Origin of the sequence: Maricaulis sp. W15 (assembly GCF_001924955.1) — a bacterium.
Lineage (GTDB): Bacteria > Pseudomonadota > Alphaproteobacteria > Caulobacterales > Maricaulaceae > Maricaulis > Maricaulis maris.
Genome location: NZ_LQXG01000006.1, coordinates 1 through 48,112, shown reverse-complemented (window position 1 = coordinate 48,112; position 48,112 = coordinate 1). Strand labels below are relative to the sequence as shown.

The window sequence follows — 48,112 nt, the reverse complement described above, 5'->3', positions numbered from 1 at the left end:
CGACGCCGGAAAACCCAAAAAACTCGCCCTCATCGCCGTCGCCCGAAAACTCCTCATAACCCTCAACGCTATCATCCGAGACCAACGCCCATTCCAGGCCTGATCAAAACAGTTGCCCGCCCTGCGTCCCGCGTTCGCGGGACATCCGGCAGGGATGACAACACGTGGTGTGAGCGGCCAGGCGCCCCTACCCCTCGTCCTCGTCCAGATCATCCTCGGTCAGTCCGCCATCGACGCGCCAGCCATAGCCATCGCCCTGGGCCAGGGTTTCCGCCAGCCAGGGCATGGCGTTGACCAGCTTGTCTTCCAGCGTGAAGGGCGGGTTGATGATAACCACGCCGGCGCCGGCCAGCTTGCCTTCGGACGCCAGGTCGCGGATCCAGAGGTCAGCGCGGAGGATTTTCTCCGGCTCGAAATCCTTCTCCGAGATCAGCCATTCAGCGAGGCCATTATCGAAACGGTCGGCGGCCCAGAGGTTTTTCAAGGAGCGCCAGAAGATGAAGGTACCGGTCGGCCATTTCGCCAGGGCGCCCATCACGGCTTCGGCCATATGCGCCAGCTCGTCGCGGTCCTCGAAAGGCGGGTCGATCAGCACCAGGCCGCGCTTTTCCTTTGGCGGCACCAGGCTTTTCAGCGCCTTGTAGCCATCGCGGCGCTCGACCTTGACGCGGGCATCGCGGCGATAGCGATTATCCAGCGTCTGGCTGTCCGCCTCGTGCAGTTCGCATAGATGGACCCGGTCGTCCTCGCGGGTCAGGCGGGCGGCAATCTCCGGCGAGCCGGGATAGGCCTTGATACCATCCGGATTCATGTCCCGCACAATGTCGAGCCAGGGACCGAGCATGGCCTGGACCGGCTCGGGCAGGTCGGCATCGATCAGGCGAGCAATCCCGTCTTTCCATTCCGGCGAGCGCTCCGCTTCGGAGGAGGCGAGATCATAGCCGCCAATCCCGGCATGGGTGTCGATCACCCGATAGGGCTTCGGCTTGGCGTTGAGATGTTCAAGGCACAGGGCGAGCACCGAGTGCTTGAGCACATCGGCGAAGTTTCCGGCATGGAAGGCGTGGCGGTAATTCATGGCGGCGCTATAGCGCGGCGCGGCGCCGGACGCCACCACCTGCAAAACCGCCCTCGCCTCGAAGCCAGGCTTGTCCTAGCTTTCGCGGGGCTCAGGACAGTATTGAGGGACGCCGCACCATGTTCGTGAAACTCTATCGCCGGATGCAAGACGAGGCTGTTCATGGCGAGCGGCGGGTGATGAAGGCGGGCTGGTTTCTCAAGGACGAGAAGTCGAGCCTGATCTGGGACGCGCCCAAGCCGGTCAGCTTTTCCCATGACAAGCCGGCGACGTCGAAATCGGCGGTGTCCTGCCCGGCCGCCATCGAATTTGACCGGCGCCACTATGCCATTCCCTGCCCGATCGACCTGCACCTCCGCTTGGTCAAGAACGCGCAGGGCCAGCTCCAGCTGACCAATATCGAGGGGCCACAGGCCTCGACCCGGCCGGCCGGTCTGCAGCAAATCCTGATGATGTCACCGCAGAATGAATGGCGTCATCCGGGCCGGCCGATGCTGCAACTGGTGACACCTTACGTCTTCGTGTCGGATGACCCGCTCTATGTGAACCAGTTCCCGCCCTTCCTTCACTATGAGGCCTGCCAGCGGCCCGGTGTAATGATGTGCGGACGTTTTCCGGCCGATATCTGGCCGCGAGCCCATATGTGGGCCTTCGAATGGCATGACACCACGAAGGATCTGATCCTGAAGCGCGGCGAACCCTTGTTCTATGTGCGCTTTGAAGGCGGCGATCCGGCCGCCCCTTTGCGCCTGGTCGAAGCGGAGAAGACCGAAGAGCTGGTGAGTTTCATGCGCTCGCTCACCGACGTCACCAATTTCGTCAATCAGAGCTTCCAGCTGTTCAAGACGGCCCGGGAGCGCCGGCCGAAGACCCTCCTCGTCGAGAAGAAGCGCGCCCGCTGAAAGCCGGTCCGCACTGGTTGCAAAACCGGACATCATGCGGCCTTTGCGCAGCGCCGCTTGCGCCCTAGTCTCCCCGGCAAATGCAATCGGGGAGATCCTTCATGATCCGTCTACTCACGGCCGCGCTCGCGGTCGCCACCCTCGCCCTGCCGGCGCTCGCGCAGGAAGCCGGTGACACGCCGGAACCGCGCGTCTGGGAGAGTCGCGGCCAGGTCACCGTCGGTGACCAGCGCATCCGCTATACCGCCACCGCTGGCGAGACCTTCCTGCGTGACGCCGACGGCAATGCGACCGCCGCCATTTTCGCGACCAGCTATGTCGCCGACGGCACCAGCGATCCGCGCACCCGCCCGGTCGCCTTCGTCTTCAATGGCGGTCCCGGTTCGGCCAGCCTGTGGCTGCACATGGGCGTGTTCGGGCCGCAACGCCTGGTCCTGCCCGATGCGATGGATGACGGCGCTGCGCCGTTTGACGTGGTCGAGAACGCCTACTCGATCCTCGACGTCGCCGATCTTGTCTTCGTCGATCCGGTCGGCACCGGCTGGTCGCGGGCGCTGGGCGACAGCGACGGCAGCGATTTCTGGGGCGTCAATGAGGATGGCGAGAGCCTGGCCCAGTTCATCCGTATCTGGCTGTCGGAAAACCAGCGCTGGAATTCGCCGAAATATCTCCTGGGCGAGAGCTATGGCACGCTGCGCATCGGCTCGCTGCTGAACCAGTTGGAAGGCAGCTATACCGACGTCTCGATCAATGGCGTTGCCCTGATCTCGACCGTGCTGGATTTCCGGTATGATGACACGTCCGACGGCAATGATGTCGGCTATGTCGGCCTGATGCCCGGCTATGCGGCAACGGCCTGGTATCACGGCAAGGTCGATCGCTCGGCCTGGGGTGGCGATATCGAAGCCTTCCTCGCCGATGCCCGCGAATTCGCCATCGAGGACTACATGCCGGCCCTGCTGCGCGGTGTCTCGCTGGATCCGGCGCGTGAAGCCGAGGTGATTGCCCGCTTGTCGGACTTCACCGGCCTGTCCGAGGGCTTCCTCGATCGCGCCAATATGCGCGTCTCCCTGCAGCGCTTCCAGCGCGAACTGCGCCGTGATGAGGGCCTGTCGGTCGGACGTCTGGACAGCCGCTATACCGGCGTCGAGGTCGACGGGGTCGGCGAACGTCCCGAGACCGATCCCAGCTTCTACGGCATTGATGGCAGTTTCACCGCCTCCATGCTCGACTATTTCGGCCGCACACTGGGCGTCGACCTGACCGAGTATTACTCGACCATTGGCGGCGTGCGGGGCTGGAATTGGGATGCTGGTCGCTCCGGCAACAACAACTACATCAATGTCGCGCCGTGGATCGCCCGCGCACTGCGCCAGAACTCCGATCTCGAAGTGCTGGTGCAGCAGGGTTATTACGACCTGGCGACCCCCTTCTTCGCAGCCGAACTGATGTTCAACCAGCCCGGCTTCGACCAGGACCGTGTCCACTTCCGCTATTATGAAGCCGGCCACATGATGTATATCCACCAGCCCTCACTGCTGACGATGACCGATGATGTGCGGGCGCTGATCGCCGACTGATCAAGCGCTCCTGACACGGACAAGGCCCGGTGCCATGCGCCGGGCCTTTTTCATGGGCGGAGCCTGTCATGTGCGGAGTTGGTCAGCGCGTCCGCCGGGTCAGGTCACAGATCGCCGCCAGCGCGGCGATGACCAGGAAGGTGATGGTGCCCATATAGCCAGCGGTCGTGAAATCATCGGGAACCGGTGTTGTGTGGTTGGCGTATTCCGCCAGCGCCAGAAGTGCCATGAAGACCCAGGGCCAGATCCGGCCGACCAGCCCCTTCGCCTCGGTCACCCGCAGATAGAGCCAGAAACCGGCCAACAGCACCCCAAACTCGACCGCGAGGGCAACGGGGTAGTTGTTCCACAACCCGAACCCGACCCGCAGGCCGCCGGGCCACAGTTCGAGATCGGGGACGTGGACGATCAGATCCAGGATCCAGTGCGAGAACACCGCCAGCGCGATGGCGATGCCGCCGATCCGCTTCTGCTTCGGCGATACCAGCGCCCAGACCAGGCCTGCCAGCACCGACCAGCCCAGCGCTCCGGGCAGGGAGTGGGTGATCGGCATGTCATAGAGGTCGAGCGGATTAGCCTCGGTGAAACCGGGCACGATGCGGACATGTTCAATCCCGTTGGCGACAAAGACGCCCCACAACACATCGACAAACTGCACCGCCAGGAAATAAACCCAGAGCGGCACCGCCTTGGCGATGGTTTTTCCGGCAAGGGCCGGACCGTAATGACCTATGAACATGGCGCTGCCCCCCGCTCGACTCCCGTCACCTATTCCCCGTCAAACGCGACCAGCGCCGACACCGGCACCCCCAACGCTTCGATGCGTTTGGCGCCGCCGAGATCCGGCAGGTCGATGACGAAGGCGGCGCCCACCACTGTGGCGCCGGCCCGTTGCAGGAGTTTGATCGAGGCTTCCGCTGTGCCGCCGGTCGCGATGAGATCATCGACCAACAGAACCCGGTCTCCCTCGCGAATGGCGTCGACATGGATCTCGATCGCGTCCTGGCCGTATTCCAGCTCGTATTCCTCAACCAGCGTGCGCCAGGGCAGCTTGCCACGCTTGCGCACGGGTACGAAGCCGACCGAAAGCTGATGCGCGACGGCGCCGCCCAGGATGAAGCCGCGCGCCTCGGTGCCGGCCACCGTGTCGATCTTGGCACCGGCCCAGGGCTGGACCATTTGATCAACCGCGATACGGAAGGCACGGGCGTCGCCAATCAGCGTGGTGACGTCGCGGAACAGGATGCCGGGCTTGGGATAGTCCGGAATGGTGCGGATGGCGGATTTCAGGTCCATCAATCTCGTCTCGTCAGCCAGCTAGATCTGGGTTTCATACGGATTCGCGAAGGTCTCGGCCCGGGCGGCCTCATGCCATTCCCGATAATGTCCATCGGCCAGCAAGGTGTCGCAATAGGCCTGTGCCTCGGCGTGCAGCGGGATGTCATAGGCATGAAAGCGGGCGGCCACCGGCGTGAAGAAGGCGTCCGCGATCGACCAGTCGCCAAACAGCCAGTCGCCATCGACGCTTTTGACCTCGTGCCACAGCGCCTGGACCGCCGCGATATCGGTCCGGGTCGGGTCGTTGAGGCTGATCGGTGACGGCCGGCGGGCGAGGTCCATGGGGCAGGCCTGACGCAAGGCGAGAAAGCCGGAATGCATCATCGACACGGCAGCCCGGGCGCGACCGCGCTTGCCTTCATGGGCCGGCCAAAGCTCAGGCACTTGCTCGGCGGCCCATTCACTGATCGCCAGCGAGTCCCAGATCACCGCATTGCGCGTGTGCAGGGCCGGCACGGTGCCGCCCGGGGAGATCGCCGAGACCGCCTTGCGGGTTTCGCGCTCATTGAGCGGGATCAGCGTGTCGTCGAAGGCAATGCCGGCCCGTTTCAGCACCAGCCAGGCGCGCAGCGACCAGCTCGAGAAGCGTCGATTGCCGATATAGAGAACGGGTGTCATGGGTTCAGCGCTCCGCCAACTCGCGGGCCCGCGCCCGGGTCAGGTCGATCTGGCAGTCCAGCGTGATCTCCTCACGCGATTCCTCGGACAGGAACATGGCGGCAGCGCGGCGTGTACATTCAGCGTCGCGATAAACGGTCCAAGCCGTCTGGGCGGCATCCAGTGCCCGACGCGCCCCGAACCGGCCGGCGGAATCGGCATCAATCTCATCGGCCTCCTCGCGCGCCGCATCGGTCGCGGTCTCCAACCCGTCCTCGGCCGCGCCCAGCAAATCGCGCAGGCAATTGCGGCGAGCCCGCCAATCGGTCAGATGCTCGGAACACTCCACCGCCGGACGCGGCGCGGGAAAGGCCAAATCCTGACCCGCCAGGGCCGCCACAAACAAACCTGCAATCACCAACATGTCCCACTCCCCGATACGCGCCCTTTATGGACGAGCCCCGCGGACGGGGAAAGGGGGCTTGGGTCAGGGCACTGCGTCGGTTTCGAGATAGGCGATCAGCGTGTCCAGGAAGCTGTCCGACAGCCGCCGGGCGACACCGAGGCGACGACCGTCCTCATCAAGCAGGATGTACTGGCCGACATGCAGGCCAACGACATGGGGGACGCCCTTGATCAGTGTCACCATCGGCGAGCCGGACAGGCCCGGCCGTGCCGGGCAATCATGGACAATGAGCCGGTCATCGGCCCAATACTCCATCTCCTCGACACGACAGGCACGATTATCGTTCACCCGGTTGAGCATGGTCAGTCGCCCGGCCCCGCCGGGTCCGGACCCAGCCGCCGGCAAGCGCGCGATATCGTCCGGCAAGCGTCCGGCCGTGCGCAGGATCGCCCAGTCTTCGCCAAACTCATTATCCTCACGCGGATCCTGCGGCGCGATGACCATGTCGATGATCCGCGCGGCCGCCCCATCATGACCATGGACATGGCAGGTGCGCGGGCCATCCCCCCCCACCACACCATGACGCGCCGCCAGCAGGACGTCATGGTCGGCGCCCTCGCCGGTCACCGCCAGCAGGACGGCGCGGCTGAGATAGGATCGACCATTGGCGCTGTCCTCGCACAGGATGCGGACCACGCCATTGCGGTTGTCGTCGAAACTGTCCGGGTCCAGCGGCATGAAGCTCAGCCGGTCAGCGGCTTGGGCGGCAGACGCGGTCAACAGGGCGAGGCCGAGGCCGACAAGGCGCGACGCGGTGTGTCTCATCCCGCCATCCAAACACCGGGCCCCGGAACCGTCCAGTTAAAACCCGCTCATCCTGGTACTCACAGGACGCGGCCGGCGACCCCTTTCAACCGGGTGACCAGCGCCGGGTCACGGGCAGTCGACGGGGTGATGATGGCGTTGTCCAGGCAGGTTTCGATACCGTCCGGCGATGACGTGCGTGGCGATGTCGAAAGGGTTTGCGTGAGCCGGTCGAGCAGGCGCTTGGCCGCCCCTGTATTCGACTGCATCACGGCCAGCACTGAAGCAACATCAACGCTGTCGCCGTCATCGCGCCAGCAATCATAATCGGTGACCATGGCAATCGAGGCGTAGGGCAGCTCGGCTTCGCGGGCGAGGCGCGCCTCGGGCATGTTGGTCATGCCGATCACATCCATTCCCCATTTCCGGTAGAGCTCGCTCTCGGCGCGGGTGGAAAATTGCGGCCCTTCCATCGCCAGGTAAGTGCCGCCACGGGTGACCGGGATGCCCTCGGCCTCGCCGGCGTCCACCGCCAGGGTGGCCAGACGCGAGCAGACCGGCTGCGCCAGCGGGACATGGGCGACACAGCCCGTCCCGAAAAACGAGCGCTCCCGACCGACCGTGCGGTCGACATACTGGTCGACCATGACGAAATGCCCCGGCGGCAAGTCTTCACGCAGCGAGCCACAGGCCGAGACGGAGAGGATATCGGTACAGCCGGCCAGTTTCAGCGCCGCGATATTGGCGCGGTAGGGAATGTCCGATGGCGGGATGGCATGGCCGGCGCCATGGCGCGGCAGGAAGACCAGCTCGACGCCGTTCAGCCGCCCGCGGGTAAGCGGCGCAGACGGCGCGCCCCAGGGCGTCTCGGCGGTCTCGGTACAGACCTCCGTGAGACCGTCCAGGGCATAGAGGCCGGAGCCGCCGACAATCCCCAATGTCCATGTCGTCATGGCTCAATTCCTGTCTGCCCCCGCCTGCTGGGGACGTGGCCCTGCGCAGCGTCAGCGAAGCAGGGACGAAGGGGGCCGAGCGCAGCGAGGGGCCGGCGCGGAAAGAAAAAGGGCCACGAACTTGGTCCGCGGCCCTCTTCAAACTTGTGCCTGATTGCGAAGCCTAGTGCTTCACATTGGCCCAGACTTGGCGGTAGGCCAGATAGACCAGGATGGCGAAGATCAGCAGGTAGATGAGAACCATCACACCCAACTGCTTGCGCTTTTCCATGTGCGGGTCGCCGGCCCAGCTGAGGAAGGTGGTGACGTCCTCGGCCATCTGCTCGACCGTGGCTTCCGTGCCGTCCGCGTATTCGACAATGCCCTCGGCGAGCGGCGGTGCCATGGCGATGGCGCCACCGGCGAAGTAGGGATTGTAGTACTGGCCGGCCGCGAGATGGCTGTCTTCCGGTGCGTCTTCATAGCCGGTGAGCAGCGAGTAGATGTAGTTTTCGCCACCGGTCCGGGCCTTGACGATCAGCGACAGGTCCGGCGGGTAGGCACCGCCATTGGAGGCGCGGGCCATCTGCTGGTTGGCGAAGGGCGCCGGAAAGGTATCCGACGGCAGGCCGGAACGTTCGACCGGATCGCCATCATCATTGACCTCGTCCTGGTCCCAGACGCGCGTATAGCTGGCCGCGATCTGCATCACGATCGGGTTGTCGTTCGGGTTCGGGAACATGTCCGACGCGAACGGGCCACCTTGCTGTCCCAGATTGCGGAAACGCATCAGGTCCATCGAGTGACAGGAGGCGCAGACTTCCTGGTAGATCTGGTAGCCACGCTGCACGGCGCTGGTGTCATAGGTGCCGAACGGGCCGTCATGATGCCAGTGGTGCTCGTGCGGCGCGTGCTGGTCACCCTCGAGAGCGGCAGCACTGCCGGCGAAACCAAGGGCCGCGATGGCGGCGGCGAAAATGCGGGTCATCTTCATGATCGTCGCTCCCCTCAGGCCTTGTCCGTTCCAAGAACCGCGGCTTCGATCGAGGCCGGACGCTCCTTGGGTTTTTCGATGATGCCCAACACCGGCAGGATGACGATGAAGTAGCCGAAATAGTAGGCGGTCAGGAATTTCGCCAGATATATGAATTTGAAGCCTTCGATCCCGAGCACGAAATCGTCGGGGTTCTTCGCGCCACACCAGCCAAGGCCGAGCGCCGCAACAACAAAGAAGATGAAGAACCAGCGCGTCAGCGGCCGATACCGCATCGAGCGCACCTTCGACGTGTCCAGCCAGGGCAGGACGAACAGGATGCCGATGGCACCGAACATGGCCAGCACGCCGCCCAGCTTGGCGTCGATCGGACCGATGCCGAAATCGATCGCGCGCAGGATCGCGTAGAAGGGCAGGTAATACCATTCCGGCACGATGTGCGCCGGGGTTACCAGCGGGTCGGCCGGGATGAAGTTGTCGGCATGGCCCAGCACGTTCGGCATGAAGAAGACGAAGACCGCGAAGATCATCAGATAGACGATGATCGCGAAGCCGTCCTTGACCGTATAATACGGGTGGAAGGGCAGCGTATCCTTCTTGGATTTCACTTCCAGACCAACCGGATTGCCATTGCCCGGCACATGCAGCGCCCAGATGTGCAGACCGACGACGGCGGCAATCACAAACGGCAGCAGATAGTGCAGCGAGAAGAAGCGGTTGAGCGTCGCCTGGCCGACCGAGAAGCCGCCCCACAACCATTCACGGATCGCTTCACCGACAAATGGCAGCGCACCAATGAGGTTGGTGATCACCATCGCGCCCCAATAGGACATCTGCCCCCAGGGCAGGACATAGCCCATGAAGCCGGTGGCCATCATCAGGAGATAGATCACGACACCGAGGATCCACAGGATCTCGCGCGGCGCCTTGTAGGAACCATAATACAGGCCCCGGAACATGTGCAGATAGACCGCCACGAAGAAGAAGCTGGCGCCATTGGCGTGCATCGACTGGATCAGCCAGCCGAAGGGCACGTCACGGGTGATGCGCTGGACGCTCTCAAACGCGTAATCCTCGTGCGCCACATAGTGCATGGCCAGCACGATGCCGGAGACGATCTGGATCATCAGGAAGATGGCGAGGATACCGCCGAAGGTCCACCAGTAGTTCAGGTTCCGCGGCGTCGGGAAGTCGACGAAGCTGTCATAGCCGAGGCGGATGATCGGGAGACGCTCGTCGAGCCATTTCTCGATCCCGGTCGACGGATTGTAGGTCGAAGGTCCGCTCATGATACAGCCCACCCGGAGTTATCAGCTTCTTCAGGCGACAGACCGATCTTCACGGTCGTCTCGGTCTCGAAGTAGTAGTCGGGAACCGGCAGATTTTCCGGTGCCGGGCCGCGGCGGATGCGCGCCGAGGTGTCGTAGTGCGAACCGTGGCAGGGGCAGTACCAGCCGTCATAATCGCCGGTATTGGCAGCCAGACCCAGCGGCACACAGCCCAGATGGGTGCAATTGCCCTTCACGATCAGGAATTCCGGACGCAGGACGCGATTGGCATCCGTGCCCGGCGTGCCGGCCGGCAGATTGTCATTGCGGGCTTCCTCGTCCGGCAGAGCACCAAGCTCGACCGCACGGGCCTCGGCAATCTCTGCCTCGGTGCGGTGACGGATGAAGACAGGTCCACCGCGCCACATGACAGTGATCTCCGATCCGACCGCCACGGTCGACACATCAACGCGGATGGACCCCAGCGCCAGCGTATCCGCTGCGGGGTTCATCTGATCGATGAACGGCCAGGCCACGAGACCGCCGCCAACAGCGGCCACACCGCCAGCAGCGATATAGATGAAGTCGCGGCGGGACGGTTCCTGACCGTCTGCACCGGGCGCGCCGTTCTCTTCCGTCACGAGCCGACCTCTTCTCTTATCTAATCGGGACCGCGGGATGCGGGCCCTGCCCCAGAAAAACCACGTCACACTTGACGTCCCCGCACGCGCGGGGTTTGACGCGGTATAAACTACTCCCGGACGCACTGACCAGTAGGTGGCGCAATGCCGCATGCAGACAGTTGGGTCCAGTCTCAGCGCGGCTTAGAATGCGGATCGTATTTTTTCAACCGGATATTCCGCAAAACCTGGGGGCGGCGATGCGAGTCGCCGCCTGTTTCGGGGCGGAACTCGACATCATCGAACCCTGCGCCTTTCCCCTGACAGACAAGGGGATCAGGCGCGCTGCCATGGACTACCAGGCCGCCATAACGCCCCTGCGCCATGCCTCGTGGACCGCCTATCAGGCAAGTGCGCAGGCGGCAGTCGGCCGCCTCGTCCTGTTCACGACCAAGGGTGCGGAAGGGCTGTGGAATTTTTCATTCAGACCCGATGACCGGCTGCTGTTCGGCCGCGAAAGCGTCGGGGTACCGGACGATGTTCATGACGCGGCGGAATGTCGCGTCAAAATTCCGATTCGCGACGGGATGCGTTCGTTGAATGTGACGGTGAGCGCGGGAATCGCCCTGGCGGAAGCCAGTCGGCAGTTTGCGGTGGGGTAGGTAGCGGCACCCTCACTCCCCTTCTGCCCCCGCAAAGCGGGGAAAGTGGCCCGAGGCGCAGCCTCGGGTCGAAGGGGGCCGAGCGAAGCGAGGGAGGAGCCGCCTGCTGCGATTCACCTCCCGCCAATAGCAGGACGCCCTCCAGCGCGACGGTTCGGGTCGGAGGAGGTGCGTCGCTCGGACCGCACCATAAATCTCTTGACAGCCAGCAGGCCGCATCCGGTTTTCCAGCTCAAGGGTAAAACCGCGGAGCGGCCGCTATGCGGCCCTTGACCTGGAAAACCGGATGCGGCGACATCCCAGCAAGCGATGTATGGGCCGGTACGCGCAGACGCGCCCTCACAGACGAGCATACGTCCTCTCAGACTTGGTATCCACAGGCAGGCCGAACGCTTCTCGCCCCCCTGCGACACCCCGTTCACTTGCCCTCACCCGCCAAGGCGCTAAACATCGCGGCATGACGAATACCACCTCCCCCGCCGCCGCAGCCTCCGACATCCAACGCGAATCGGCCAAGGCCTGGTTCGAGGGGCTGCGCGACCAGATCTGCGGCGAGTTTGAGGCCCTCGAGCGCGAGGCGCCGGACGCGCTCTACCCGCGTGACCCCGGCACATTCGAGCGCGAAGACTGGCGCCGCGGTGACGGGTCTGCCGATGAAGGCGGCGGCACGATGGCGATCATGCGCGGTCGCCTGTTCGAGAAGGTCGGCGTGCATGTCTCGGCCGTGAAGGGCGAGTTCTCCGAGCAATTCCGCCAGCAGATTCCCGGCGCCGCCGAGGACCCGCGCTTCTACGCCACCGGCGTCTCGCTGATCGCCCATATGTGGTCACCCAAAGTGCCGGCCGTGCATATGAATACCCGTTTCATCACCACGACCGAGTGGTGGTTTGGCGGCGGCATGGACCTGACCCCGGTGCTTGATCGCGCCCGCACCCAGGACCATCCGGACGCCGTCGATTTCCACGCCGCCTGCCAGGCCGCCTGCGACAAGCATGGCGAGGATTTCCATGCCCGCTTCAAAAAGTGGTGCGACGAATATTTCTACCTGCCGCATCGTGACGAGCCGCGCGGCATTGGCGGCATATTCTACGACCGCCACAATACCGGCGACTGGGACACCGATTTCGCCTTCACCCGCGATGTCGGCCTCGCCTTCCTCGACATCTATCCGAAGATTGTCCGTCGCCGCATGGGCGAGAGCTGGACGGCGGAGGATCGCGAGGAACAGCTGATCCGCCGCGGCCGCTATGCCGAGTTCAACCTGTTGCACGACCGGGGCACCAAATTCGGCCTCGAGACCGGCGGCAATGTGAAATCGATCCTGTCGTCCATGCCGCCGGAAGCGAAGTGGCCGTAAGCCGGACGGGCCGGGAAATTCCTGCCCGGCAAGGCTGAGCCCCCGGGCAAATACCGCCTGGAGCCCGCCCGGACACATCACGAAATAGCAGGCGACCTCAGCAAGTTGAGCTGGCATCCGGGTTGCAAACTCCTGGCGGTGAGTTTGTAGCAAGGCGTCAGACAATGAGTGTTTCCGGTATCGGCCCGACGGCTGTGAGCCCGTTTCTCACCGTGACATCCCGCCCCGAAACTGCGCGCACCGAAGAGGTTCGGACAGCCACGACCGCCACGAGCCAGTATCCGGCAGCCGGGACCACTGCCAACAGCACCGCAAGCCCGGGCTCATCGCAAACCGAACCGACCTCCAAGGCCTTGTCGACCGAGGAGTCCGCCGCCGTCTCGGAATTCCTGCGCTGGGCCAATATGACACCGGCAGAGCGCATCCGGGCACAATATCTGGAGCAGGAAGGTCTGAGTGAAGACTCACTGGCCGCCCTGCCCGAGGAAGAGCGCGAGCGCATCGAGATGGAAATCCAGCAACGCATCCGCGACGCGCTGGGCGGCACGGCTGACGGGGCCGGGACCTCGCAACGGGCCAACCAAGCCTATCAGGCCACGTCCGGCCTTGCGGTCTGACCGGACGCCAGGGTTGATAACAGCCCGCCCGCATCCAATAGCGGATCGGGCCGCATCAAACGGGTGAACCCAAGAGGCGAACCCGTCGTGCCAGAGACCCAGATTTCCCTGCCCTACCAGCGCTTTCACGCCAATATCGTCGCGACAGCCTTCGCGCCGCATCGTCATGACAGCTATGTCTTCGCGCTCACCACACGCGGGGTGCAGGATTTCGACTATCGCGGCTCGACGCGGCGCTCGCGGCCCGGCGCCGTCGTCGTCCTGCATCCCGATGAGTTGCATGACGGCCGCCCAGGCGCTGAAGGCGGTTTCGGCTATGCCGGTCTGAGCCTCCTGCCGGAAGCGCTCTCGCAATACCGGCCCGGCGGCGGACTGCCCTTCCTGCCCGGCGGGGTCAGTCGCGACCCGGCCCTGATCAATGCGGTCCGTGCCATGCTGGATCTGCCACCGCAGGCCGATGCCGTCGAGCATGAGAGCGCCCTCATCGATCTGGCGTTGGCGCTGGACCGCCTCAGCGATGCACCGATCATTGCAAGCCCGGTCAGCCGCGCAGTGGTCGAGGCCGCCTGCGATCATATCCGCGCCCACAGCGCCCGCGGCGTGTCACTGGACGAGCTGGAACGTCTGACCGGTCTGGACCGCTGGCAGTTGAGCCGCGACTTCCGGACCCTGCGCGGCACCAGCCCGGCGCGATACCTGACCCAGCGCCGCCTCGACCAGGTCCGCCAAGCCATCGCCGGTGGCGACCGGTTGGCCGATGCAGCGCACCAAGCCGGCTTTGTCGACCAAGCCCATATGAGCCACCACTTCAAGGCCGCCTATGGCATTACGCCCGGCCAGTTCGCCCGCACGATCGTACAAGACCCGCGCTCGCCGGTTCGACATCCTGTCCTTCACTGACCGCCAACCGGGCGGTCGCGTTGAAGGAAACATCCATGCCCCTCACCCCGCCTCATCGCAGCCGGATCGCGCTGCTCATCGAACTCGCCATCGTCGCGATCGTGATGGCCGGCTCGAAGGCGTTGTTCGACCAGGTCGACTGGCGTTTCGCCGGCCCCTTCTCGATGGCCTGCACCATCACCACCATCGCCGTGATCAGTGCCGCGCGAAAGGAGAGCTGGGCGAATTTCGGCTTTCGCAAGCTGCGCCGCTGGTGGTCCGGCCCGTTGATCCTGCCACAAGCCCTTCTGGGCGTGATTGCCATCATCGCCATCGGCGCCGGTACAGCCTATCTGGGCGATGCGGTGGGGCTGTGGAGTGTCGAGGAAACGCCCGAAGGCGTTGAGGCCCGCTGGGGCAATGTCGAGGGCAATCTGCCGGTCTACCTGCTGTGGCTCGCCATCATCTGGACCAGTGCCGCCTTTGGCGAGGAGATCTTCTTTCGCGGCTATCTGATCAACCGGGTCGGTCAGTTCCTGCCGGATGCGCGCTGGGCCAGTCTCGTCGCCATCCTGATCCCGGCCCTCATTTTCGGCGCCGTGCACGCCTACTACCAGGGCTTCCGGGGGTTTGTGGTGACCGGGCTGATCGGCCTCGCCCTCGGCGCGCTCTATCTCGCCAACAAGCGCAATCTCTGGCCCAACATCCTCGCCCATGGCGCCGTCGACACGCTCGGCTTCACAGCCATGTATCTGGGTCTGGATGTCTGACCGGGTTCAGTTCAGACCAAGAAAAAGCCCCGGCGGTGAGGCCGGGGCTTTTGTCTGTCTCGACGACGAACGGCGCGCCTAGTGCTTGGTCAGCTTGGCGATCAGCTCTTCCCGGGTCGGCTCAAAGCGTTCGGCGATCCAGATCGCCTTGAGCTCGTCCAGCGCGTCGCCGAGCATCGGGCCGGGCTCATAGCCGAGCAGGATGAGATCGCCGCCCTTGACCGGGAAGTCCGGCTCTTTCCATTCACGGGCGAATTGCGCCAGCAGGGTCCAGTCCCGCGGCGGCGGGGCCACCTCGCCAGCGGCTTCGAGCCGGACCTGGTCTTCAAAGGCACGGGCGCCCAATGTCATGATCGCGCGCTCGGCGGCGGCACTGTCCGACCAGGCCTTGCGAACATCCTCGCGGGCGGCCGGATTGACCGCTCCTTCGAGACGACGGGTTTCCGCGTTCGACATTTTCAACTTGGCTGCCATGGTCTTGATCCTTTCCGGTCCGCCATCGGCGAGCGCCGCAAATCTCAGCATCGAATCGGGCGCTAATCCGTATTCTACATCTTGCGCAATGATACCGCTCAGGACTCTTAATGATCCGTTCACTCCGAGCATCATTTCCAGTAGGCCGAAATCGCGCATCAGCTTAACGGCCGAGCGCGGATCAGGCGCTGCCAGCAGTTTTTTCAGCTCCATCCAGACCCGTTCGGCGGATAATTTATGAACGCCGGCGACGTGTTTTCTGACCGCAGCAAGTGCCGTCGGGTCAACTTCACCGCCGCCATACCAGGCCTGGAAGCGAAAAAGGCGCAGGATTCGCAAATAGTCCTCGCGGATCCGCGTTTCGGCATCACCGACGAAGACGAAGCGTCGTTCGGCAAGGTCGGCGAGCCCGCCGGTCGGGTCATGGACCACACCGGCAGTATCGGCGTAGAGGGCGTTGAGACGAAAGTCGCGGCGACGCGCATCCTCGGCCCAGTCCTGGGTGAAGCTGACCACGGCGCGGCGGCCATCGGTGGCCACATCCTTGCGCAGGCTGGTGACCTCGAAGGGCTGGCCGTCGGCGACCACCGTGATCGTGCCATGCGCCTTGCCGGTCGGAACCGGTTTGAGGCCGGCAGCGCGAGCGGCTGCAATCACCGCGTCAGGGTCGAGCCGGGTGGCAATGTCGATATCGGCGACCGGCTCGCCGAGCAGCGCATTGCGCACACAGCCGCCGACAAAGCGCGCACCACCGGGACAGGCCGCCTCGAGCGCGGTCATCACCTTGCGCGTGGCCGGCGCGGTCATCCAGCCATGCTGCGCCGGATCAAGCGTCAGCGCGGTCATTGCGGATCGTCAGTCCCGCTCTCGTCACCGGTCGGTTCGTCGCTGGTCTCGTCCTCGTCGGTCTCGTCCTCGCCAGCGGGCACGAAATGGCCGGGAATGATGCGACCGTCCACGCTTTGCGGCGGCACATAGCGATCACCGGCATGACCGGCATTGCGGGCATCGACGAAGACCATCACCAGCATCATCAGCACGGCCAGCCCGGCCCCGGCCGCCGCCAACCGCAGGGTCGGTAACCGCCCCGCATCCGGCACCCGCGATGACAAGCGTTGCCACAACAGGAAGAGCGCGAAGGGCAGCAGGAAGGAGGCGATTTCGATGAGCGTGATGCGGATCATGTTTCAACCATATAGCCGATCGTGCAGGGATTTCAGCATGCCTGCTGTCGCCCCCCAGATATAGCGACCTTGCCACGGCATCGCATAGAAATGCCGGACATGCCCCTGCCATTCGCGCGACTGACGCTGATGATTGGCCGGGTCCATCAGGAAATCGAACGGCGTTTCAAAGACATCGGCCACTTCGCCCGGATCAGGGCGGACCACATAGCCCGGCTTGATCACCCCGACAAAGGGCGTGACATGATAGCCGGTCACGGTGGCATAGGCGTCGAAGCGGCCGATCAGCTCGACATGGGCCGGCGAGATGCCGACTTCCTCCTCCAGCTCACGCACAGCCGCCTGGGCTGCGGTCTCGCCATTATCGTCGATACGGCCACCGGGAAAGGCAACCTGACCGGCGTGACGTGGCAGGTGCGAGGCCCGCTCGGTCAGAAGCAGACGCGGCGGGCCATCATGCAGGATGAGCGGTGCGACCACGGCAGCGGTACGGATTTCGACATCGGCAAAGGTGGCGGGCACGCCGGCAGCCCCGCCATTGAGATCAGCATCACCGAAACGCGGCAGTCCGGTCGGACCCTCGACCGGATCGAGCCGCTCGCGCAAACGGTCCAGCAGCGCAGCGGTTTGAGGCGCGGCGGTCACGGGCTCACGCGCCGAGGGCGAAGAATTCGCCGCCGCTCCAGACGCCGGTGACGCCGTCATGCTCGACCGCCAATTCCGCCAATTCATAAAAGACAGGTCGCGTCATCAGGGCCTGCAGATTGCCGCGGACATGAACGAGGGGCGTCGGCTCGCCTGTGCCCGCCTCGACCGTCACCGAAATCGGATGGTCGGGACCGGCCTCGGTCAGTTCGTCCATATTGGTGTGAAAAACCAGCGACTGGTCACGGCCTTCACCGACGGCATCGACTCGCACGGCCAGGAAGGGCGCGACCTCGACCCCGATACCGATTTTCTCAACCGGCGTCACAAGATAATGAATGCCGTCGTCATCTTTCCGCAAGATTGTGGCAAACAGGCGTATCAGACGGTCGCGCGTGATGCGCGTTCCCTCATGCCACCACGACCCGTCCCGCTTGATGACGAGGTCCATCTCGCCGCAATACGTGGGATGCCAGCGCTCGACCGGCGGCAGGCCGCTTCCCGCTTCGCGGGCGGCTTTGAGCAGGGACTGCATTGGATCACGGTTTTGCGTTGCTGCGGGCATGGACACCTTATCTGCGCAACGCCATGCTGCGTCACGCCAATTGGCTTTATAGATCACTTGTATCGCGGAGGAATGTAGGACGATGACCGAGATGAATGAACCCGCAGCAGAGCTGATCGCTGAAGCTGACGCCGCGACGGATCGCCTCAAGGCGGTCAAGGAGTCGATCGGCCGCGTGATTTACGGGCTGGAAAACGAGGTCGAGCTTTGCCTCACCGCCATGCTGTCGGGCGGTCACACCCTGCTCGTCGGCGCACCGGGCCTGGCCAAGACCCGCCTGGTGGAAACCATCGCCGTAGCGACCGGGATCGACACCAAGCGCATCCAGTTCACGCCGGATTTGATGCCGGCCGACATTCTCGGCTCGGAAATGCTTGAGGAAGGCGATGACGGCAAACGTCATTTCCGCTTCCTGCCCGGCCCGGTCTTCTGTCGCCTGCTGATGGCCGACGAGATCAACCGCGCCAGCCCGCGCACCCAGGCCGCCCTGCTGCAAGCCATGCAGGAAGGCCATGTCACCATCGCCGGCGAACGTCACGACCTGCCCAAGCCTTTCCACGTGCTGGCAACCCAGAACCCGATCGAGCAGGAAGGCACCTATCCACTGCCCGAAGCCCAGCTCGACCGCTTCCTGCTGCGCGTCGACGTGCCCTACCCGTCCCGCGATGCCGAACGCGCCGTGCTGCTGGCGACCACCGGCGCCGTCACCGCCGAATCGATCTCGGTGCTCGACGCTGCGGAGATCCTCAAACTCCAGGCCCTGGTGCGCCGTCTACCGGTTGGCGAACGGGTACTGGAATCCATTCTCGACCTGCTGCGCCTTGCCCGCCCGGAAGATTCCGACGTGCCGGAAGTTCGCGAAGGCGTGTCCTGGGGTCCCGGCCCGCGCGCCGGCCAGGCGCTGATGCTGGCCTGCCGCGCCCGCGCGCTCCTTCAGGGCCGCCTCGCCCCGTCGACCGAAGATGTCGCGGCCCTGGCCGAACCGGTCCTGAAACACCGCATGGCCCTGTCCTTCGCGGCTCGCGCCGACGGTCACACACTGGAAGGCCTCATCAAGTCCCTCGCTGACCGGGCGGCCTGATCATGAGCCAGGGTGGCAATCGCCAGGATGAGGCGCGTGTCGTCTCGCTGCGCCATGAAGGCGAGGACGCGGCCGCCAGCCTGCCAGCGCTCCTCGCCGAGGCCGATCGCATTGCCGCGACGGTTGCCCAAGGTGTGCACGGACGCCGCCGCTCGGGCATTGGCGAGACGTTCTGGCAATACCGCCACCACCGCCCCGAAGACGGACGCCAGGCCATCGACTGGCGCCAGTCGGCGCGCTCGGACCAGCTTTTCGTGCGTCAGAATGAATGGGAAGCGGCCAATACGATCTGGCTGTGGCGCGATGGCTCGGCCTCGATGCGCTACAGCTCCAGCCGCAATCACGGCGCCAAGATCGACCGCGCCGCGGTCTGCCAGATCGCCGTCGCAGCCCTGCTGACCCAGGGCGGTGAACGGGTCTCGGTACTCGGCGAATCGGCAATTGCCCGCACCGGCGCTTTGGGCCTGGAGCGCGCCTCGCGCCGGCTGGCACTCGGTCCCGGCGATGCCGCCTCGGTGGAAGCGCCGAACATGTCGCGCTATGGCCGCGTCGTGCTGGCCAGCGATTTCCTTGATCCGATCGAGACCTGGGCTGCCCGCCTGTCACGCTTTGCCGCCATGGAAGCCCAAGGCGTGCTGCTGCGGGTGATCGACCCGGCCGAGGAAGACTTCCCCTATGCCGGCCGCACCCGTTTCGAACACCCCGGCGGTGGCGCCAGCCTGCTCTTCGGTCGCGCCGAGGAAGCCCGCGCGGCCTATCGCCAACGCTGGGCCGAGCATGGCGAACGCCTTGCCGATCTCGCCCGCCAATATGGCTGGACCCTGGTGACCCACCGCACCGACCGGCCGGCAACCAGCGCCGTACTCGCCCTTTTCCGCGCCCTTGCGAGGGATGTCTGACCTGATGTTTGCCCTTGGCCCCCTTTCCTTTGGCGCCCCGCTGGCACTGGCCGGCCTCGTCGCGCTGCCGGTCCTGTGGCTGCTACTGCGGGCCACCCCGCCAGCGCCCAAACGCGCCATCTTCCCGCCGCTGCGCCTGTTGCTGGGTGCGCCGGATGATGCCGAAACACCGCAGCATGCGCCGTGGTGGCTGATCCTGTTCCGACTGCTGATCGCCGCCCTGATCATCATCGCCCTCGCCCGTCCCGTCTGGACGCCGCCGAGTGTCGAGGAAGAGACCCGTCCGGCCCTCATCGTGATGGATACCGGCTGGGCCAGTGCCGCCGCCTGGAATGACATGCGCCAGGAAGCCGAACGCCTGATCGGTGACGCCGAGCGCGACGGTCGCGCGGTGGCCCTGGTCACCACAGCACCGACCGGACAGGCCCTGCCGGCCCTGCGTCTTGGCAATGCCGATGAGGCCCGCCGCCGGCTGGACAGTGTCGAACCACAACCCTGGCCGGCGGATCGTGCCGCCACGGCCGAACGCATCGGCACGGCTCGCAACAATGGTACGCTGGATGGCGCCATGGCGGTGACCTGGCTCAGCGACGGGGTCGACAGCCGCGACGCCGCCGAACTGGCCCGCATGCTCGACGGTCTGGGCGACATCACCGTGATCGAACCCGATGCCGGCCGCGCGCCGCTTGCCCTTGCCGCGCCGGAACCGGCCGCCGACGGGCTGACCATTTCGGTCCTGCGCGCCGGCCGTGACTTTCCGCGGACGGTTGCCGTGACAGCCCTGGGCAGCGATGGTCGTGCCATTGCGCGCCGGGATCTCAGCTTCGACGCCGGCGCCGGTCTCGCCTCGGCCGATATCGCTTTGCCGCTCGACCTACGCAATCGTATCGCCAGCCTGCGCCTTGATGGCACCACGTCCGCGGCCTCGGTCCGCTTGCTGGGGGATCAATGGCAAAGACCGCGGGTCGGCCTGATCACGCTGGAAAGCGATGAGGGCCAGCCGCTCCTGTCCGATTTGCACTATGTGCGCAGTGCGCTGGGTCCGCATGCCCAACTGATCAATGGCGACCTCGACGCCCTGCTGGCCGAGGATATCTCGGTCCTGGTGATGACCGACAATGCGCGGTCCGATGACGTCCGGATTGCCGATTTCGTCAATGAGGGCGGCGTGTTGATCCGTTTTGCCGGACCACGCCTCGCGGCCCAGGGCGATGATCTGTTGCCGGTCATCCTGCGTGAGGGCGGCCGCCTGTTCGGCGGCTCGCTGAACTGGGACGAACCGCAACGCATTGCCGCCTTCCCCGACACCTCGCCCTTCGCCGGCCTGCCGGCCGACAGCACCGCCACCATCGACCGCCAGGTCCTGGCCCAGCCGGGCAGCGCCACGCCGGACCGCGTCTGGGCGCGACTGGAGGACGGCACGCCGCTGGTCACCGCCGAACGGCGGGCCCGCGGCTGGATCGTGCTGTTCCATGTCACCGCCAGCCCGGACTGGTCCGACCTGCCCCTGTCCGGTCTTTTCCCGCGCATGCTGCAGCGTCTGATGGGCCTCGCCCAGGGCGGCACGGCTTCGGTTCCCGGCAATGGCGCCTGGGTGCTTGACCGGGCGCTGGATGCCAGCGGCCAGCTGGTCGCGGCACCGGTCAGCGCCCGTCCTGTGCCAGCTGCGAATTTTGACACCACCCCGGCGTCCCCCGTCGCACCGCCCGGCCTCTACCGGCTCGGATCGGCGGCCAGCGCCCTCAATATCGTCGGACCTGATACCCGCATGGATCCCCTGCCCCGCGACCTTCCCGGTGCCAGCTTTGCCGGACTGGACGGTCCCCGCGCCCGCCATTTCGACGCGCTGCTGTTGGCCGCCACCCTGATCATGCTGATGCTGGACGTGGTGATCGCCCTCGGCCTGGCCGGCCGCCTGCCTGTGCGCCTCGGCGGTGCGACTGCGGCAGCTGTGCTCGCGCTGGGCCTGACACCGCTGATGACCCCGGCCGCCGACGCCCAGGATGCACCCTCCATCTCGCAACGCGTCGAGCTGAGCGATGAGATGATGCAGGCCGCGCTCACCTTGCGCTTTGGCTATGTGACCACCGGTGACACCACGATCGACAATCGCAGCCGGGCCGGGCTGACCGGCCTGTCGCAGGAAATATTCCGACGCAGCGCCATGGAACCGGAACCACCGCTGGCGGTGAATGTGAACACCGACGAGCTGATCTTCTTCCCGCTGCTCTACTGGCCGGTCACGCGTGACGCCGCCCCGCTGAGCGATGCCGCCTCGCGCCGGGTCGCCGCCTATCTGGCCGCTGGCGGATTGATCGTCTTTGACACCCAGGACGCCGACATCGCCATGCTGCGCGCCGGCGCCCCGCATCCCGGCCTCGTCAATGTGCTCGACAGCATCGACGTGCCGGCCCTGTCCCAAATTCCCGGCGACCATGTGCTGACGCGGGCCTTCTACCTGCTGCAGGAATTCCCCGGTCGTTATTCCGGATCGCCGGTCTGGGTTGAAGCCAATCCGGACGGGGCCTCGCGTGACGGCACGTCCGGCGTGATCATCGGCTCGCATGACTGGGCGACCGCTTGGTCGCGCGGCGAGGGCGGCGGCGCGGCAGCCCCGATTGAAGGCGGCGAGCGACAGCGCGAGCTGGCTATCCGCTTCGGCGTCAATATCGCCATGTATGCCCTGACCGGAAACTACAAGGCGGACCAGGTCCACGTGCCGGACATCCTGGAAAGGCTGGGCCAATGAGTGTGTCGCAAGGCCTGCCCCTGAGCGCCACCGTGTCGGCGCTCGACTTTGCCCCGCTCCTGCCCTGGTCGGTAATTGGCGGGCTGGCCGGTATTGCCCTGTTGGCGATTGCCGCCGGCGGCCTGCAAAAACTGTCCGGCTGGATCTGGCGCACGCTAGGCGTGGCCCTGATCGCGCTGGTGCTGGCCAATCCCTCACTGGTCGAGGAAGAGCGCGACCCGCTGCCGGATGTCGCCGTACTGGTTACCGACACCTCGGCCTCGATGACCGTCGGTGGGCGGCGCGAAGCCGCCGGCGAAATGGCAGACGCCCTGCGCCGCGAAGCCGAGAACGACCCGCTGCTCGACCTGATCGAGGTCGAGGCCGGTGAAACCGCCGACGGCACGATGCTGTTTGACGGCGTCAATGCCGCCCTCGCCTCGGCCCCGCCGGACCGGCTGGCCGGTGTCGTCCTGGTCACCGATGGCCAGGTTCACGACGCGCCGCTGGACGCCGATGCGCTCAATGTCGACGCCCCGATCCACCATGTCATGACCGGTGACCGCGCCGCCGGCGACCGCCGCCTCGTGATCGAGGAAGCGCCGCGCTACGGCATTGTCGGACAGACCGTCTCCTTCGTGATCCGCGTCGAGGATGACGCCATGCAGGGCACGGCCAATGTCGCCTTCCGCTTCGAGGGCGGCGAGCCGCAGATCCACCCGATCCCGATCGGCCGCTCGACCCGGGTCGAAGTGCCGGTCGAACGTCGCGGCCAGAATGTCATCGAGGCCGAAGTCGAGGCGGGTCGGCAGGAATTGTCGCTGATCAATAACCGGGCCGCCGTTTCAGTGTCCGGTGTCCGCGACCGGCTGCGGGTGCTGCTGGTGACCGGCGAGCCGCACAATGGCGCCCGCGCCTGGCGCGACCTGCTCAAATCCGACCCCTCGGTCGATCTGGTTCACTTCACCATTCTGCGGCCGCCGGACCGGCGCGACTCGACCCCGGTCGATGAACTGGCCCTGATCGGCTTTCCGGTCCAGGAGCTCTTCGTTGAACGCCTGAGCGAATTCGACCTGGTGATCTTCGACCGCTATCGCCGTCGCAACATCATGCCGCCGCTCTATTTCGACTATATCGCCCGTTATGTGGAAAATGGCGGCGCGCTGCTGGTTACTGCCGGGCCACCCTTTGCCGGACCGCCGAGCCTCTACCGCACGCCGCTGGCCGCTGTGCTGCCTGTGCGACCGACCGGTTATATCACCGACGCGCCCTTCACACCGGAGCCGACCGATACCGGTCTGCGCCACCCGGTCACGGCCGGACTGGCCGGCGGCGGCGAGACACCGCAATGGGGTCGCTGGCTGCGCCATATCCATGGCACGGCGCTGGGTGGTGAAACCCTGCTCGAAACACCGGACGGCGATCCGCTTCTGGTCGTGCAGCGCGCCGGCGAAGGCCGCGCTGCCATCGTGATGTCGGACCAGACCTGGCTGTGGTCGCGCGGCTTTGAGGGCGGTGGCCCCTATGCGGAAATGTTCCGTCGCGTCGCCCACTGGCTGATGCGCGAACCGGAGCTTGACGAGGAGCGCCTGACCGCCTTTGCCACCGACGGTGAATTGCGGGTCGAGCGCGTCACGCTGGCCGACACACCGCCGCCGCTGCAGCTGACCTGGCCGGACGGGCGCCAGGACGTGGTCACGATGACCGAGGACGAGGCCGAACCCGGCCATTTCGCGGCCCGCCTGCCGGCGTCCGGGTCAGGCCTTGTGCGCCTGCGCTCCGGTGATCTGACAACCGTCGCCGCGCTGGGTCCGATCAACCCGCTGGAATATGCCGACATGCGGCCGACCGACGCCATACTCGACCCCTTTGTCGACGCGACCGGCGGCGGCCTGTTTGCTATCGGCGACGGTCCCGGTGCCAATCTGCCCAATCTGCGCCGCACCCGGGCCACGGCCGACCAGTCCGGCCGGTCCTGGCTGGGCCTGCAACGCAATGAGCGCTATGTCGTGCGCGCCTCGACCCGCATCCCGCTGCTGCCGGGCCTGCTGCTGGTCCTGTTGATCACGACGATGCTCGGCTTGGGCTGGTGGCGCGAAGGCCGTTGATTCTGACGGGCCCGCATTCACCATGCGGAAAGGCCTTGTCGGGCATGACAGGGTGAACACGCACCGGAGATCACCATGCGCCGCATCCTGACCCTTATCGCCATCCTCGGTCTCGCACCGGCCCTGTCCGGCTGCCTCGTCATCGGCGCTGCCGCGCTGGCGACCGATGTCGCCGTCGGCACGGCCGGCGCCGCCGTTCGCACCGCCGGTGCCGTCGGCGGCGCCGCCATCGACGTGGTCACCCCCGGTGATGGCGACGATGATCACGACCATGACCACTAGAATGACCCGGCGCTGATCGACACGGGATCGTGTTGCGTCGGTCCTTCTCAACCCCTGCCTGAGTCTGCTACATTGTCCGTGAGGGACTGCTTGTAGACGTATCAGGGAGGCGCGAAATGTTGCGCACAATGACGGCCATTCTGGCACTGGGTGCCTTGTCCACCCCGTCGCTGGCAGATCAGCCCGTGGCGATCGGTGAAATCGCCTACGGACCAGAACTTATTGAACATGCAGAAGATTTTGGTGAGCGCGAACTGGATCGGCTGGCCGGATATCTGCGCGACGCACTGGAGCGCGAACTCGCTGACCAACTCGGCGATGGCGGCCATGTGCTGAACGCCACGATTCTCGACGCCCAGCCCAACCGGCCGACCATGGAGCAGATGAGCGGCGCCCGCGCCCTGCACCACTCTTCCGTGTCGATCGGCGGTGCCGATGTCGAAGCCCAACTGGTTTCCGCCGACGGCGAAATCCTTGAAACTTACAGCTATGGCTGGCGCAGCTGGAATATCCGGGACGTCGTGGGCCATGCCCAATGGACCGATGCCCGGCGCACCTTCTCGCGCTTTGCAGACCAGGTCTCCGACAGCCTCGACGAACGGGCTGACACCGGCTCCTGATCCGCATCTGTGGACTGACATCAACGGACGCGCCTTCGCAGGTGCGTCCGTTTTTTTATTGTCCTGCAGCATGGATTTACGCGCGTGCCCCCTGCTCGCGATCACGCGGATGTGATACGCTGGCCCTATCGCAGGGGGGACATGAACCCAGGAGAGACCGACATGCGTACTCTCGTTTGTGTACTTGCGTTGTGTTGCCTTGCTCCACCCGTTGAAGCCCGGGACGATTCCAGCTTCCGGGCCGACTACCGCAGCGAGGCGGGCGGATCCATCGAAATCGGATTGATCGGGTTTTCCGATCTCGTCCGAAGCAAGGCGACCAGTCTCGGCGAAGCGGAACTCGCCCGCCTGTCCGGCTATCTGCGTGACGATCTGGAACGGGCGCTCATCGACGCCAACTGGCATGGTGTGGCCGCTCGTGAAACGGTCCTGACGGTCACCATTCTGGATGTGGTTCCGAACCGACCGACCATGCAGCAGATCCAGGACATGGCCGGTGCCCACTATACGTCCCACGCCGATGGCGGCGCCGCGCTCAGCGCCGTACTGCGCGATGCAGACGGCACCCTGATCGCGACCTTCAACTATGTCTGGTTCAATCCCGACAGCGGTGCCGGCGATGGCTATGGCGTGTGGACCGACACCCGGCAGGCCTTCGACCAGTTTGCCGGTGCCCTGGCGAGCAGTCTCGGCGTCGCACCCATGCCGCGCAGCTGAGCGCGGGACGGGCCGGTCATCAGGGTGCGCCGATCCATTTATGGGTCTGCAGTGACAAGGACCATTTCGGATGCGCCAGGCAGTAGTCAAACGCGGCCTGGGCATTCTCCATCATCTGCGGCCCGTCCATCGGCTGCAGGGAGAAGCGCTTGAAGTCCCACGCTTCAAACGCCGTCGGATCGAGCTCCGGCTGCGGATAGACGAGCTTGAGCTCGTGACCGGAGGTCTGGACCACCGGAGCCTTGCCCTTCGGGCTGACCGTGATCCAGTCGATCCCGTCGGGCGCCTTCACCGTGCCATTGGTTTCCACCGCGATCTCGAAACCGCGTGCATGCAAGGCGTCGATCAAGGGCGTATCAAGCTGCAGCAGCGGCTCACCGCCGGTGCACACGACAAGCGGAGCGCCGCCACCCGGCCACAACTCGGCAACGGCTTCGACCAGCGCTTCGGCGGTCTTGAACCGGCCGCCACCGGGCCCGTCCATGCCGACGAAATCCGTGTCGCAGAAATTGCAGACCGCCTTGTGCCGGTCCTGTTCGCGACCGCTCCACAGATTGCAGCCGGCAAAGCGCAGGAAGACCGCTGGGCGGCCCGCCTGGGCGCCCTCGCCCTGCACGGTGAGAAAGCGTTCCTTGACGGAATAGGTCATGCTGGCAACGACGCTTTCCAGGCCGCGTGACCGCGCGCGCGCAGCTCGCAAGCAGGGCAATGTCCACAGCCATAGCCCCAAGAATGACGCTCACCGCGTTCGCCGCGATAACAGGTGTGACTGTCTTCCTCGATCAATGCTGTCAGCGCCCGCCCACCAAGCCGTTCCGCGAGCGCCCAGGTCTGCGCCTTGTCGAGCTGCATCAGGGGTGTGGCGATCTCAAGAGGCGTGGCGAGGCCGAGGGCGAGCGTTGTTTGCATCGCGTCAATCGTCTCGCGTCGGCAGTCGGGATAACCGGAATAATCAGTCTCACACATGCCGCCGACCAGAACACCATGCCCGCGGCGATAGGCCAGGGCGGAGGCGACCGTAAGGAAGACGAGATTGCGGCCGGGAACAAATGTGCTGGGCAGGCCGCTGGCCTCCATCTCGATGGCGCGATCCGCTGTCAGGGCGCTCTCGGCGATCGCGCCATAGCCCGACAGGTCGATGACGAAATCCTCACCCAGCCGTGCGGTGGCGTCCGGCAAGGCGGTCGCCATGCCGCCGCGGATCCGCTCGCGCGCCTGCATCTCGACATGGTGTCGCTGGCCGTAATCAAAGCCGACCGTCTCGACGCGATCATAACGGTCGAGCGCCCAGGCGAGACAGGTCGCGGAGTCCTGGCCACCGGAAAACAGGACAAGGGCCGATCGCTCGGCAGGAACAGGGCTGGAGGTATCGCTCATGCGGCGCTTATATACCGAAGGGGAGAATTTTGACCATGCAGGGCGTTTGCCTGATTTACACATGCTGGCCCAATGCCGACACCGCCGGCCAAGCCGCCGCGCGCGTGGTCGAGGAGGGCCTGTGCGCCTGCGCCAACATCCTGCCCGGCATGACGAGCGTTTATCGCTGGCAGGGCGAGATCGAGACCGGACAGGAATGCGTCGCCCTGTTCAAGACCTCAATCGCGGGCGCCCCGGCCCTGCGCGAACGGCTGCTGGCCCTTCATCCCCATGACGAACCCGCCATTCTTGCCCTGCCTGTAGACGCCTCAGCCAGCTCGGCGAGCTTCCTCGACTGGGTCGTCGCGCACAGCGCTGGTTCGTGAAACTTCCATGAAGTTTTGGTGAAACTCCCTGTTTGTTCAAGGAATTGAAAGCCGGACCGGCGATTTTTCAGGCGTCATTTCCCGGCCTGTCTGCCGGTTGCGATCCGTTTTGAGCAAGGGTTCCGAAAATGAGTCGATTGGTTCGCGATGTCGTCGTGGACGCGCCGGTCTTGGCACCGGATGTGACCGGCGAAGAGGTCTATAATTACCTGTCCGAGGACGAGAACCTGCTGGTCATCGCCGTCGTGCAGGACGGTCGGCCGGTCGGTCTGGTCTCGCGCGACCAGTTTTTCCTGCGCATGGCCGACCGCCATGGCCGCGCCCTGTTCGGTCGGCGCCCGATCACCTTCATGATGAACAAGACCCCGCTCATCGTGGACGCCACGACCCCGGTCAACGAGCTCAATACCCTGATCGTCCGTAACAGCGCCAGCGCGCTGATGGACGGCTTTATCGTGATGCATAACGACGCCTATTTCGGCGTCGGCACGACGCTCGCCCTGTTCCGGATGATGGCGCGCGAAAGCGCCGAGCGAAATCACAAACTCTCCGCCCTTGCGGAACAGCTCGGCCGGGCGCGGATTGAAGCGCTGGCGGCGTCCAAGGCGAAGTCCGATTTCCTGGCCACCATGAGCCACGAGATACGCACCCCGCTCAACGGCGTCCTCGGCGTCGCGCAATTGCTGATGACGACCGAGCTGGACGAAGAACAAGCCGATTTCGTCCGCGTGATTGACGACAGCGGCAAAATACTGCTTCGCCTGCTCAACGACATTCTGGATCTGTCAAAGATCGAAGCGGGCAAGATGGAGCTTGATCCCCGCCCCTTTTCTCCGGTCGCCCTCGCCCGTGACACCCGGGCCTTGTGGCTCGGCCGGGCATCCGAGCAGGCGATCGATTTCACGGTGAACGTCGATGAGAGCGATCCGGCACGCTATGTCGGCGATCTGGTCCGCCTGAAACAGGTCGTGTTCAATCTTGTCGGCAATGCCATAAAATTTACCGAAGCCGGCACGGTGGAAGCCGATATCAGCCTGCACATGATCGGACGGCGACGCAGTGTGATGCGGGTCGAGGTCCGCGATACGGGTTGCGGCATTCCCTTGGACGCCCAGGCCGGCCTGTTCTCGTCCTTCACCCAGGCCGATGCCGAAACCACGCGCCTGCATGGCGGCAGCGGGCTGGGCCTGGCCATCAGCCGCCGGCTGGTCGAACTGATGGGCGGCACGATCGGCTTTCGCAGCACGCCTGGCGAGGGATCAACCTTCTGGTTTGAAGTCCCCTTGCGTCGCGAAGATGCATTGACCGCCGCCGCCGACGAACCGGCCCCGCAACCACTCGCCGCGCCGACGCCGGCACCACAGGCGCGGATACTGGTCGCCGAGGACAATATGGTGAACCAGGCCGTCGCCCGGGGTTTTCTGAAACTGCGAGGGCTTGAGGCTGACTATGTGAACAACGGACAGGCTGCCGTCGACGCCGTGTCGACGGGGGCCTATGACCTCGTATTGATGGACATGGAAATGCCGGTCATGGACGGGCTGCGTGCCTGCCAGGAAATCCGCAGGCTCGCTGGCCGAAACCAACACGTGCCCATCATTGCCCTGACCGCCAACGCGCTCGGTTCGGCGCGCGACCGTTGCCTGGCGGCCGGCATGAATGATGTTGTGACCAAACCGATTGAGCGCGAAACTTTCTTCCGGGCGCTTGATGCCCATCTCGATCCCGGTGCAAGTGCCGGCGGAGAGATCGAACAGCGCGGCGCTGCCTGATCCGGACCAGGCCGGCGCCCGGTCTGGCTGCCATCATCGGGCAGCCCATACAGAGACGGACCGGTTTCGCGCCTGACGGGCCGCTGTCACGCGTCCGGGCTATCGGGGCGCGAGGCTTCATGAGCGGCCTCGTCGAAGCCGCGGCGGCGCGAGATGACGAGCACGGTCGACAAGACCCCGCCCAAGGCCAGGCTGACCACCGTACCAAGGCCGAGCGCGATCCAGCCATGTGCGCTCATCTCAACACCGGCGAGCCGGATCATGCCGAACACCATGAAGGCACCGCACATCAAGATCGCGATAATCGCCATCGTCAGGGTCAACACATTGGAACGCGACATGGGCCAAAGCCTCCGGGCAGGTTGATCCCCTATATGGACCCGTCGCGATGCCCGCACCACGAGACGTCCCGTCGCAGGCGGAAATGTCGCAGCGCGGACGATGGGTTGCTGATTGTACCGGAGAAAAGTGGTGGCGAGGGAGAGACTTGAACTCTCGACCTCACGATTATGAGTCGTGCGCTCTAACCAGCTGAGCTACCTCGCCACACAGGCCCCTCCGCAAGGGAGAGGCACGCCGTATACGCGCAGCGCCCACGGCTGGCAAGCCGCGGGCGCTGGCGGATTTCAGTTCTGTCGCAGTCAGGCTGCGCGAACTTCCTGGAGGAATTGTTCGACCGCCGTCTTGAGCGTATCGGACTGGCGTGACACGGCCAGCGAGGCCTCGAGCACTTCGCCCGCGCTTTCGCCGGTTTCCGACGTGGCCTGGTCGACTTCCTGGATGTTGGTGAAGACCTGGCTGGTGCCGTCTGCCGCTTCCTGGGCCGAACGGGTGATCTCACCGGCTGCAGCGCGCTGCTCTTCCATCGCGGCCGCGATGGCCGTGGCAATCTCGCTCATCTCGTGGATGGTTCCACCGATCGAGGACATCGCCTCGACCGCTTTCGCCGTCGCACCCTGGATGCCGTTGATGTGTTCGGAGATGTTCTGCGTCGCGGCGCCGGTCTGGCTGGCGAGTGCCTTCACTTCCGACGCAACAACCGCAAAGCCCTTGCCGGCTTCACCGGCGCGAGCCGCCTCGATGGTGGCGTTCAGGGCCAGGAGGTTGGTCTGCTCGGCGATATCATTGATGAGGCTGACGATATTGTCGATCGACTTGGCCGCATCATCGAGACGCTGAACGTCGCCATTGGTCTGTTCCACCTGGTCAACCGCGGAGTTGGCGATATCCGTGGAGCGGGAAATCTGCTGCGAGATCTCGCCGATCGAGGATACCATTTCTTCAGCCGCGGCAGCAACAGTCTGGACGTTCTGCGAGGCGCCTTCGGAAGCCTGGGCCACGGCGGCAGACTTGCCGGTGGTGGCGGCCGCTGTCGAGCTCATCGCCCGGGCAGCGGTTTCCATGCGGGTGGCGGCTTCGCCGACCTGGCCCAACGCATCGCTGGACGCTTGTTCGAAGACCTGGATCAGGCTCTCGATCGCGGCAGAGCGCTTTTCCTTCATGCGGCGCTCTTCTTCGGTCTCCGCTTCGAGGCGGGCCCGTTCGATGGCGTTCTGGCGGAACACATCCACCGAGCGCGCCATGTCGCCGATTTCGTCCTTGCCCGGCGTGAAGCCGAGATTGACGTCGCTATTGCCCTCGGCCAGCGCGCCCATGGTGCGGGCCATGGCGCTCAGGCGCTTGAGGAGCATGTTGTTGACATAGAACCAGGCAATCGCGGCGGCGACGACGAGGCCGATGGCGGCAATGGCAATCAGCAGGATGCGACCGGTAATCACTGCCGTGTCGGCGGCGGAGGTCGCTTCGCTGACGCGCTCATCGACCTGGCTCTTGAAGGACTGGACACTGGTCAGCAAGGCCTCGGCGGAAATGCGGGCTTCCTCGGCCACGACTTCAGCCGCAGCCACGGCTCCCAGTTCGGCCTTGCGAAGCTCGAACACACCCGTCGCGCCCTCGCCGAAATTGATCAGATTGTCGGACTGGGTCTGCATGATGTCGGTCACGACCGGTCCGAGAATGGCGAAATTGACATCCAGCTCGCCCGCCGCTTCGTCCCAACGGTCAAAGATGACGTCGACTTCGCCGGTCGAAGCCGCGATATCGACCTCATTGTACTGGATCATGATCTGGTTGGCGGCGAGCAGCGACCGCAGCAGGCTCTCGACATCTGCTTCGTCGCTGGCATCAAGGGCGCCTTCGACGCTTTCGGCAAGATCGTTGCGGGCATCGCGGGCCTGGCTGGTCACGGACCAGCGCTGGTCGCGGATCTGCAGACGGCGCTCGACCACCTCATTCATGCTTTCAACCAGCTCGTTGAGGTCAGCCACGGCGGTTCGCAGGGCTGCGGTCTCACCGACGCCGGACAAGGCTTCGAGCTGCTGAAGTTCTTCGTCGAGCGAATTCCGGTAGGTCATCACCCGGTTATAGTTTTCAAGTCGGGCCTCGACGGTGGTCGAAGCGGCAAACACACCCAGTGCCTCGCTGAGGCCGACGCTGTCCTCGGACAGCGCGTCAACCGTTTGCGTTTCCGGAATCGCGCGGTTGGCGATCTGCTCGACCGCGTAATTCGCTGAGTTGAACCCGGTGACACCGACGATGGCGGCAACCAGCGTCATGACAGACGTCAGTCCGAATGCAGCGAGCAAACGGACCCGGATGCTGGTGGTTTTGCTGAGGAATTTACCAAGCACAGAATTCATTTCACGGCCCCTAAGGCTGATGGCCCGATTCAAAAAGATACGGCGACGCTACCGCGCCGCCGTAAATGAAGTCTTATTATGGTAAACGCAGATCAGTTCTTTTGCTGATTAGCGTTTTTCCTCCGGGCGTTAGCCGCCGAGGTTAAAGTCGAAACGCTGCTGCATTCCTGCCGTGGCGGCCGGAGCCGGGGCATAGGACCAGCCTTCAATGGCCCGCAGGACAGCGCGATCAAACACGCCTTCCGGCTCTGCCTCGACGACCGTTGCCTCTGCGATCGTGCCGTCTTCCGACACGGTATACTCGACCACGGCATAACCCTCGATGCCGCGACGTTCCGCGCCACGCGGATATTCCGGAGCTTCCACAGCGGTGCGCTCGCGGTCCTGAGCCAGTGCCGGAGCCGCAGTGAAAGCCAGAGCCGACATTGCGGCTGCCAGAATCATGGTTCCCGTCTTTTTCATGACTTACCCTTCATCCATTTTACAAATGGCGCGTCCGGGATTTTCCCCGTGTTCGAACGCCGTGTTGAATTCGTGCGGGTCGTTTGCTGCCCGACGAGATGGATAATGGGGCAGAGCGGTTGCCAAACGTTTAAACGAAGGCGGAAAATACCGCTTTTGAGTCGATTTTTTTAGCGCGCAAAATCAGCATGTTACGCGAAAATTGGCGCCGGAAACGCCGGCTTGTGCCAAAATGTGACAGGTTTTGATCTGACCTATGCTTAACAAAGCCCTAACACGAGGGCGCAAATCTTATGCATGGCCGCGCATTACTGAAACAGGAAGAGTGACCCGACAATGAGCACACCGGAACGCCGCCTGACCCCGGCCGAACTCCTGGCCTTTTGCCGCGAGGTTCTCGTGGCGGGCGGCGCACGGCCTGATGACGCCGACTGTGTCGCCACACATCTTGTCGATGCCAATCTCAAGGGCCATGACAGTCACGGTGCCGGCCTTCTGCCCGCCTATGCGCAACACATGAAAGACGGGCAGGTCAATCTGTCCGCCTTGGACAAGGTCCTGGCGGATACCAGCGTCATCCTGCGTATTGATGCCGATGGCGGATGGGGCGCTCCAGCCGGCCAGCGCCTGGTCGAACGCGCCAGCGCCAAGGCCCACGAGCACGGACTTGCTGCCGCGACGCTGGGCCATGTCCATCATCTCGGCCGGATCGGTGCCTATGCCGAACAGGCGGCTGCAGCCGGACTGGTCTCGATGCATTTCGTCAATGTCACCGATCACGCCCCGCTGGTGGCGCCCTATCGCGGCTCGGATGCGCGGTTCGGCACCAATCCGGTCTGTATCGGCTATCCGGCCACGCTGAACCGCCCCGTCTTCCTGCTCGACATGGCCACCAGCCAGATCGCGCTCGGCAAGGTGCGCATCGCCGCCAATCGCGGCGTCGCCGTCCCGAGCGGCTCCCTGATCGACGCCCGCGGCATGCCGACCACCGACCCCAGCGGCATGGCGGGATTTGAACTGGAAGGCGCCCTCACCCCGCTGGGCAAGCACAAGGGCTATGGCCTCGCCTTCGCCTGTGAACTCCTGGCCGGTGTCCTCAGCGGCAGCGGCACGATCCAGCCCGGCACCCCGCGCAAGGGCGGCATCACGAACGGCCTGTTCTCGATCTTCATCGACCCGGCGGCCTTTGGCGACGAAGACTGGATGCAGGCTGAGACCGACGCCATGGCCCGCTATGCCCTCGCCTCGCCGCCGATGGATTGGGACAGCCCGGTCCTCTATCCCGGCGACCCGGAACGCGCCATCGCCGGCAAACGCACCAAGGAAGGCATCCCGATGGACGAGGTCACGGTCGGGCAGCTGAACAAGACGGCGGAGAGGCTGGGTGTGGCGGCTCGGCTGTAGCGCCTACCCCAACTCTGCGCCGACCAGACCAAACGCCGCCATCACGTCCTCACCGATCCGCATCGGGCGGCGGGTGTCGCGGCTGATGCGGCACCATTCGGTGGTGGCACGGGCGGAAAAACGCTTGGCGCCGGGCTTGCGGATATCGACATGGCGGTCAAAGCGCGGTCCGTGGGGCCGGCCGAGCCAGGTGCGGATCTCGGCGATCTCGCCGGGCAGGATGGGATCGCGATATTCAATCGTGTGTTTGAGCGCCACCCAAACCTCGCCGCCGACCATGTCGTCCGGCGCGACGGCATGCCAATGCGTGATGGCGATATCCTGGACCCAGCGCAGATAGACGACATTATTGACGTGACCGAGCTCGTCGATATCGGCCGGGCCCGGTTCGATCCGGCGCAGGAAGGCCGTCTCGAAGGAGACACAGCCCATGCCCTCGCCAGCAACGGCCTGATCAGACCCGATGATGCCGGAGAGAAAACTGCCCTTGTCGTCCATGATGATCCCGCCTCGATTGCTGGGCTCTATATAGAGACGTCATCGAAGAGGTGAAGGCCTGCCCCTCACCCGGCCCTCCGGGCCACCCTCTCCCGCAAGGGGAGAGGGCCTTCTTGTTGATGGCGGGCTCATACGCCTTCTCCCCTCGCGGGAGAAGGTGCCCGTAGGGCGGATGAGGGGGCCTATTTCTTCGGCGCCGAGATATGGATCGGATGCCCCAGCGCCGTAAGCGCGGCTTCGGCAAAGCCTTCGGTCAGGGTCGGGTGGACGTGGATGGTTCCGGCAATGTCGTCGAGGCGGGCGCCCATCTCGACGGCCAGGGCGAACTCGCCCGACAATTCGGAGACATGGGTGCCGACGGCATGGATGCCGAGGATGACGTGGTCTTCCTTGCGCGCGGTGACACGGACAAAACCGCCATCCAGGCCCGCTTCCATCGACAAATAGCGACCGGAGGCAGCGAGCGGGAATTTGCCGGTGATGATCTCTTCGCCCCTGGCCTTGGCCTCGTCCGGCGTCAGGCCGACGCCGACGACTTCCGGCTCGGTGAAGCAGACCGCGGCGATGGAGACCGGATCATGCACGCGGCGATGGCCGGCAATGATCTCGGCGACCATCTCGCCCTGGGCCGTCGCCTTGTGGGCCAGCAGCGGTTCGCCGACGACATCACCAATGGCATAGACGCCGCGCATGCCGGTACGGCACTGATTGTCGACCTTGATGAACTTCCCGCTGTCCAGGTCGAGGCCCATATTTTCCAGGCCCCAGCCGTCGAGGCAGGCCTTGCGCCCGACGGCGACGAGGATCTTGTCGGCCTCGATCGACTGCGCCGCGCCCTTGGCATCTTCATAGTCGAGCACTGGCTTGCCGGCCTTCTCACTGACACCCTTGGCCTTACAGGACAGGTTTACATCGACCTTGTGCTTCTTCAGCCACATGGTGATCGGACGGGTGATCTCCTTGTCATAGAGCGGCAGGATACCGTCTGACGCCTCGATGAAGGTGACCTGCGAGCCCAGCTTGCGGAAAGCAATGCCCAGCTCCAGACCGATATAGCCGGCACCGACCACGACCAGCTTTTCCGGCAATGCGTCAAGGTCGAGCGCATCGGTCGAGCCGATGACGTTCTCGCCAAACGGAAGGAAGGGCAGCTCGACTTCTACCGAACCGGTGGCCAGGATCACGTTCTCGGCCGTGATCTCGACTTTCTCGCCATCCTCTTGTGTGACGACACAGGTCTTGGCGTTGGAGAATTGGGCCCAGCCGGCGATGTGTTCGGCGCCTGCGGCCTTGATCAGCTGACCGACACCGCCGGTCAGTTTGGAGACGATGCCGTCCTTCCAGCCGACCAGCTTGCCCATGTCGAGCTTGGGCGCTTCGGCGAGCGAGATGCCCAACACATCGCTGTCGGCATGCTTGGCCATGTCCTCGAACTTGGTTGCGGCATGGATCATCGCCTTGGACGGAATGCAGCCGCGATTGAGGCAGGTTCCGCCCAGCCCGTGCTTGTCGACAATGATAGTATCGAGACCCAGCTGGCCGGCGCGAATGGCGGCCGGATAGCCGCCCGGGCCACCTCCGACAATGAGGACTTGGCAAGACCGTGTCTGCATCACAGGCGCTCCTTGGAAGATCAAAGCACGAAAACGCGTTTTCCGGGGACGGATTTAGCGGTTCGGCGGATAAAGGGAAAGGGGCGGACTGAGGCTAGGCCCGTCGGATCACGCGGCGCCAGAGCAGTGAGCCGATGGGCGCGAGGATGGCGACCAGGAGGAAGCTGCCGAACACGACTTGCGGCATCCATTCCGACGGCATGCCGACCTTCTTGTGATAGAACATGATCACGAACACCCCGCCGCCCCATACGGCCATGGCGGAGACAAAATCGGACCAAGTCTGTTTCACGGACATCGACATTTCCGGGCACCCCTCTGCTGCATTTGTGCCCCCGATGCATCACGCGGGTCAAGCACGCGGCCGCGTTGCGGAAATCTCTCAGCAAGGGCTGTTGAATAACTCAGACAATTAAGGCATGACACCTGTGCAACCAGCGGAGGACAGGCCATGATCATCGGGAAACATCTCGTCGCGGGAAACTGGGTCGGCAGCGACCGGACCTTCTCGTCGGACCCGGCGCACGGCCCGTCGCACGATTTCGCGATCGGGACGCCCGAGCTGGTCGACCAAGCCTGCCACGCTGCCGAAGAAGCCTTCTGGTCCTACGGCTATTCGTCGCGCGAAACCCGCGCCAAATTCCTCAATACCATCGCCGACGAAATCGACGCCCGCGGCGACGCAATCACCGAGATCGGCACGCAGGAGACCGGCCTGCCGGAAGGACGCCTCAATGGCGAGCGCGGCCGCACGGTCGGACAACTGCGCCTGTTCGCCAGCCATATCCTCGCCGGTGATTATCTCGACAAGCGCCATGACGCCGCCCTGCCCGATCGCCAGCCGCTGCCGCGCCCGGACCTGAAACTGGTGCAGCGCCCGATCGGCCCGGTCGCCGTGTTTGGCGCCTCCAACTTCCCGCTCGCCTTTTCGACTGCCGGTGGTGACACCGCAGCAGCCCTGGCGGCCGGTTGCCCGGTGGTCGTGAAAGGCCACTCGGCCCATCCCGGTACCAGCGATATTGTCGCCCAGGCGATCGACGCCGCGATCAAGTCCTGCGGCATCCATCCCGGCGTGTTCAGCCAGATCCAGGGCGGTGACCGCTCGGTCGGTCAGGCGGTGGTCGAGCACCCGCTGATCAAGGCGGTCGGTTTTACCGGCTCGCTGGCTGGTGGCCGCGCCCTGTTTGACCTCTGCGCCGCGCGCCCCGAACCCATCCCCTTCTTCGGCGAGCTGGGCTCGGTCAATCCGATGTTCCTCCTGCCTGCTGCCATGGCCTCGCGTGCCGAGGCGATCGGCAAGGGCTGGGCCGGGTCTCTGACCATGGGCGCCGGCCAGTTCTGCACCAATCCCGGCATCGCCGTGGTGATCGAGGGCCGCGAGGCCGAGACCTTCATTCAGGCCGCCGTTGCCGGTCTCGGCGAAGTCGGCCCGCAGACCATGCTCACCGACGGGATCGCCCAGGCCTATCAGAAGGGCCGCGACGTGATCCGCGGCACCGCCGGTGTCCGCGAAGTCCTGACCACGACCTGCGATCTGCGCAATGCCACGCCCTATCTCTTCGTCACCACCGGCCAGGACTGGCTGGAAAACGAGGTCCTCGGCGAGGAAGTCTTCGGACCGCTGGGCCTCGTGGTCACAGTGAAGGACGAAGCCGAAATGCTGACCGTCGCCCTGTCCCTGCAAGGCCAGCTCACCGCGACCCTGCACCTCGATGACGGCGATACCGCGCTCGGCCAGAAGCTGATGCCGGTGCTCGAACGCAAGGCCGGTCGCATCCTGACCAATGGCTTCCCGACGGGTGTCGAAGTCAGCGACACGATGGTCCATGGCGGTCCCTATCCGGCCTCGACGAATTTCGGCGCCACCTCGGTTGGCACCATGTCGATCCGCCGCTTCCTGCGCCCGGTCTGCTACCAGAACATGCCAGACGCCTTGCTGCCGGGGGATTGGGGATAGGGTCGACAAGGTCCTCGCCCTTGATGGGCGAGGTGGATTGCCGCTTCAGCGGCAAGACGGAGTGGGTGATGGGCGGTCAGGACAAGAACGCTGGCACGTTTCACCCCTTCCGTCTCGGCGCTTCGCGCTGATCCACCTTCCCCGTCAACGGGAAAGACCTGACCCGGCGAAGACTGCCGCGTCCGTCAGGAAGCCTCGCTGCGCCGTGCCACCCAGATCAATCCGGCCACACTTACCGTTACCAGCAGGGCGATTCCGGACAGCGCCCAGACCAGCGGGTCATTGCCGAGGAACCAGATCACAAAGCCGAGGGCGACGAGCAGAAACATCGCCAGCGCGATGCCACCCAGTGTTTTCCAAAAACTGGTCTCCAACGCATCAAGCTCTGCGCGCGGCGTCCCGTTCGGACGATCCCATTGGGCATGCCAGAATTTGTGTGTCATGCCACAATCCTAGGGCATACCCACGACCCTGACAATCGACCCGACGCCCGAAGCAGCGACCTACATGAACAGCGTCGCCGGGTTTTCCAGATAGGACTTCACGGCCTGGATCAGCATGGCGGCTTCATAGCCGTCGACAATGCGGTGATCGAAACAGCTCGACAGGTTCATCAACTTGCGTGGCACAACCAGGCCTTCGGCATTGTAGCGCGGCAGGGTCTGCATCTTGTTGACGCCGATGATGGCGGTTTCCGGGGCGTTGAGGATGGGCGTGGTGACCAGACCGCCGATCGCCCCCAGCGAGGTGATGGTGATGGTCGAACCGGTCAGCTCGTCCTTGGTCGCCTTGCCGTCCTTGGCGGCCCCGGCCAGACGCTTGAGCTCGGCGGCGATCTGCCAGATGTCGAGGCTCTCGGCGTGCTTGATGACCGGCACCATGAGGCCGTTGGGCGTCGCCGCAGCGACCCCGCAATGCACTGCATCATGTTTGGTCAGCAGCATGGCCTCGCCATCGAAATGGGCATTGGCTTGCGGTGTGTCAGGCAGGGCCTTGGTCAGCGCCATCACCAGGAAAGGGATGAAGGTCAGCTTGGCCTGGTCATCCGACTTGCTGGCGTTGAGATGGCCGCGCAGCTCTTCCAGCGCCGTGACGTCGATTTCCTCGACATAGGCGATGTCGGGGACGGTGCGCTGGACGTGAGACATGTTCTCGGAGATGCGGCGACGCAGGCCGATCACCTTCTCCTCGGTCACGCCGGTGCGCGGTGCCCGGACCGATGAACTGCCCGAGCCCGAGCGGGCAACCAGGCGGCCGCCCGACTTGATGAAATCGTCCAGGTCATCATGGGTGATGCGACCGGCAGGGCCGGTGCCCGGCACATTGGCGAGACGGATATCGGCTTCGAGCGCCCGTTTGCGCACGGCCGGGCTGGCCAGCGGACGCTCGCCGCCGGTGCGGCTGGCAATCGACGGCGCTTCGGCGGCGGCGACCGGTTCGGCGGCCTTCGGCGCGGCCGGCTTGGCGGGTTCGGCCTTGGCCTCGGCTTGCGCGGGCGCTTCGGCGTCGGCGGGAACCGCGCTGTCGACGGCAATGAACATGATCTCGGTGCCGACCGCGATAACATCACCCGGTGCGCCGACCAGCTTGCTCACCTTGCCATTGACGGCGCAGGGGATTTCAACGGTGGCCTTGTCAGTCATCACATCAAGGACGTGCTGGTCCTCGGTGACCGTATCGCCTTCCTTGACATGCCATTCGACGATTTCCGCCTCGACGATACCTTCGCCGACATCGGGCATCTTGTAACGGTATTCGCTCATCGATCAGGCCTCCAGAACGGTGTTCATGGCGTTGATGAAACGGTCCGGCCCCGGGAAGTAGGACCATTCATGGGCGTGCGGGTAAGGCGTGTCCCAACCGGTGACGCGCTGGATCGGCGCCTCGAGGGCGAAGAAGCACTCTTCCTGGATCTGCGCCGCCAGCTCGGCCGCGAAACCGGAGGTGCGCGGCGCTTCCTGGGCGACGATGCAGCGACCGGTCTTGTTCACCGAGCGGGCGATCGTCTCGATATCATAGGGCACCAGCGTCTTGAGATCGATCACCTCGGCGTCGACACCGGCTTTCTCGGCCGCCGCCTGGGCGACCAGGACCAACGTGCCGTAAGCGACGATCGTGACGGCAGAGCCTTCACGCACGACCTCGGCCTTGCCGATCGGCAGGCTGTAATGGCCTTCGGGCACTTCGCCCTTGGGATGATTGCCCCAGGAGGCCAGTGCGCCGCCGGAATGACCTTCGAACGGGCCGTTATAGAGACGTTTCGGCTCGAAGAAGATGACCGGGTCCGGGCTTTCGATGGCGGCGATCAACAGACCCTTGGCGTCATAGGGATTGGACGGCATCACCACCTGCACACCCGGCACCTGGGTGAAGAAGGCTTCCGGGCTCATCGAGTGGGTCTGGCCACCCCGGATGCCACCGCCGCAGGGCGTGCGCACCACGACCGGCGTGGTGAAGGCCCCGGCGGTGCGATAGCGGATGCGCGACATTTCCGAGACGATCTGGTCAAGACCCGGGAAGATGTAGTCCGAGAACTGGATCTCGGCGACGGGCTTCAAACCCTTTGCCGCCATGCCGATCGCCATCCCCATGATCGCCGCTTCGTTGATCGGCGCATCGAAGGACCGGTCGAGACCGTATTTGGCCTGCAGGTTCGCCGTGACCCGGAAGACACCGCCGAAATAGCCGGCATCCTCACCGAAGCTGATCACGTCGGGATCGCGTTCCATCATGTTGTCCAGGGCCGAGTTAAGGGCCTGGATCATGTTCATCTTGGCCATGATCTAAACTCCCAGATCCTGGCGCTGGCGACGCAGGCGCCAGTCCGGTTCGGCATAGACATCCTCGAAGATCGACTCGACCGGCGACAGCGGACCGTCATGCAGCGTGCCGTGGCTTTCCGCTTCCTTGTAGGAGGCGATGACCAGCTCGTTGAGTTCCTTTTCGAGCGCGGCGTGGCGCTCATCATCCCATTCGCCCAGACCGATCAGGTGCTGCTTCAAGCGCTCGACCGGGTCGCCCAGCGGCCAGATCTCGTTTTCGCCCTTGGGCCGGTAGCCGGACGGATCGTCCGAAGTCGAGTGGGCATCGGCGCGATAGGTGAAATGCTCGATCACCGTGGTGCCATGTCCATCACGGGCGCGCTTGGCAGCCCATTGCGTCGCGGCATAGACGGCAAGGAAGTCATTGCCATCGACCCGCAGGGAAGCAAGACCATAACCCAGCCCCTTATAGGCAAAGGTTGGCGCCTCACCGGCGGCGATGCCCTGGAAGGTCGAGATCGCCCACTGGTTATTGACCACATTGACGATGACCGGCGCCCGATAGGTCGAGGCCAGCACCAGCGCACCGTGGAAGTCACCCTCGGCCGTCGACCCGTCACCGATCCAGGTCGCGGCAATCTCGCCATCACCGCGATATTCGCAGGCCATGGCATAGCCGACAGCCTGCGGCAGCTGGGTCGCCAGATTGCCGGAGATCGAGAAAAACTTGCCCTCGGCCCAGGTATAGTGGACCGGCAATTGGCGTCCCTTGAGATTGTCGCGACTGTTGGAGATGCAGTGACACATCATCTCGACAATGTCGCGACCGCGGGCGAACAGGATGCCCTGCTGGCGGTAGGAGGGGAAGACCATGTCGTCCTTGCTCATCGCCATGGCGCCGGCAACGGCGACGGCCTCTTCGCCGGTCGACTTCATGTAGAAGCTCATCTTGCCCTGGCGCTGCAGTTTCAGCATGCGATCATCATAGACCCGGGTCAGCACCATGTGGCGCAGGCCTTCGCGCAGAACATCCGCATCCAGCTTGGGATCCCACTCGCCAACGGCCTGGTGATTATGATCGAGCACCCGGACCAGGCCAAGCGCTAGATCCTGGGTCTCCATGCCGGGAACCGCCGTGTCGGGCCGTTTGGCCTCGCCAGCCGGCGGGATCGCAATATGGGAAAAATCTGGCTTGTCGCCGGGCCGCACATGCGGGGACGGGACATGGAAGCGGGGTTCAGTGTGTGCCATGGGCTCTCGCTGAAAACGTCGGCAGGACGTGCCAATTTGGGGGTCTCCGCACGATGCGGACACGCGACAGGCGTCTAGCGCGCAAGAGCGGGTCTTGTCCAGCTTAGCAATGCGGTGCCATTTCGGGGTTCGCAAGTGCGGAAACTTGAATTAATTTCCTGCGAAATGATGATTTGAGGAAATAATGACCGTCACCCTGGATACGATCGATGTACGCATTCTTGAAGCCCTGCAGGCAGATGCGGGCCGATCCGTCGCTGATATCGCCGAAATCGTCGGCCTGACCCCGTCGCCCTGCTGGCGCCGGATCCGTCGCCTGGAGACCGAAGGCATCATAAAACGCCGCTCGATCCAGCTCGATCGGCGCATGATCGGCCTGATGTTCACGGCCTATCTGGAGATCAAAATCCAGCCGGCGCGCAAGGCCAATTACGAAAAGTTCGAGAAGGCGATCCAGACCTTTCAGGAGATCACCGAGGCCTGCACCATGACCGGCCCCTATGATTATCTCCTGAAGATCGTCACGCCGGACATCGATGCCTATAACGAATTCATGCAGGAGCGCATGATCCCGCTCGACGTCGTCGGTGATTTCCGGACCTCGGTCCAGATCCGCAATGTCAAGGAAGGCCGCGGCCTGCCCTTGGGACATATCGACGGCTGATGGCGGCGCACTGGCTTCGCCAGTGCAACATGGGCGGGCCGGTCAGTCCTTGGTCAGCAAGGACATGACGGCCCGGCTTATATCGGCGTCGAGGCTCTCTGGCACCACCTTTGCCGGCAGGTATATTCGGACGGCCCCGAGCGGGACGCCAATCAGCGCCAACCGGACCCGCGCCAGCGGCAGGCGCTGCTCCCGGGCAAACGCCTCCAGCGCCGCTTTGCTCTGCGCATTGAGCTGGTCGAGACGGAGCCGCATGTCCGGCGGCGCCTTGTCGGACATCATCTCGGCGCGCCGCCCGGTGGTGAGGATCAGGGCCCTCCCGACCTCTTCCCGACAGAAGGCCGGCGTGACCAGCGCCGCGGCAAGCCCCGGCATCTCCTCGGGCGATGCCAGCGCGGCAAGAAACCGCCTTTGAAATGCCGCCACGGCGTCGAGCCAGGCCGCGGCCATCAACCCCTCCCGGGATCCGAAGCGGTGATAGATCGATCCCGTCGATACACCGGCCGTCGCCGTAACGGCCTGCAGGCGCACCTCCCCCTGCTCGACCAGGCAATTGGCCACGGCGGCGAAGACAGTTTCATCGAGGAAGCTTGACGGTCGGCCCATAATAGAACATTTTTTCTAGAACAAATTATTCAGAACGGATCGATCATGAACATCCTGGCCGCCTTGGCAAGCTTGAGTGCGCTCCTCACCTTCCTCATCCACACCTTCGCCGGCGGCCGGGAGGTTGCCCGCCCCCTGTTGGCGGACACGCACCTGCCGCCCGCCAGCAAATGGCTGAATTATTATTGCTGGCACATCACCACGTTCCTGCTGGCCGCCATGACCATTGCCTTCGCGGCGACCGCCCTGGACCCGCGCTTCGCCGCCTTTCCGCTGCTGCTGGGCCCCTTGGCCCTTTGCCTGTCGGGTTTGAGCGCGATCATCGCAATGAAAGCCGGCATCGCGCCCCTGCGACTGCCGTCGACCAGCCTGTTCGCCCTGACCGGGGCGCTTGGCATCGCCGCAATCATCGCCGCCCCTGCCTGACCGGAGTCCGTCCATGCTCATTGCTGCTGCGACCCTGACCGTGCTGGTCGGCCTCTTCCACTCCATCGCCGGCGAGATCCGCCTGATCCGGCCGCTGCTGGCGATACCGGGCCTGCCGACCCTGGGTCATGGCCCCTGGTATGTTCGCTCCCTGATCCGCACCGCCTGGCACCTGACCACGCTGACCTGGTGGGGACTCGCGGTGATGATGCTGATCATCCATGGCGACCCGGCTCCCCAGCATCGCGCCTTGCTTGCGATATGCAGCGCCATCTTCGCGATCAGCGGTCTGGCCGCCCTGACCCTGAGCCGGGCAAAACACCCGGCATGGTTGGCCTTTCTGCCGATTGCCGCCTTGCTGCTGATCGCGGCTTGGACATGACAGGCCGGCAAAGGACCGGCTCCCACCCTTCTGACAAATCCGGACCGGTCGATCAGCGCTCGGCAGATTCATAGCGTTGGCGGACATAGTCGTAGACCGCATATTCCAGCGGGTGAGCTTCACGGAAGACGTCGCGTATGTCGTCCGGAACCGTTTCATCACGCTCAGTCGCGTTACGGTGCTCAAGGCTATTCGGATCGAAAGACTTGCCGGTTTTTTCGGCCATGCGCCGAAGCGATTCGGGCAGGAACTCGGTCAAGCCGACCTCGACAAAATACGTCTCGATAATGTCCTTGTAGTTTTCCAGCGTCACGTCGCGCGGAAAGTGGTTGAGCATGTTTACCGGGTCTCGCGCGATGCTGTCCTTGAGGTCTCCCCGTGGAACCCGGGATTGATCCTGCCAGCCCGCGGCCACCTTGCGGACGTAGAAATAGTTCGAAATCATCAGTTCCAACGGGTCGCGCAAGACGGTCATGAACTGATCGACATCGGGATAGTATTGCTCGACCCCGAACCCGCGCAGCTTGTTAAAATGGCCGTATATGACGGGAGGCGTGCCGGCAGCCTCCAACGCCCGCAAATCATGCCTGGGCGGCATTTGGGCGGCCTGTTCATTGTAGTAGTGAGGACGAAACTGACCGGGAAACCAGGCCTTCGCCACCTCAGCCACAGACCGACCGCCCGATTTAGGCACGTGGATGAATATCAACGACTTGTTCGGGTCAAAATTTTGCATGAGCCGCTCCTGATCTGGATGGCGATTTGACCGATACAAACGGACGAAAAATCAAGCAGAGATTACCGTTACCGGCAAGCTCTGCTTGACTTCAGGGCGCGCTGACATCCTGTCAGGATTACGCAAAGCGCTCCACAGCCACCGCCGTCGCTTCACCGCCACCGATGCACAGCGAGGCGACGCCCTTGGTCTTGCCATGCTTTTCCAGCGCGGCGAGCAGGGTGACCATGATGCGGGCACCGGAGGCGCCGATCGGGTGACCGAGGGCACAGGCGCCGCCATTGACGTTGACGATGTCGTGGGAAATGCCCAACTCTTTCATCGCAATCATTGGCACGACAGCGAAAGCCTCATTGATTTCCCACAGATCGACATCGCCGATCTGCCAACCGGCACGCTCGACGACCTTGCGCATGGCAGGCACCGGCGCGGTGGTGAAATAGGCCGGCTCATGGGCGTGGGCGGCAGTGGCAACGATCTTGGCGATCGGCTTGAGGCCACGACGCTCGGCTTCGGACAGGCGCATCAGGATCAGTGCGGCGGCGCCATCCGAGATGGCCGAGGCATTGGCGGCGGTCACCGTGCCGTCCTTGCCGAAGGCGGGACGCAGGGACGGGATTTTCTCCGGCATCGCCTTGCGCGGCAGCTCGTCGGTATCGACGACCGTGTCGCCCTTGCGACCCTTGATCGTCACCGGCGTAATCTCGCGCTTGAAATCGCCATCCTTGGTGGCGCGCTGGGCCCGGGCGAGGGTTTCCAGCGCATAGGCGTCCTGCTGCTCGCGGGTGAATTGGTGTTCTTCCGCAATCATGTCAGCGAACACGCCCATCGGCTTGAATTCATAGGCGTCCTCAAGACCATCCTGGGCCATGTGGTCCTTGATGGTGTCGTGGCCGTATTTGAAGCCGCCGCGATGGGTGGGCAGCATGTGCGGGGCGTTGGTCATCGATTCCATGCCGCCGGCGATGATGATGTCGGCATCGCCCGAGGCGATCGAGGCGCGGCCCATGATGGCCGCCTGCATGCCCGAGCCGCACATCTTGTTGAGCGTGGTCGCTTCGACGGATTTCGGCAGACCGGCCTTGATCGCCGCCTGGCGACCGGGCGCCTGGCCCTGGCCGGCCATCAGCACATTGCCCATCAGGACCTGGTCGACATCATCGCCGGCCAGGCCGGCTTCTTCCATGGCCGCCTTGACGGCGATGGCGCCGAGCTCATTGGCAGACAGCGGTGCAAGTTCGCCGAGCAGGCCACCCATCGGGGTGCGGGCCATGCCGACGATGACGATGGGATCGTCCACAGCACTCATTTGATCTCTCCTCTGGGATTGTTCTGGCTTAGTCTGGCGCGCATGATCGAATTATGCGGCACAGCGTCAAGTTATTTCGCAGATGCGAAACGGGCGGTCCGGACTTGGCCGGGATTGGACAAATGGGGGCAAACCCTTCCAATCCTTGCCGGATTCATCGTCGCCGTGCTCGCGATCAACGAAGTTGAACCAACTGTCAACTTTGCTGTGACCGGCGACCTGCCCGGCCTGTTAGCGGTAGCAGCAGTGGCCATCCTCATCCCGGCCTTCGCCGAAGAACTGGTGTTTCGAGTCAGTCTCGCCGGTCGTCGCGGCCGGGTCCGGGCGGCACTGGCGATTGCCGCCTTCGTGCTCTGGCACCCGGTCCAGGCCTGGCTCGGCCTGCCGATGGCGCAAGCTGTCTTTCTCGAACCCGGCTTCCTCGCGATCACCGCAGCCCTCGGCCTCGCCTGCACGCTCGCCTGGCGGATCAGCGGCTCGATCTGGCCACCGGCCCTCCTCCATTGGCTGGTCGTGGTCGGCTGGAAGGGCCTGACAGCACCGGTCTAGTGGCCGCACGCCTGCTGCGAACCGAGGTCACAGGCCCGCCTGAACAGCTCATCGGCGCGGCGGGCATTGCGGCGCATTGTCTGCGCCCCGTCGCGGCCACGCTCGAACATCAGGGCCAGTTCGACACAGGCCGCCGCATCGCCCTCGTCACACACCGCTTCGCAATCGCCCTGCTTGCGCATGCGACCCGGACGATTGCCGTAACAGGCACCGCGATGCGCGTCCAACGGATCACGTCCGAGCGATACCAGCACATCAGCAAGCCGGGCGCAGCCATCGGCGAAACCCCGCTCGCAGGCGCGGCGCGACAGGGCCGCAGCCTGCTCCCGCTCGGCCTCGTTACCCGTTTCCAGAAAGCCTGCCGCCTGCCAACACGCCATCGTGCTGCCGCCTTCACAGCCCGACAGGGCCACCGGCAGATAGACCGGCCGGTCATAGCGCACATCATCATAGGGGTTGGGCTCGTTGATGCGTTCGAAAATCCAGCACGACCGGTCCGACCCGACTTCACAGCCCCGCAACAACAGCGCGATCGCGCCTTCACTCTGCCAGAAACTCCGGTCGGCCCGCTGCAGCAACCCGTAGGCATAATTGCAGGCAAACCCGTCCCCGGCCTCACAGGCCGCGACATAGGGCTGCGGATCGGGCGACTCCGGCTGGGCTGCTGCCGGCGCCGCCAGGGCAAGGCTGAAAAGAAGGATCAGGAAGAAACGCATGTCACCCCGCAGGTTTGGCGGTCAGGATAGGCAGTCCACCCGCCTGCCGGCAAGGACAGACATCGCCATCCAGGAGAGCCTGCAGCCGCCTTCCCGCCCGACCGGCGGCGCGGATGCGCCAGAGTGGAAAGCCCGGTCCGGCAGGCGGGAAGGCGGTCTGATTGACGGTCTCCTTTCCTGTGGTTTGAGGGTGATCGACAGGTCTGCCCGCGCCACGGTGTTTCCACCTGGCGTTTTGGGCAGTAGAGGGGTGCGAGGTGCCTTGCCGGTGCCTAGCTATGTAAGTTTTGTGGGTGGCGCCGGGGGCACCTCGCACACGGAGATTTGGTCAGGGCCGTTACCGGCCCCGTCTCGAAACCGACAGGAACAAACGGTCGAGCTTTGTGCCGCCGTCCCATCGATGGCCACGCCGGGTTGGTCTGGCGGTGTTTCCAGGCAACCGGACGAGCTCCGTACT

The 48,112-nt window shown here is 64.5% G+C and carries 52 protein-coding genes and 1 tRNA gene; 22 read left to right on the top strand and 31 right to left on the bottom strand.

Translation table 11 applies throughout. The features are described from left to right. Positions 1-187: 187 nt before the first annotated feature. Positions 188-1,117 (bottom strand): 23S rRNA (adenine(2030)-N(6))-methyltransferase RlmJ, encoded by a 930-nt coding sequence (locus tag AWH62_RS04870; RefSeq protein ID WP_233128256.1) that lies wholly within the window; start codon positions 1,115-1,117, stop codon positions 188-190. Positions 1,118-1,197: 80 nt separating this feature from the next. On the opposite strand from AWH62_RS04870, the gene AWH62_RS04865 reads away from it, so the two are divergent. Together AWH62_RS04865 and AWH62_RS04860 are read left to right on the top strand one after the other, a co-directional pair. Continuing rightward, complete coding sequence (locus AWH62_RS04865; protein ID WP_075189369.1) at positions 1,198-1,980, top strand: hypothetical protein; 783 nt, start codon at positions 1,198-1,200, stop codon at positions 1,978-1,980. A 101-nt stretch (positions 1,981-2,081) separates the two neighbouring features. Next, positions 2,082-3,560, top strand: a complete 1,479-nt coding sequence (locus tag AWH62_RS04860; RefSeq protein WP_075189368.1) for a S10 family peptidase — start codon at positions 2,082-2,084, stop codon at positions 3,558-3,560. An 82-nt stretch (positions 3,561-3,642) separates the two neighbouring features. Here the strand turns inward: AWH62_RS04860 and AWH62_RS04855 are convergent, their stop codons facing one another. The 9 genes from AWH62_RS04855 to petA all read right to left on the bottom strand — a co-directional run bounded on the left by AWH62_RS04855 (position 3,643) and on the right by petA (position 10,540). Continuing rightward, entirely contained in the window at positions 3,643-4,299 is a 657-nt protein-coding gene (locus AWH62_RS04855) for a hypothetical protein (protein WP_075189367.1), read from the bottom strand. Positions 4,300-4,328: 29 nt separating this feature from the next. After that, complete coding sequence (locus AWH62_RS04850) at positions 4,329-4,856, bottom strand: adenine phosphoribosyltransferase (RefSeq protein ID WP_075189366.1); 528 nt, start codon at positions 4,854-4,856, stop codon at positions 4,329-4,331. Positions 4,857-4,877: 21 nt separating this feature from the next. Then, positions 4,878-5,516 carry a glutathione S-transferase family protein gene (locus AWH62_RS04845; RefSeq protein WP_075189365.1) on the bottom strand — a complete coding sequence of 213 codons (639 nt, stop codon included), beginning with the start codon at positions 5,514-5,516 and terminating at the stop codon, positions 4,878-4,880. 4 nt (positions 5,517-5,520) lie between these two features. Further along, a complete protein-coding gene (locus AWH62_RS04840) occupies positions 5,521-5,919 on the bottom strand; it encodes a lysozyme inhibitor LprI family protein (RefSeq protein ID WP_075189364.1) in 399 nt (132 codons plus the stop codon). Between the two features lie 63 nt (positions 5,920-5,982). Further along, entirely contained in the window at positions 5,983-6,726 is a 744-nt protein-coding gene (locus tag AWH62_RS04835) for a hypothetical protein (RefSeq protein ID WP_075189363.1), read from the bottom strand. Positions 6,727-6,785: 59 nt separating this feature from the next. Beyond that, complete coding sequence (locus tag AWH62_RS04830; protein WP_075189362.1) at positions 6,786-7,658, bottom strand: S-methyl-5'-thioadenosine phosphorylase; 873 nt, start codon at positions 7,656-7,658, stop codon at positions 6,786-6,788. Between the two features lie 163 nt (positions 7,659-7,821). Then, positions 7,822-8,631 carry a cytochrome c1 gene (locus AWH62_RS04825; protein ID WP_075189361.1) on the bottom strand — a complete coding sequence of 270 codons (810 nt, stop codon included), beginning with the start codon at positions 8,629-8,631 and terminating at the stop codon, positions 7,822-7,824. Positions 8,632-8,645: 14 nt separating this feature from the next. Beyond that, the gene (locus tag AWH62_RS04820; protein ID WP_075189360.1) at positions 8,646-9,920 is read right to left on the bottom strand and encodes a cytochrome b N-terminal domain-containing protein; all 1,275 of its coding nucleotides are present in this window, start codon (positions 9,918-9,920) and stop codon (positions 8,646-8,648) included. Next, complete coding sequence (gene petA / locus AWH62_RS04815; RefSeq protein ID WP_075189359.1) at positions 9,917-10,540, bottom strand: ubiquinol-cytochrome c reductase iron-sulfur subunit; 624 nt, start codon at positions 10,538-10,540, stop codon at positions 9,917-9,919. The genes AWH62_RS04820 and petA overlap by 4 nt, the downstream gene beginning before the upstream one ends. 188 nt (positions 10,541-10,728) lie before the next feature. On the opposite strand from petA, the gene AWH62_RS04810 reads away from it, so the two are divergent. The 5 genes from AWH62_RS04810 to AWH62_RS04790 all read left to right on the top strand — a co-directional run bounded on the left by AWH62_RS04810 (position 10,729) and on the right by AWH62_RS04790 (position 14,804). After that, entirely contained in the window at positions 10,729-11,181 is a 453-nt protein-coding gene (locus tag AWH62_RS04810) for a tRNA (cytidine(34)-2'-O)-methyltransferase (RefSeq protein ID WP_075189358.1), read from the top strand. Between the two features lie 457 nt (positions 11,182-11,638). Continuing rightward, on the top strand, positions 11,639-12,538 hold the full coding sequence (hemF, locus tag AWH62_RS04805) for an oxygen-dependent coproporphyrinogen oxidase (protein WP_075189357.1): 900 nt from the start codon (positions 11,639-11,641) through the stop codon (positions 12,536-12,538). A gap of 164 nt (positions 12,539-12,702) precedes the next feature. Beyond that, positions 12,703-13,155 (top strand): hypothetical protein, encoded by a 453-nt coding sequence (locus AWH62_RS04800; RefSeq protein ID WP_075189356.1) that lies wholly within the window; start codon positions 12,703-12,705, stop codon positions 13,153-13,155. Between the two features lie 87 nt (positions 13,156-13,242). Further along, on the top strand, positions 13,243-14,055 hold the full coding sequence (locus AWH62_RS04795; RefSeq protein ID WP_143742927.1) for an AraC family transcriptional regulator: 813 nt from the start codon (positions 13,243-13,245) through the stop codon (positions 14,053-14,055). A 35-nt stretch (positions 14,056-14,090) separates the two neighbouring features. Beyond that, the gene (locus AWH62_RS04790) at positions 14,091-14,804 is read left to right on the top strand and encodes a CPBP family intramembrane glutamic endopeptidase (protein WP_075189354.1); all 714 of its coding nucleotides are present in this window, start codon (positions 14,091-14,093) and stop codon (positions 14,802-14,804) included. 78 nt (positions 14,805-14,882) lie between these two features. Here the strand turns inward: AWH62_RS04790 and AWH62_RS04785 are convergent, their stop codons facing one another. From AWH62_RS04785 to AWH62_RS04770, 4 genes are read right to left on the bottom strand one after another with little or no spacing between them, the layout of a single operon-like run. Continuing rightward, positions 14,883-16,124: a CCA tRNA nucleotidyltransferase gene (locus tag AWH62_RS04785; RefSeq protein WP_075189353.1), complete on the bottom strand. Its 1,242-nt coding sequence runs from the start codon at positions 16,122-16,124 to the stop codon at positions 14,883-14,885. Beyond that, positions 16,121-16,462, bottom strand: coding sequence for a DUF6111 family protein (locus tag AWH62_RS04780; RefSeq protein WP_075189352.1), 342 nt, complete (start codon positions 16,460-16,462; stop codon positions 16,121-16,123). The genes AWH62_RS04785 and AWH62_RS04780 overlap by 4 nt, the downstream gene beginning before the upstream one ends. 3 nt (positions 16,463-16,465) lie before the next feature. Continuing rightward, positions 16,466-17,107: a CoA pyrophosphatase gene (locus AWH62_RS04775; protein WP_075189351.1), complete on the bottom strand. Its 642-nt coding sequence runs from the start codon at positions 17,105-17,107 to the stop codon at positions 16,466-16,468. Positions 17,108-17,111: 4 nt separating this feature from the next. Continuing rightward, positions 17,112-17,672 (bottom strand): DUF1285 domain-containing protein, encoded by a 561-nt coding sequence (locus AWH62_RS04770; protein WP_075189350.1) that lies wholly within the window; start codon positions 17,670-17,672, stop codon positions 17,112-17,114. Positions 17,673-17,754: 82 nt separating this feature from the next. Between AWH62_RS04770 and AWH62_RS04765 the strand changes: the two genes are divergently transcribed. The 7 genes from AWH62_RS04765 to AWH62_RS04735 all read left to right on the top strand — a co-directional run bounded on the left by AWH62_RS04765 (position 17,755) and on the right by AWH62_RS04735 (position 26,107). Then, the gene (locus AWH62_RS04765) at positions 17,755-18,753 is read left to right on the top strand and encodes a MoxR family ATPase (RefSeq protein WP_075189349.1); all 999 of its coding nucleotides are present in this window, start codon (positions 17,755-17,757) and stop codon (positions 18,751-18,753) included. Positions 18,754-18,755: 2 nt separating this feature from the next. Then, the gene (locus tag AWH62_RS04760) at positions 18,756-19,652 is read left to right on the top strand and encodes a DUF58 domain-containing protein (RefSeq protein ID WP_075189348.1); all 897 of its coding nucleotides are present in this window, start codon (positions 18,756-18,758) and stop codon (positions 19,650-19,652) included. 4 nt (positions 19,653-19,656) lie between these two features. Next, complete coding sequence (locus tag AWH62_RS04755; RefSeq protein WP_075189372.1) at positions 19,657-22,401, top strand: DUF4159 domain-containing protein; 2,745 nt, start codon at positions 19,657-19,659, stop codon at positions 22,399-22,401. Then, complete coding sequence (locus AWH62_RS04750) at positions 22,398-24,488, top strand: glutamine amidotransferase (protein ID WP_075189347.1); 2,091 nt, start codon at positions 22,398-22,400, stop codon at positions 24,486-24,488. The genes AWH62_RS04755 and AWH62_RS04750 overlap by 4 nt, the downstream gene beginning before the upstream one ends. Positions 24,489-24,563: 75 nt before the next feature. Continuing rightward, entirely contained in the window at positions 24,564-24,770 is a 207-nt protein-coding gene (locus AWH62_RS04745) for a hypothetical protein (RefSeq protein WP_075189346.1), read from the top strand. Between the two features lie 116 nt (positions 24,771-24,886). Next, positions 24,887-25,390, top strand: a complete 504-nt coding sequence (locus tag AWH62_RS04740) for a DUF3313 domain-containing protein (protein ID WP_143742925.1) — start codon at positions 24,887-24,889, stop codon at positions 25,388-25,390. 162 nt (positions 25,391-25,552) lie between these two features. Next, positions 25,553-26,107, top strand: coding sequence for a hypothetical protein (locus AWH62_RS04735; RefSeq protein WP_143742924.1), 555 nt, complete (start codon positions 25,553-25,555; stop codon positions 26,105-26,107). A 19-nt stretch (positions 26,108-26,126) separates the two neighbouring features. Here AWH62_RS04735 and queE read toward each other — a convergent pair whose 3' ends face one another. Both queE and queC read right to left on the bottom strand, forming a co-directional pair. Then, the gene (queE, locus tag AWH62_RS04730; RefSeq protein ID WP_075189343.1) at positions 26,127-26,756 is read right to left on the bottom strand and encodes a 7-carboxy-7-deazaguanine synthase; all 630 of its coding nucleotides are present in this window, start codon (positions 26,754-26,756) and stop codon (positions 26,127-26,129) included. After that, a complete protein-coding gene (queC, locus tag AWH62_RS04725) occupies positions 26,753-27,484 on the bottom strand; it encodes a 7-cyano-7-deazaguanine synthase QueC (RefSeq protein WP_075189342.1) in 732 nt (243 codons plus the stop codon). Before queC ends, queE begins: the two co-directional genes overlap by 4 nt. Before the next feature lie 35 nt (positions 27,485-27,519). Between queC and cutA the strand changes: the two genes are divergently transcribed. After that, entirely contained in the window at positions 27,520-27,849 is a 330-nt protein-coding gene (gene cutA / locus AWH62_RS04720) for a divalent-cation tolerance protein CutA (protein WP_075189341.1), read from the top strand. 128 nt (positions 27,850-27,977) lie between these two features. Beyond that, positions 27,978-29,621 carry an ATP-binding protein gene (locus AWH62_RS04715; RefSeq protein WP_075189340.1) on the top strand — a complete coding sequence of 548 codons (1,644 nt, stop codon included), beginning with the start codon at positions 27,978-27,980 and terminating at the stop codon, positions 29,619-29,621. 86 nt (positions 29,622-29,707) lie between these two features. On the opposite strand, the gene AWH62_RS04710 is transcribed toward AWH62_RS04715, so the two are convergent. The 4 genes from AWH62_RS04710 to AWH62_RS04695 all read right to left on the bottom strand — a co-directional run bounded on the left by AWH62_RS04710 (position 29,708) and on the right by AWH62_RS04695 (position 32,782). Next, entirely contained in the window at positions 29,708-29,962 is a 255-nt protein-coding gene (locus tag AWH62_RS04710; protein WP_075189339.1) for a hypothetical protein, read from the bottom strand. A 128-nt stretch (positions 29,963-30,090) separates the two neighbouring features. Beyond that, positions 30,091-30,167 (bottom strand) — tRNA-Met (locus AWH62_RS04705). Positions 30,168-30,262: 95 nt separating this feature from the next. Next, positions 30,263-32,320, bottom strand: coding sequence for a HAMP domain-containing methyl-accepting chemotaxis protein (locus tag AWH62_RS04700; RefSeq protein WP_083635010.1), 2,058 nt, complete (start codon positions 32,318-32,320; stop codon positions 30,263-30,265). Between the two features lie 129 nt (positions 32,321-32,449). Next, a complete protein-coding gene (locus AWH62_RS04695) occupies positions 32,450-32,782 on the bottom strand; it encodes an energy transducer TonB (RefSeq protein ID WP_075189338.1) in 333 nt (110 codons plus the stop codon). 336 nt (positions 32,783-33,118) lie between these two features. Here AWH62_RS04695 and AWH62_RS04690 point away from each other — a divergent pair, with 336 nt between their 5' ends. Further along, on the top strand, positions 33,119-34,186 hold the full coding sequence (locus AWH62_RS04690) for a malate/lactate/ureidoglycolate dehydrogenase (protein ID WP_075189337.1): 1,068 nt from the start codon (positions 33,119-33,121) through the stop codon (positions 34,184-34,186). 3 nt (positions 34,187-34,189) lie between these two features. Here the strand turns inward: AWH62_RS04690 and AWH62_RS04685 are convergent, their stop codons facing one another. From AWH62_RS04685 to AWH62_RS04675, 3 genes are all read right to left on the bottom strand, one after another. Then, positions 34,190-34,684: a thioesterase family protein gene (locus tag AWH62_RS04685; protein ID WP_198928862.1), complete on the bottom strand. Its 495-nt coding sequence runs from the start codon at positions 34,682-34,684 to the stop codon at positions 34,190-34,192. Positions 34,685-34,866: 182 nt separating this feature from the next. Further along, positions 34,867-36,300: a dihydrolipoyl dehydrogenase gene (gene lpdA, locus AWH62_RS04680; RefSeq protein WP_075189336.1), complete on the bottom strand. Its 1,434-nt coding sequence runs from the start codon at positions 36,298-36,300 to the stop codon at positions 34,867-34,869. 91 nt (positions 36,301-36,391) lie between these two features. Continuing rightward, positions 36,392-36,595 (bottom strand): hypothetical protein, encoded by a 204-nt coding sequence (locus AWH62_RS04675; RefSeq protein WP_143742922.1) that lies wholly within the window; start codon positions 36,593-36,595, stop codon positions 36,392-36,394. A 153-nt stretch (positions 36,596-36,748) separates the two neighbouring features. Here AWH62_RS04675 and AWH62_RS04670 point away from each other — a divergent pair, with 153 nt between their 5' ends. Then, complete coding sequence (locus AWH62_RS04670; RefSeq protein WP_075189334.1) at positions 36,749-38,254, top strand: aldehyde dehydrogenase (NADP(+)); 1,506 nt, start codon at positions 36,749-36,751, stop codon at positions 38,252-38,254. A 185-nt stretch (positions 38,255-38,439) separates the two neighbouring features. On the opposite strand, the gene AWH62_RS04665 is transcribed toward AWH62_RS04670, so the two are convergent. From AWH62_RS04665 to AWH62_RS04650, 4 genes are read right to left on the bottom strand one after another with little or no spacing between them, the layout of a single operon-like run. Beyond that, positions 38,440-38,697 (bottom strand): hypothetical protein, encoded by a 258-nt coding sequence (locus AWH62_RS04665; RefSeq protein ID WP_075189333.1) that lies wholly within the window; start codon positions 38,695-38,697, stop codon positions 38,440-38,442. A 60-nt stretch (positions 38,698-38,757) separates the two neighbouring features. Further along, positions 38,758-40,017 carry a dihydrolipoamide acetyltransferase family protein gene (locus tag AWH62_RS04660; RefSeq protein WP_075189332.1) on the bottom strand — a complete coding sequence of 420 codons (1,260 nt, stop codon included), beginning with the start codon at positions 40,015-40,017 and terminating at the stop codon, positions 38,758-38,760. Positions 40,018-40,020: 3 nt separating this feature from the next. Continuing rightward, a complete protein-coding gene (locus AWH62_RS04655; protein WP_075189331.1) occupies positions 40,021-41,034 on the bottom strand; it encodes an alpha-ketoacid dehydrogenase subunit beta in 1,014 nt (337 codons plus the stop codon). A gap of 3 nt (positions 41,035-41,037) precedes the next feature. Continuing rightward, the gene (locus AWH62_RS04650; protein ID WP_075189330.1) at positions 41,038-42,267 is read right to left on the bottom strand and encodes a 3-methyl-2-oxobutanoate dehydrogenase (2-methylpropanoyl-transferring) subunit alpha; all 1,230 of its coding nucleotides are present in this window, start codon (positions 42,265-42,267) and stop codon (positions 41,038-41,040) included. Between the two features lie 184 nt (positions 42,268-42,451). Here AWH62_RS04650 and AWH62_RS04645 point away from each other — a divergent pair, with 184 nt between their 5' ends. Further along, positions 42,452-42,931 (top strand): Lrp/AsnC family transcriptional regulator, encoded by a 480-nt coding sequence (locus AWH62_RS04645; protein ID WP_011642643.1) that lies wholly within the window; start codon positions 42,452-42,454, stop codon positions 42,929-42,931. Positions 42,932-42,973: 42 nt separating this feature from the next. Here the strand turns inward: AWH62_RS04645 and AWH62_RS04640 are convergent, their stop codons facing one another. Beyond that, positions 42,974-43,537, bottom strand: coding sequence for a TetR/AcrR family transcriptional regulator (locus AWH62_RS04640; RefSeq protein ID WP_075189329.1), 564 nt, complete (start codon positions 43,535-43,537; stop codon positions 42,974-42,976). Between the two features lie 45 nt (positions 43,538-43,582). Here AWH62_RS04640 and AWH62_RS04635 point away from each other — a divergent pair, with 45 nt between their 5' ends. Then, positions 43,583-43,963 (top strand): hypothetical protein, encoded by a 381-nt coding sequence (locus AWH62_RS04635; protein WP_075189328.1) that lies wholly within the window; start codon positions 43,583-43,585, stop codon positions 43,961-43,963. A 13-nt stretch (positions 43,964-43,976) separates the two neighbouring features. After that, complete coding sequence (locus tag AWH62_RS04630) at positions 43,977-44,345, top strand: hypothetical protein (RefSeq protein WP_075189327.1); 369 nt, start codon at positions 43,977-43,979, stop codon at positions 44,343-44,345. Positions 44,346-44,397: 52 nt separating this feature from the next. Here the strand turns inward: AWH62_RS04630 and AWH62_RS04625 are convergent, their stop codons facing one another. Together AWH62_RS04625 and AWH62_RS04620 are read right to left on the bottom strand one after the other, a co-directional pair. Beyond that, on the bottom strand, positions 44,398-45,081 hold the full coding sequence (locus tag AWH62_RS04625) for a hypothetical protein (RefSeq protein ID WP_075189326.1): 684 nt from the start codon (positions 45,079-45,081) through the stop codon (positions 44,398-44,400). A 118-nt stretch (positions 45,082-45,199) separates the two neighbouring features. After that, a complete protein-coding gene (locus tag AWH62_RS04620; RefSeq protein WP_075189325.1) occupies positions 45,200-46,390 on the bottom strand; it encodes a thiolase family protein in 1,191 nt (396 codons plus the stop codon). A 165-nt stretch (positions 46,391-46,555) separates the two neighbouring features. On the opposite strand from AWH62_RS04620, the gene AWH62_RS04615 reads away from it, so the two are divergent. Further along, entirely contained in the window at positions 46,556-46,939 is a 384-nt protein-coding gene (locus tag AWH62_RS04615; protein WP_158025562.1) for a type II CAAX prenyl endopeptidase Rce1 family protein, read from the top strand. Here AWH62_RS04615 and AWH62_RS04610 read toward each other — a convergent pair. Beyond that, positions 46,936-47,655 carry a sel1 repeat family protein gene (locus AWH62_RS04610; protein WP_075189323.1) on the bottom strand — a complete coding sequence of 240 codons (720 nt, stop codon included), beginning with the start codon at positions 47,653-47,655 and terminating at the stop codon, positions 46,936-46,938. The genes AWH62_RS04615 and AWH62_RS04610 overlap by 4 nt on opposite strands. Between the last annotated feature and the right edge of the window lie 457 nt (positions 47,656-48,112).

Excerpts from the sequence above, each read along its gene's own strand:
- AWH62_RS04865 (WP_075189369.1), top strand. The coding sequence starts at position 1,198 with ATGTTCGTGAAACTCTATCGCCGGATGCAAGACGAGGCTGTTCATGGC.
- AWH62_RS04860 (WP_075189368.1), top strand. The coding sequence starts at position 2,082 with ATGATCCGTCTACTCACGGCCGCGCTCGCGGTCGCCACCCTCGCCCTG.
- AWH62_RS04855 (WP_075189367.1), bottom strand. The coding sequence starts at position 4,299 with ATGTTCATAGGTCATTACGGTCCGGCCCTTGCCGGAAAAACCATCGCC.
- AWH62_RS04850 (WP_075189366.1), bottom strand. The coding sequence starts at position 4,856 with ATGGACCTGAAATCCGCCATCCGCACCATTCCGGACTATCCCAAGCCC.
- AWH62_RS04845 (WP_075189365.1), bottom strand. The coding sequence starts at position 5,516 with ATGACACCCGTTCTCTATATCGGCAATCGACGCTTCTCGAGCTGGTCG.
- AWH62_RS04840 (WP_075189364.1), bottom strand. The coding sequence starts at position 5,919 with ATGTTGGTGATTGCAGGTTTGTTTGTGGCGGCCCTGGCGGGTCAGGAT.
- AWH62_RS04835 (WP_075189363.1), bottom strand. The coding sequence starts at position 6,726 with ATGAGACACACCGCGTCGCGCCTTGTCGGCCTCGGCCTCGCCCTGTTG.
- AWH62_RS04830 (WP_075189362.1), bottom strand. The coding sequence starts at position 7,658 with ATGACGACATGGACATTGGGGATTGTCGGCGGCTCCGGCCTCTATGCC.
- AWH62_RS04825 (WP_075189361.1), bottom strand. The coding sequence starts at position 8,631 with ATGAAGATGACCCGCATTTTCGCCGCCGCCATCGCGGCCCTTGGTTTC.
- AWH62_RS04820 (WP_075189360.1), bottom strand. The coding sequence starts at position 9,920 with ATGAGCGGACCTTCGACCTACAATCCGTCGACCGGGATCGAGAAATGG.
- AWH62_RS04810 (WP_075189358.1), top strand. The coding sequence starts at position 10,729 with ATGCGGATCGTATTTTTTCAACCGGATATTCCGCAAAACCTGGGGGCG.
- hemF (WP_075189357.1), top strand. The coding sequence starts at position 11,639 with ATGACGAATACCACCTCCCCCGCCGCCGCAGCCTCCGACATCCAACGC.
- AWH62_RS04800 (WP_075189356.1), top strand. The coding sequence starts at position 12,703 with ATGAGTGTTTCCGGTATCGGCCCGACGGCTGTGAGCCCGTTTCTCACC.
- AWH62_RS04790 (WP_075189354.1), top strand. The coding sequence starts at position 14,091 with ATGCCCCTCACCCCGCCTCATCGCAGCCGGATCGCGCTGCTCATCGAA.
- AWH62_RS04785 (WP_075189353.1), bottom strand. The coding sequence starts at position 16,124 with ATGACCGCGCTGACGCTTGATCCGGCGCAGCATGGCTGGATGACCGCG.
- AWH62_RS04780 (WP_075189352.1), bottom strand. The coding sequence starts at position 16,462 with ATGATCCGCATCACGCTCATCGAAATCGCCTCCTTCCTGCTGCCCTTC.
- AWH62_RS04770 (WP_075189350.1), bottom strand. The coding sequence starts at position 17,672 with ATGCCCGCAGCAACGCAAAACCGTGATCCAATGCAGTCCCTGCTCAAA.
- AWH62_RS04765 (WP_075189349.1), top strand. The coding sequence starts at position 17,755 with ATGACCGAGATGAATGAACCCGCAGCAGAGCTGATCGCTGAAGCTGAC.
- AWH62_RS04760 (WP_075189348.1), top strand. The coding sequence starts at position 18,756 with ATGAGCCAGGGTGGCAATCGCCAGGATGAGGCGCGTGTCGTCTCGCTG.
- AWH62_RS04755 (WP_075189372.1), top strand. The coding sequence starts at position 19,657 with ATGTTTGCCCTTGGCCCCCTTTCCTTTGGCGCCCCGCTGGCACTGGCC.
- AWH62_RS04750 (WP_075189347.1), top strand. The coding sequence starts at position 22,398 with ATGAGTGTGTCGCAAGGCCTGCCCCTGAGCGCCACCGTGTCGGCGCTC.
- AWH62_RS04745 (WP_075189346.1), top strand. The coding sequence starts at position 24,564 with ATGCGCCGCATCCTGACCCTTATCGCCATCCTCGGTCTCGCACCGGCC.
- AWH62_RS04740 (WP_143742925.1), top strand. The coding sequence starts at position 24,887 with ATGTTGCGCACAATGACGGCCATTCTGGCACTGGGTGCCTTGTCCACC.
- AWH62_RS04735 (WP_143742924.1), top strand. The coding sequence starts at position 25,553 with ATGCGTACTCTCGTTTGTGTACTTGCGTTGTGTTGCCTTGCTCCACCC.
- queE (WP_075189343.1), bottom strand. The coding sequence starts at position 26,756 with ATGACCTATTCCGTCAAGGAACGCTTTCTCACCGTGCAGGGCGAGGGC.
- queC (WP_075189342.1), bottom strand. The coding sequence starts at position 27,484 with ATGAGCGATACCTCCAGCCCTGTTCCTGCCGAGCGATCGGCCCTTGTC.
- cutA (WP_075189341.1), top strand. The coding sequence starts at position 27,520 with ATGCAGGGCGTTTGCCTGATTTACACATGCTGGCCCAATGCCGACACC.
- AWH62_RS04715 (WP_075189340.1), top strand. The coding sequence starts at position 27,978 with ATGAGTCGATTGGTTCGCGATGTCGTCGTGGACGCGCCGGTCTTGGCA.
- AWH62_RS04710 (WP_075189339.1), bottom strand. The coding sequence starts at position 29,962 with ATGTCGCGTTCCAATGTGTTGACCCTGACGATGGCGATTATCGCGATC.
- AWH62_RS04700 (WP_083635010.1), bottom strand. The coding sequence starts at position 32,320 with ATGAATTCTGTGCTTGGTAAATTCCTCAGCAAAACCACCAGCATCCGG.
- AWH62_RS04695 (WP_075189338.1), bottom strand. The coding sequence starts at position 32,782 with ATGAAAAAGACGGGAACCATGATTCTGGCAGCCGCAATGTCGGCTCTG.
- AWH62_RS04690 (WP_075189337.1), top strand. The coding sequence starts at position 33,119 with ATGAGCACACCGGAACGCCGCCTGACCCCGGCCGAACTCCTGGCCTTT.
- AWH62_RS04685 (WP_198928862.1), bottom strand. The coding sequence starts at position 34,684 with ATGGACGACAAGGGCAGTTTTCTCTCCGGCATCATCGGGTCTGATCAG.
- AWH62_RS04675 (WP_143742922.1), bottom strand. The coding sequence starts at position 36,595 with ATGTCCGTGAAACAGACTTGGTCCGATTTTGTCTCCGCCATGGCCGTA.
- AWH62_RS04670 (WP_075189334.1), top strand. The coding sequence starts at position 36,749 with ATGATCATCGGGAAACATCTCGTCGCGGGAAACTGGGTCGGCAGCGAC.
- AWH62_RS04665 (WP_075189333.1), bottom strand. The coding sequence starts at position 38,697 with ATGACACACAAATTCTGGCATGCCCAATGGGATCGTCCGAACGGGACG.
- AWH62_RS04660 (WP_075189332.1), bottom strand. The coding sequence starts at position 40,017 with ATGAGCGAATACCGTTACAAGATGCCCGATGTCGGCGAAGGTATCGTC.
- AWH62_RS04655 (WP_075189331.1), bottom strand. The coding sequence starts at position 41,034 with ATGGCCAAGATGAACATGATCCAGGCCCTTAACTCGGCCCTGGACAAC.
- AWH62_RS04650 (WP_075189330.1), bottom strand. The coding sequence starts at position 42,267 with ATGGCACACACTGAACCCCGCTTCCATGTCCCGTCCCCGCATGTGCGG.
- AWH62_RS04645 (WP_011642643.1), top strand. The coding sequence starts at position 42,452 with ATGACCGTCACCCTGGATACGATCGATGTACGCATTCTTGAAGCCCTG.
- AWH62_RS04640 (WP_075189329.1), bottom strand. The coding sequence starts at position 43,537 with ATGGGCCGACCGTCAAGCTTCCTCGATGAAACTGTCTTCGCCGCCGTG.
- AWH62_RS04635 (WP_075189328.1), top strand. The coding sequence starts at position 43,583 with ATGAACATCCTGGCCGCCTTGGCAAGCTTGAGTGCGCTCCTCACCTTC.
- AWH62_RS04630 (WP_075189327.1), top strand. The coding sequence starts at position 43,977 with ATGCTCATTGCTGCTGCGACCCTGACCGTGCTGGTCGGCCTCTTCCAC.
- AWH62_RS04625 (WP_075189326.1), bottom strand. The coding sequence starts at position 45,081 with ATGCAAAATTTTGACCCGAACAAGTCGTTGATATTCATCCACGTGCCT.
- AWH62_RS04620 (WP_075189325.1), bottom strand. The coding sequence starts at position 46,390 with ATGAGTGCTGTGGACGATCCCATCGTCATCGTCGGCATGGCCCGCACC.
- AWH62_RS04610 (WP_075189323.1), bottom strand. The coding sequence starts at position 47,655 with ATGCGTTTCTTCCTGATCCTTCTTTTCAGCCTTGCCCTGGCGGCGCCG.